General features: G+C 63.0%; 57 protein-coding genes and 2 tRNA genes (2 of these 59 cut by a window edge). 32 read left to right on the forward strand and 27 right to left on the reverse strand.

Annotated elements, in window-relative coordinates:
* From pdeM to GGQ67_RS17970, 3 genes are all read right to left on the reverse strand, one after another.
* Positions 1–616: the 5' portion of a ligase-associated DNA damage response endonuclease PdeM gene (pdeM, locus tag GGQ67_RS17960; protein ID WP_183901577.1), read on the reverse strand. Its footprint begins 110 nt before the window's first position; 616 of the gene's 726 nt are visible here — the first part of the coding sequence; the start codon lies at positions 614–616; its stop codon lies beyond the left edge, outside the window.
* A 179-nt stretch (positions 617–795) separates the two neighbouring features.
* On the reverse strand, positions 796–3,306 hold the full coding sequence (locus GGQ67_RS17965; RefSeq protein ID WP_183901578.1) for a ligase-associated DNA damage response DEXH box helicase: 2,511 nt from the start codon (positions 3,304–3,306) through the stop codon (positions 796–798).
* 103 nt (positions 3,307–3,409) lie between these two features.
* Positions 3,410–4,165 (reverse strand): ABC transporter substrate-binding protein, encoded by a 756-nt coding sequence (locus tag GGQ67_RS17970; protein ID WP_183901501.1) that lies wholly within the window; start codon positions 4,163–4,165, stop codon positions 3,410–3,412.
* 181 nt (positions 4,166–4,346) lie between these two features.
* Here GGQ67_RS17970 and GGQ67_RS17975 point away from each other — a divergent pair, with 181 nt between their 5' ends.
* Both GGQ67_RS17975 and GGQ67_RS17980 read left to right on the forward strand, forming a co-directional pair.
* Positions 4,347–4,847, forward strand: a complete 501-nt coding sequence (locus tag GGQ67_RS17975) for an RrF2 family transcriptional regulator (RefSeq protein ID WP_183901502.1) — start codon at positions 4,347–4,349, stop codon at positions 4,845–4,847.
* A 21-nt stretch (positions 4,848–4,868) separates the two neighbouring features.
* On the forward strand, positions 4,869–5,330 hold the full coding sequence (locus GGQ67_RS17980; protein WP_183901503.1) for a carboxymuconolactone decarboxylase family protein: 462 nt from the start codon (positions 4,869–4,871) through the stop codon (positions 5,328–5,330).
* A 56-nt stretch (positions 5,331–5,386) separates the two neighbouring features.
* Here GGQ67_RS17980 and GGQ67_RS17985 read toward each other — a convergent pair whose 3' ends face one another.
* The 3 genes from GGQ67_RS17985 to GGQ67_RS17995 form a co-directional block, all read right to left on the reverse strand.
* The gene (locus GGQ67_RS17985; RefSeq protein WP_183901504.1) at positions 5,387–5,971 is read right to left on the reverse strand and encodes a transglycosylase SLT domain-containing protein; all 585 of its coding nucleotides are present in this window, start codon (positions 5,969–5,971) and stop codon (positions 5,387–5,389) included.
* A gap of 148 nt (positions 5,972–6,119) precedes the next feature.
* Complete coding sequence (locus GGQ67_RS17990; RefSeq protein WP_183901505.1) at positions 6,120–6,923, reverse strand: TIGR02186 family protein; 804 nt, start codon at positions 6,921–6,923, stop codon at positions 6,120–6,122.
* Complete coding sequence (locus GGQ67_RS17995) at positions 6,923–7,843, reverse strand: TSUP family transporter (RefSeq protein ID WP_183901506.1); 921 nt, start codon at positions 7,841–7,843, stop codon at positions 6,923–6,925. Before GGQ67_RS17995 ends, GGQ67_RS17990 begins: the two co-directional genes overlap by 1 nt.
* Positions 7,844–8,189: 346 nt before the next feature.
* Between GGQ67_RS17995 and GGQ67_RS18000 the strand changes: the two genes are divergently transcribed.
* Entirely contained in the window at positions 8,190–8,744 is a 555-nt protein-coding gene (locus GGQ67_RS18000; protein ID WP_183901579.1) for a DUF922 domain-containing Zn-dependent protease, read from the forward strand.
* A gap of 16 nt (positions 8,745–8,760) precedes the next feature.
* Here the strand turns inward: GGQ67_RS18000 and GGQ67_RS18005 are convergent, their stop codons facing one another.
* Together GGQ67_RS18005 and GGQ67_RS18010 are read right to left on the reverse strand one after the other, a co-directional pair.
* The gene (locus GGQ67_RS18005) at positions 8,761–9,390 is read right to left on the reverse strand and encodes a TerC family protein (RefSeq protein WP_183901507.1); all 630 of its coding nucleotides are present in this window, start codon (positions 9,388–9,390) and stop codon (positions 8,761–8,763) included.
* A gap of 126 nt (positions 9,391–9,516) precedes the next feature.
* Positions 9,517–9,981: an RrF2 family transcriptional regulator gene (locus tag GGQ67_RS18010; RefSeq protein WP_183901508.1), complete on the reverse strand. Its 465-nt coding sequence runs from the start codon at positions 9,979–9,981 to the stop codon at positions 9,517–9,519.
* Positions 9,982–10,099: 118 nt separating this feature from the next.
* On the opposite strand from GGQ67_RS18010, the gene GGQ67_RS18015 reads away from it, so the two are divergent.
* Complete coding sequence (locus GGQ67_RS18015; protein ID WP_183901509.1) at positions 10,100–10,999, forward strand: NAD(P)/FAD-dependent oxidoreductase; 900 nt, start codon at positions 10,100–10,102, stop codon at positions 10,997–10,999.
* A 101-nt stretch (positions 11,000–11,100) separates the two neighbouring features.
* On the opposite strand, the gene GGQ67_RS18020 is transcribed toward GGQ67_RS18015, so the two are convergent.
* Positions 11,101–14,904: an SEL1-like repeat protein gene (locus tag GGQ67_RS18020; RefSeq protein WP_183901510.1), complete on the reverse strand. Its 3,804-nt coding sequence runs from the start codon at positions 14,902–14,904 to the stop codon at positions 11,101–11,103.
* Between the two features lie 372 nt (positions 14,905–15,276).
* Positions 15,277–15,711: an Lrp/AsnC family transcriptional regulator gene (locus GGQ67_RS18025; RefSeq protein ID WP_246400234.1), complete on the reverse strand. Its 435-nt coding sequence runs from the start codon at positions 15,709–15,711 to the stop codon at positions 15,277–15,279.
* A 147-nt stretch (positions 15,712–15,858) separates the two neighbouring features.
* On the opposite strand from GGQ67_RS18025, the gene GGQ67_RS18030 reads away from it, so the two are divergent.
* Entirely contained in the window at positions 15,859–17,142 is a 1,284-nt protein-coding gene (locus GGQ67_RS18030; RefSeq protein WP_183901512.1) for a cystathionine gamma-synthase family protein, read from the forward strand.
* Between the two features lie 27 nt (positions 17,143–17,169).
* Here the strand turns inward: GGQ67_RS18030 and GGQ67_RS18035 are convergent, their stop codons facing one another.
* The 4 genes from GGQ67_RS18035 to GGQ67_RS18050 form a co-directional block, all read right to left on the reverse strand.
* A complete protein-coding gene (locus tag GGQ67_RS18035) occupies positions 17,170–17,541 on the reverse strand; it encodes a hypothetical protein (protein WP_183901513.1) in 372 nt (123 codons plus the stop codon).
* Between the two features lie 130 nt (positions 17,542–17,671).
* The gene (locus GGQ67_RS18040) at positions 17,672–18,694 is read right to left on the reverse strand and encodes a histidine kinase dimerization/phosphoacceptor domain -containing protein (protein WP_183901514.1); all 1,023 of its coding nucleotides are present in this window, start codon (positions 18,692–18,694) and stop codon (positions 17,672–17,674) included.
* A 16-nt stretch (positions 18,695–18,710) separates the two neighbouring features.
* On the reverse strand, positions 18,711–19,148 hold the full coding sequence (locus tag GGQ67_RS18045; protein ID WP_183901515.1) for a response regulator: 438 nt from the start codon (positions 19,146–19,148) through the stop codon (positions 18,711–18,713).
* On the reverse strand, positions 19,145–20,638 hold the full coding sequence (locus GGQ67_RS18050) for a sensor histidine kinase (protein WP_183901516.1): 1,494 nt from the start codon (positions 20,636–20,638) through the stop codon (positions 19,145–19,147). Before GGQ67_RS18050 ends, GGQ67_RS18045 begins: the two co-directional genes overlap by 4 nt.
* Positions 20,639–20,906: 268 nt before the next feature.
* On the opposite strand from GGQ67_RS18050, the gene GGQ67_RS18055 reads away from it, so the two are divergent.
* The 4 genes from GGQ67_RS18055 to GGQ67_RS18070 all read left to right on the forward strand — a co-directional run bounded on the left by GGQ67_RS18055 (position 20,907) and on the right by GGQ67_RS18070 (position 26,978).
* On the forward strand, positions 20,907–22,703 hold the full coding sequence (locus GGQ67_RS18055) for an acyl-CoA dehydrogenase C-terminal domain-containing protein (RefSeq protein WP_183901517.1): 1,797 nt from the start codon (positions 20,907–20,909) through the stop codon (positions 22,701–22,703).
* 228 nt (positions 22,704–22,931) lie between these two features.
* Positions 22,932–24,140, forward strand: coding sequence for an acetyl-CoA C-acetyltransferase (locus tag GGQ67_RS18060; protein WP_183901518.1), 1,209 nt, complete (start codon positions 22,932–22,934; stop codon positions 24,138–24,140).
* 145 nt (positions 24,141–24,285) lie between these two features.
* Entirely contained in the window at positions 24,286–26,502 is a 2,217-nt protein-coding gene (locus GGQ67_RS18065) for an FAD-dependent oxidoreductase (protein WP_183901519.1), read from the forward strand.
* A gap of 266 nt (positions 26,503–26,768) precedes the next feature.
* Complete coding sequence (locus tag GGQ67_RS18070) at positions 26,769–26,978, forward strand: cold-shock protein (RefSeq protein ID WP_018898356.1); 210 nt, start codon at positions 26,769–26,771, stop codon at positions 26,976–26,978.
* Positions 26,979–27,062: 84 nt separating this feature from the next.
* Here the strand turns inward: GGQ67_RS18070 and GGQ67_RS18075 are convergent, their stop codons facing one another.
* Positions 27,063–28,262 carry an MFS transporter gene (locus tag GGQ67_RS18075; protein ID WP_183901520.1) on the reverse strand — a complete coding sequence of 400 codons (1,200 nt, stop codon included), beginning with the start codon at positions 28,260–28,262 and terminating at the stop codon, positions 27,063–27,065.
* A gap of 139 nt (positions 28,263–28,401) precedes the next feature.
* Between GGQ67_RS18075 and GGQ67_RS18080 the strand changes: the two genes are divergently transcribed.
* Positions 28,402–28,998 carry a TetR/AcrR family transcriptional regulator gene (locus GGQ67_RS18080; protein ID WP_183901521.1) on the forward strand — a complete coding sequence of 199 codons (597 nt, stop codon included), beginning with the start codon at positions 28,402–28,404 and terminating at the stop codon, positions 28,996–28,998.
* Here the strand turns inward: GGQ67_RS18080 and GGQ67_RS18085 are convergent.
* Positions 28,955–32,458 carry a PAS domain-containing hybrid sensor histidine kinase/response regulator gene (locus GGQ67_RS18085; protein ID WP_183901522.1) on the reverse strand — a complete coding sequence of 1,168 codons (3,504 nt, stop codon included), beginning with the start codon at positions 32,456–32,458 and terminating at the stop codon, positions 28,955–28,957. The two genes, GGQ67_RS18080 and GGQ67_RS18085, sit on opposite strands and share 44 nt — an antisense overlap.
* Positions 32,459–32,672: 214 nt before the next feature.
* Here GGQ67_RS18085 and mscL point away from each other — a divergent pair, with 214 nt between their 5' ends.
* The 5 genes from mscL to GGQ67_RS18110 all read left to right on the forward strand — a co-directional run bounded on the left by mscL (position 32,673) and on the right by GGQ67_RS18110 (position 37,565).
* The gene (gene mscL / locus GGQ67_RS18090) at positions 32,673–33,110 is read left to right on the forward strand and encodes a large conductance mechanosensitive channel protein MscL (protein WP_183901523.1); all 438 of its coding nucleotides are present in this window, start codon (positions 32,673–32,675) and stop codon (positions 33,108–33,110) included.
* Between the two features lie 123 nt (positions 33,111–33,233).
* Positions 33,234–34,400, forward strand: coding sequence for a pyridoxal phosphate-dependent aminotransferase (locus GGQ67_RS18095; protein WP_183901524.1), 1,167 nt, complete (start codon positions 33,234–33,236; stop codon positions 34,398–34,400).
* 15 nt (positions 34,401–34,415) lie between these two features.
* Positions 34,416–35,069: an HD domain-containing protein gene (locus tag GGQ67_RS18100; protein WP_183901525.1), complete on the forward strand. Its 654-nt coding sequence runs from the start codon at positions 34,416–34,418 to the stop codon at positions 35,067–35,069.
* Positions 35,070–35,243: 174 nt separating this feature from the next.
* Complete coding sequence (gene galE / locus GGQ67_RS18105; protein ID WP_183901526.1) at positions 35,244–36,275, forward strand: UDP-glucose 4-epimerase GalE; 1,032 nt, start codon at positions 35,244–35,246, stop codon at positions 36,273–36,275.
* A gap of 222 nt (positions 36,276–36,497) precedes the next feature.
* A complete protein-coding gene (locus GGQ67_RS18110) occupies positions 36,498–37,565 on the forward strand; it encodes an enoyl-CoA hydratase/isomerase family protein (protein ID WP_183901527.1) in 1,068 nt (355 codons plus the stop codon).
* Between the two features lie 13 nt (positions 37,566–37,578).
* On the opposite strand, the gene GGQ67_RS18115 is transcribed toward GGQ67_RS18110, so the two are convergent.
* Positions 37,579–37,845 carry a putative periplasmic lipoprotein gene (locus GGQ67_RS18115; protein WP_183901528.1) on the reverse strand — a complete coding sequence of 89 codons (267 nt, stop codon included), beginning with the start codon at positions 37,843–37,845 and terminating at the stop codon, positions 37,579–37,581.
* Positions 37,846–38,011: 166 nt separating this feature from the next.
* Here GGQ67_RS18115 and GGQ67_RS18120 point away from each other — a divergent pair, with 166 nt between their 5' ends.
* Both GGQ67_RS18120 and GGQ67_RS18125 read left to right on the forward strand, forming a co-directional pair.
* Positions 38,012–38,275, forward strand: a complete 264-nt coding sequence (locus GGQ67_RS18120) for a BON domain-containing protein (RefSeq protein ID WP_183901529.1) — start codon at positions 38,012–38,014, stop codon at positions 38,273–38,275.
* A gap of 152 nt (positions 38,276–38,427) precedes the next feature.
* A complete protein-coding gene (locus GGQ67_RS18125; RefSeq protein WP_183901530.1) occupies positions 38,428–38,688 on the forward strand; it encodes a hypothetical protein in 261 nt (86 codons plus the stop codon).
* A 362-nt stretch (positions 38,689–39,050) separates the two neighbouring features.
* On the opposite strand, the gene GGQ67_RS18130 is transcribed toward GGQ67_RS18125, so the two are convergent.
* The 4 genes from GGQ67_RS18130 to GGQ67_RS18145 form a co-directional block, all read right to left on the reverse strand.
* On the reverse strand, positions 39,051–39,293 hold the full coding sequence (locus GGQ67_RS18130; RefSeq protein ID WP_183901531.1) for a DUF982 domain-containing protein: 243 nt from the start codon (positions 39,291–39,293) through the stop codon (positions 39,051–39,053).
* A 210-nt stretch (positions 39,294–39,503) separates the two neighbouring features.
* Positions 39,504–39,749, reverse strand: a complete 246-nt coding sequence (locus GGQ67_RS18135) for a hypothetical protein (RefSeq protein ID WP_183901532.1) — start codon at positions 39,747–39,749, stop codon at positions 39,504–39,506.
* Positions 39,750–39,881: 132 nt separating this feature from the next.
* Positions 39,882–40,025, reverse strand: a complete 144-nt coding sequence (locus GGQ67_RS18140) for a hypothetical protein (protein WP_183901533.1) — start codon at positions 40,023–40,025, stop codon at positions 39,882–39,884.
* Positions 40,026–40,287: 262 nt separating this feature from the next.
* Positions 40,288–40,362, reverse strand: a tRNA-Thr gene (locus GGQ67_RS18145).
* Positions 40,363–40,515: 153 nt separating this feature from the next.
* Here GGQ67_RS18145 and GGQ67_RS18150 point away from each other — a divergent pair.
* The 10 genes from GGQ67_RS18150 (at position 40,516) to GGQ67_RS18195 (ending at position 46,528) form a co-directional block, all read left to right on the forward strand.
* Positions 40,516–40,710 (forward strand): hypothetical protein, encoded by a 195-nt coding sequence (locus GGQ67_RS18150; RefSeq protein WP_183901534.1) that lies wholly within the window; start codon positions 40,516–40,518, stop codon positions 40,708–40,710.
* Positions 40,711–40,814: 104 nt separating this feature from the next.
* On the forward strand, positions 40,815–42,107 hold the full coding sequence (gene murA, locus GGQ67_RS18155) for a UDP-N-acetylglucosamine 1-carboxyvinyltransferase (RefSeq protein ID WP_183901535.1): 1,293 nt from the start codon (positions 40,815–40,817) through the stop codon (positions 42,105–42,107).
* Positions 42,108–42,269: 162 nt separating this feature from the next.
* The gene (locus GGQ67_RS18160; RefSeq protein WP_183901536.1) at positions 42,270–42,707 is read left to right on the forward strand and encodes a DUF2948 family protein; all 438 of its coding nucleotides are present in this window, start codon (positions 42,270–42,272) and stop codon (positions 42,705–42,707) included.
* A gap of 38 nt (positions 42,708–42,745) precedes the next feature.
* A complete protein-coding gene (hisD, locus tag GGQ67_RS18165) occupies positions 42,746–44,044 on the forward strand; it encodes a histidinol dehydrogenase (protein ID WP_183901537.1) in 1,299 nt (432 codons plus the stop codon).
* A gap of 3 nt (positions 44,045–44,047) precedes the next feature.
* Positions 44,048–44,521: a UPF0262 family protein gene (locus GGQ67_RS18170; protein WP_183901538.1), complete on the forward strand. Its 474-nt coding sequence runs from the start codon at positions 44,048–44,050 to the stop codon at positions 44,519–44,521.
* Positions 44,522–44,526: 5 nt separating this feature from the next.
* The gene (locus tag GGQ67_RS18175) at positions 44,527–45,003 is read left to right on the forward strand and encodes an arsenate-mycothiol transferase ArsC (protein WP_183901539.1); all 477 of its coding nucleotides are present in this window, start codon (positions 44,527–44,529) and stop codon (positions 45,001–45,003) included.
* Positions 45,004–45,133: 130 nt separating this feature from the next.
* Positions 45,134–45,352 (forward strand): translation initiation factor IF-1, encoded by a 219-nt coding sequence (infA, locus tag GGQ67_RS18180; RefSeq protein WP_003545338.1) that lies wholly within the window; start codon positions 45,134–45,136, stop codon positions 45,350–45,352.
* Between the two features lie 56 nt (positions 45,353–45,408).
* Positions 45,409–46,029 carry a Maf-like protein gene (locus tag GGQ67_RS18185; RefSeq protein WP_018898379.1) on the forward strand — a complete coding sequence of 207 codons (621 nt, stop codon included), beginning with the start codon at positions 45,409–45,411 and terminating at the stop codon, positions 46,027–46,029.
* A 32-nt stretch (positions 46,030–46,061) separates the two neighbouring features.
* Complete coding sequence (gene yacG, locus GGQ67_RS18190; RefSeq protein WP_183901540.1) at positions 46,062–46,271, forward strand: DNA gyrase inhibitor YacG; 210 nt, start codon at positions 46,062–46,064, stop codon at positions 46,269–46,271.
* 181 nt (positions 46,272–46,452) lie between these two features.
* Positions 46,453–46,528: transfer RNA gene (locus tag GGQ67_RS18195), tRNA-Phe, on the forward strand.
* Between the two features lie 118 nt (positions 46,529–46,646).
* Here GGQ67_RS18195 and GGQ67_RS18200 read toward each other — a convergent pair.
* Positions 46,647–47,627: a flagellin N-terminal helical domain-containing protein gene (locus tag GGQ67_RS18200; protein ID WP_183901541.1), complete on the reverse strand. Its 981-nt coding sequence runs from the start codon at positions 47,625–47,627 to the stop codon at positions 46,647–46,649.
* A gap of 329 nt (positions 47,628–47,956) precedes the next feature.
* Between GGQ67_RS18200 and GGQ67_RS18205 the strand changes: the two genes are divergently transcribed.
* Complete coding sequence (locus GGQ67_RS18205; protein WP_047507331.1) at positions 47,957–48,226, forward strand: hypothetical protein; 270 nt, start codon at positions 47,957–47,959, stop codon at positions 48,224–48,226.
* 133 nt (positions 48,227–48,359) lie between these two features.
* Entirely contained in the window at positions 48,360–48,593 is a 234-nt protein-coding gene (locus GGQ67_RS18210; protein WP_183901542.1) for a hypothetical protein, read from the forward strand.
* 23 nt (positions 48,594–48,616) lie between these two features.
* On the opposite strand, the gene GGQ67_RS18215 is transcribed toward GGQ67_RS18210, so the two are convergent.
* Positions 48,617–48,865: a hypothetical protein gene (locus tag GGQ67_RS18215; protein WP_183901543.1), complete on the reverse strand. Its 249-nt coding sequence runs from the start codon at positions 48,863–48,865 to the stop codon at positions 48,617–48,619.
* Positions 48,866–49,094: 229 nt separating this feature from the next.
* Between GGQ67_RS18215 and GGQ67_RS18220 the strand changes: the two genes are divergently transcribed.
* Positions 49,095–49,499, forward strand: coding sequence for a hypothetical protein (locus GGQ67_RS18220; RefSeq protein ID WP_183901544.1), 405 nt, complete (start codon positions 49,095–49,097; stop codon positions 49,497–49,499).
* 58 nt (positions 49,500–49,557) lie between these two features.
* Here the strand turns inward: GGQ67_RS18220 and GGQ67_RS18225 are convergent, their stop codons facing one another.
* Entirely contained in the window at positions 49,558–49,764 is a 207-nt protein-coding gene (locus tag GGQ67_RS18225; protein WP_183901545.1) for a hypothetical protein, read from the reverse strand.
* A gap of 269 nt (positions 49,765–50,033) precedes the next feature.
* On the opposite strand from GGQ67_RS18225, the gene GGQ67_RS18230 reads away from it, so the two are divergent.
* Together GGQ67_RS18230 and GGQ67_RS18235 are read left to right on the forward strand one after the other, a co-directional pair.
* Positions 50,034–50,462 carry an OsmC family protein gene (locus GGQ67_RS18230; protein ID WP_018898387.1) on the forward strand — a complete coding sequence of 143 codons (429 nt, stop codon included), beginning with the start codon at positions 50,034–50,036 and terminating at the stop codon, positions 50,460–50,462.
* Positions 50,463–50,619: 157 nt separating this feature from the next.
* Positions 50,620–51,516 (forward strand): DMT family transporter, encoded by an 897-nt coding sequence (locus tag GGQ67_RS18235; RefSeq protein WP_183901546.1) that lies wholly within the window; start codon positions 50,620–50,622, stop codon positions 51,514–51,516.
* 7 nt (positions 51,517–51,523) lie between these two features.
* Here GGQ67_RS18235 and GGQ67_RS18240 read toward each other — a convergent pair whose 3' ends face one another.
* The 3 genes in view from GGQ67_RS18240 to GGQ67_RS18250 are tightly spaced (at most 55 nt apart) and all read right to left on the reverse strand, a layout consistent with a single transcriptional unit that may run on beyond the window.
* Positions 51,524–52,546 carry a polysaccharide pyruvyl transferase family protein gene (locus tag GGQ67_RS18240; RefSeq protein ID WP_183901547.1) on the reverse strand — a complete coding sequence of 341 codons (1,023 nt, stop codon included), beginning with the start codon at positions 52,544–52,546 and terminating at the stop codon, positions 51,524–51,526.
* Positions 52,547–52,594: 48 nt separating this feature from the next.
* The gene (locus GGQ67_RS18245) at positions 52,595–54,085 is read right to left on the reverse strand and encodes a lipopolysaccharide biosynthesis protein (protein WP_183901548.1); all 1,491 of its coding nucleotides are present in this window, start codon (positions 54,083–54,085) and stop codon (positions 52,595–52,597) included.
* Positions 54,086–54,140: 55 nt separating this feature from the next.
* Positions 54,141–54,817: the 3' portion of a glycosyltransferase family 2 protein gene (locus tag GGQ67_RS18250; RefSeq protein WP_183901549.1), read on the reverse strand. The gene runs 241 nt beyond the window's last position; the window shows 677 of its 918 coding nt (coding positions 242–918); its start codon lies off the right edge, out of view; its stop codon occupies positions 54,141–54,143.

A 54,817-nucleotide genomic window follows, 5' to 3' on the forward strand; every position in this document is an offset into this window, starting at 1 on the left:
CGAGCCCGCCGCTCATCACCCCGAAAGCCGGCATCAGCAGCCTTGCGCCATCGGTCGCGAAGCAGGGACGGCGGATCGATTTCTCGCGCCGCCGCACGGTGGCGGAAGGATGCAGGTGCCCGGCGATCTCGCCACTCTGCAACCCGTCCTTCGGCTCGTGTCGGAAGGTGAGCCCGCCATAATGCAGTTCGTCGGCGCAGGCACCGGGCAGATCGACAGTGCCATCGGGATCATGGTTGCCGTTGATCCAGATCCACTCGCGCCCGCGCGCCATGTCCGAAATCAGCGTGCGAAACGCATCCGGCATATGCGCCGAGCCGATGCGGTCGTGAAAATTGTCGCCGAGCGAGATCACCAGCTTCGGATCGTAGCGGGCGATGACGGCCGATAGCACCGTCAACGTCGCCAGCGTATCATAGGGCGGCAGCATCATGCCGCGCCGGGCAAAGGCGGCGCCTTTTTCGAGATGCAGGTCGGAAACGACGAGAACGCCGGTATCAGGCAGATACAGCCCGCCCAGCGGATCGCACACGGCAGCGATCCCATGCACGGACGTTTCCACGCCCGGCATCGCCGCAATCCCGTTCAATTCCCGCGCCAGCGCCAGCCGGTTCATCACGTTCGTTTCTTTCCAGTATCTAGGCGGGGAGGAAGGCCAAAGGCCCTCTCTGCCCTGCCGGGCATCTCCCCCACAAGGGGGGAGAAAACTTGTGGCCCCGCTCTGCCTCGATCATGACCTCGGCGGTGCGGCCGGTAAGTCCCTCCCCCTTGTGGGGAGGGGTTGGGGAGGGGACTTTACTCCAAAGCCTCGGCAATCAGGTCGTCCGCCGCTTCCGCCAGCAGATGGTCCTGCGCCTCGCCATGCACATGCTCCTTGCCAATCTCCAGCATCACGGGCACGGCGAGCGGCGAGATGTGCTCCAGCGGGCGGTGGGTGATGTGCCCCTTGATTCGCTTCAGCATATCGCCAAGACGGCCGATGTCCAAAAGCCCGGTCGCCGCGTCCTGCCGCGTCGCCTGAAGCAGGATGTGGTCGGGCTCGTGGGTCCTCAGCACATCGTAGATCAGATCGGCCGAAACCGTCACCTGCCGGCCGCTCTTTTCCTTGCCCGGGTGCCGGCGCTCGATCAAGCCTGCAATCACGGCGCAATTGCGGAACGTGCGCTTCAGAAGGAAGGATTCGTCGAGCCAGCTTTCGAGATCGTCGCCCAGCATGTCCTCGTCGAAGAGCTCGGAGAGGCTGAGCCGGCCGCTTGATATCATCCGCCCCATATCCTCCAGCCCCCAGATGCCGAGCGAGTAGTCGGTGGCGACGAAGCCCAGCGGCTTGGCGCCTGATCGTTCCAGCCGGCGGGTCAGAAGCATGCCGAGCGTCTGGTGCGCCAGCCGACCCTCGAACGGGTAGGCCACCATGTAGCAGCGGCTGCCGCGCGGGAAGGTCTCGATCAGCAGCTCGTCGCGCTTCGGCAGGATCGATTTCTCCTTCTGGATCGCCAGCCAGTCGCGCACCTGGTCCGGCAGCCGGTGCCAGCGGTCGGGATCGTCCAGCATCGAGCGCACCTGATCGGCGAGATAGGTCGAGAGCGGAAACTTGCCGCCGGCATAGGACGGTATCTTCGGATCGTTGGAATAGGCCTGGCTCGCCAGCGCCTCGTTCTCGCGTATCCCCTCGAACCGCAGCACCTTGCCGGAGAAGATGAAGGTGTCGCCGGGTGAAAGCTGCTCGAAGAAATACTCCTCCATCTTGCCGAGCGTCGCCCCGCCGCGCCCGATGCGGCCGCCTTCGCCGCGCTTCACCATCTTCAGGTTCAGCATCGGGCTCTCGACGATCGTGCCCGAATTGAGCCGGTATTGCTGCGCCACCTGCGGATTGGAGACGCGCCAGCGCCCCTCCCTGGTCTTGCGGATGCGGGCATAGCGCTCGTAGGTGCGCAGCGCATAGCCGCCGGTAGCGACGAAATCGACGACCCGCTCGAAGGTCTCCCAGGGAAGATCCGCATAGGGCGAGGCGCTGATGATCTCGTCGTAGAGTTCCAGCATGTCGAAGGGCTCGGCGCAGGCCATGCCGAGAACATGCTGGGCGAGCACATCAAGCGCGCCGCGCCCGATAGGCGGCGTGTCCTGCGCGCCGATATAGTTGGCGTCGAGTGCCGCCTGGCACTCCATCACCTCGAAACGGTTGGCGGGAACGAGGATCGCCTTGGAGGGCTCGTCCATCCGGTGGTTGGCGCGGCCGATGCGCTGCGCCAGCCGCGAGGCGCCCTTCGGCGCGCCGACATGGATAACGAGATCGACGTCGCCCCAGTCGATGCCGAGGTCGAGCGTCGAGGTGGCGACCACGGCGCGCAGCCGGTTCGCCGCCATCGCCGCCTCCACCTTGCGGCGCTGACCGACATCGAGCGAGCCGTGATGCAGCGCGATCGGCAGATTGTCGTCGTTGGCGGTCCAAAGCTCCTGAAACAGCATCTCGGCCTGGCTGCGGGTGTTGACGAAGAGCAGCGTCGTCTGGTGCTCGAGCAGCTGTTTGTAGACATCGGGGATCGCGTATTTCGCAGAGTGGCCTGACCAGGGAATGCGCTCTTCCGTGGAAAGGATCGAGATGTCGGGCTTGGCCCCGCCCTCGACGGTGACGATCCCCGCATGACGCTCCTCGCCGTCGGCCTGCGCCACCAGCCATTTCTGCAGCTCCAGCGGCTCGGCGACGGTTGCCGAGAGCCCGATCGTCTGCAGCTTCGGCGCAAGTCGCCTGAGCCGCGCCAGCCCCAGCGACAGCATGTGACCGCGCTTCGACGTGACCAGCGAATGCAGTTCGTCGAAGATGATGTATCTGAGATCCTTGAAGAAGCGCTCGGCCTCGCCATTGGCAATGAGCAGCGCCACCTGCTCCGGCGTCGTCAAAAGGATGTCGGGCGGGCTGAGCTTCTGACGCTGCCGCTTGGACACCGGCGTGTCGCCGGTGCGGTTCTCGACGGTGACGGGCAGCCCCATCTCCTGCACCGGCTTCATCAGATTGCGCTCGATATCGACCGCCAGCGCCTTCAGCGGCGAGACGTAGAGCGTGTGGATGCCGGTAAAGGCCGAGCCAGGCGGCATCTTGCCGCGGCGGGTGAGGTCGGTGAGCGACGGCAGAAAGCCGGCCAGTGTCTTGCCGGCGCCGGTGGGCGCGATCAACAATGTGCTCTCGCCGGCCTCGGCCCGCGCCAGAAGCTCCAGCTGATGCCTGCGCGGCTGCCAGCCCTTCTCCGCGAACCAGCGGGTAAAGGGGGCGGGCAGGGATATCAGGCGTTCACTATCGATCTGGTCCACCGCCTGAATGTAGTTCAAACCGCGCCGATGAGAAGGCGGTCCGTTCGCTATCGGCGAAAAGTGCGAAGCCTGAGGGGGCCTCGCACTTTGGCCACGCGATCGATCAGTAGATGTCGAAGGGGAAATACTGCTTGGTGATCTTCTGGTAGGTGCCGTTGGCAACCAGCGCGTCGATCGCCTTGTTGAAGCGCTCCTTCAACTCGGTCTCGCCCTTGCGGATGCCGATACCGGCCTGCGTCTCTGTTCCGGGCACGTCGCCGAGGAGCTTGCAGCAATCCTTGCCGGCCTTGTTCAGCCAGTCGACGACCACGAACTTGTCGGAGACCAGCGCATCGGTGCGGCCGTTCTGCAGGTCGGCCACTGCCTCGTCCTGCGTCGGGTAGAGCTTCGCCTCGGCGCCGCCCTTGGCGTAGACGTCGCTGGTATAATTGGCCTGCGTCGTCGATGCCTGCGCGCCGACCACCTTGCCCTTCATGTCCTCGACGGAGACACCCTTGATCGGGCTGTCCTTGGGCACGGCGACGGCAAGCGGCGTCGTGTAGTATTTGTTGGTGAAGTCGATCTGCTTCTTGCGTTCCTCGGTGATGCTCATCGAGGCGATGATCGCGTCGTATTTCTTGGCCAGCAGCCCGGGGATGATGCCGTCCCAATCCTGGGCGACGATCGTGCACTTGGCCTTCATCTCCTCGCACAGCGCCTTGGCCATGTCGACGTCGAGCCCCTTCAGGCTGCCGTCCGACTCCACGTAGTTGAAGGGTGGATAGGCGCCCTCGGTCGCGATCCGGATGGTGTCTTCGGCCGACGCCAGATGCGTCGTGGCGAGAAGCGCCGCGGCCGTGAGGAAGATCGTCTTTTTCATTGATGTTCCCTTTTGGAGTGTTTTGACACTGCAACCTTAGCTGATCCCAATCGCTTCACAAGCCTTCGCTGAATAAGCCGAAAGTCTACCGCATCGGGCGCAATCGCGACGCCTCGGAAAGACGATTGACGCGCAGGATATTCATGGATATATTTTATCCATGAATTGAGGAGGCGGTCGCATGAAACTCGGAGACGGTGTCGAACAGGCCATTCACAGCGTGGCGATGCTCTCGGGCCTTTCCGAGGGCGGGGTGCTTTCGGCGGCCGCGCTCGCGGAGTTTCACGGTGTCTCGACCAGCTATCTGTTGAAGCACCTTCAGGCGCTCTCCGGCGGCGGCATCCTCCATACCGTGCCCGGCCCGAAGGGCGGCTATCGCCTTGCGAGGCCGGCGGAGAAGATCACGCTGCTCGATATCGTGCTCGCCGTCGAAGGGCCTGCACCTGCCTTTCGCTGCAACGAAATTCGCCAGCGCGGACCGAACCCGGCGCCGGACCGCTTCTTTGCCAAGCCGTGCAACATCTCGGCGGCGATGCTGAAGGCCGAGCGCGTCTATCGCGCCGAGCTTGCCAAGACCACCATTGCCGATCTCGGCGCCGAACTGGCGGAGATCGACGACGGGACGATCGCAGCCAGAAGCTGCGCGTTCCTGGAACTGCATGAACGTCGAACGGCTCGCTGAGCCATCAAAGGAGAAAGTGCCATGCAACCGCGTTTCAATTTCGCCAAGGCCGCACCCGAAGCCTACAAGGCCGTGCTCGCGCTTGAGGATTACGTCCAGAAGTCCGGCCTCGAGCGCCGCTTCATCCACCTGATCAAGCTGCGGGCCTCGCAGATCAACGGCTGTGCCTATTGCGTCGACATGCACGTCAAGGAAGCCCGCCACGACGGCCTGAGCGAACAGTGGATCAACCTCATGTGCGTCTGGCATGAATCGCCGGTCTACGACGAACGCGAACGCGCGCTGCTCGGCTGGGTCGATGCTGTCACCAAGGTCGCCCAGACGGGTGCGCCCGATGCCGATTATGAGGCGCTGAAGGCGCATTTCAGCGAAGCCGAGATGATGAACATCACGGTTGCCATCGGCGCCATCAATGTCTGGAACCGCCTGGCCGTCGGCTTCCGCGCCCAGCACCCGATCGACAAGACGGCCAGGGCCGCCTGATATCGATGTGAATGTGGACAGGGCCGGCGGCGATCGCCGGCCCTTTGTCATTCAAGTCAGCTGCAGCCGCCCTGCAACTGCTGCTGATAGGTCGCCGCCATGTTGGAGAAGCGCTGCGCCGTCTTCTGCAGCTTCGGGTTCGAGCGCCAGTCGCCGCGCATATATCCCTTCGGACCGGAATAGTAGGCGAGGTAGAGGCTGTAGGCGTCGTTGAGCTGGATGCCCGTCGTCTGGCTGTTCTGCGAGTGATACCAGCCGATGAAATCGATCGCGTCGGCGAAGTTGGTGCGCCGCGCGCTCCAGTTTCCGGTTGCCGACTGGTAGTGATCCCAGGTGCCGTTGAGCGCCTGCGAATAGCCGTAGGCGGTCGATTGCCGTTTCCACGGGATGAAGCCGAACAGCTTCGTGCGCGGCGGCCGCGCGTTCGGCTGGAAGCCCGATTCCGTGTACATCGTCGCCATCAGGATCGGCACCGGCACGCCGTATTTCTTCTCGGCCTTCTCGGCGGAGCGCTGCCAGCTGGTGAACACCCCGTCGCGCTGGTCGAACACCGCGCAGATGTTCCGGGTCTGTTTGGGCGCGGTCGCGCAGCCGGCAAGCACAGCCAGCATGGCGACGGCAAGGAGAGTACGGATACGCATGACTGAAACCTCTCGACGTCGGATAGATTACTAACCGGTAAATCTTAATGGTCGGTTTTTAGACAATGACGAAGCCGTGATCATCTTGTGGCGAGAGCGGGGCGGGGCTCGCCGTCGCCGGAAAAGACCGATCGCGATCTGTGATCGATTACTCCTTGCGGAACATCACGCTGGCGCCCCAGCCGGTAACGACCGCCAGAAACACGGCGAACAGGCCGTAGAGTATGGGCTGCTCGTGCGCGGCATCGGTGATCGTCTGCTCGATGCCGGTCTTGATCACGCGCAACGGCGCCGATTTCTCGGTGACGAACTTGCCGCTCTTGAACAGATAGGCGCGAACCGTATGCACGCCGTTTGGAATGTTGGCGGGCAGTCGCAGGCTGGCCTTGAACAGGTTGGAGCTGACGAAGCGCACGCCGCTCGGATCGCGGACGTAAAGGCCGCTGCGTTCCTGCAGCCGACGATAGGCATCGCGGAATTCGCCGACATTGCTGGCATTGCCGAGAAAGCCCATGGGCGTCAGCGGAATGTGGTCGATGCCGATACCGCGATCGGTCAGATCGAGCGGCGTCGTTACATCGTTGAGCATGCGCGAGCTCGACATCGAATAGGAATTTGGCACCGTCTCGAATGTCATCGAACGCGTGTTGACCCAGATTCCGAACACCCGTTCCTTCTTGCGCACGGTGGCATTGTCGCGCGGGCCTTCCAGCACCACGACCACGTCATATTGGCCAATCGCCAGCAGCAGGCTGTCGGTATTGGTCAAGGCTCCGAAGATCGTCAGATCCGCCCCGTGAAAATCGGAGGTGATGGCGATCTCGCTGGTCGAGGTGCCGATTTCCAGCCCTTCGGCAATCGGCTGCGTTGCCTGTCCCGGCAGCAGCATCTGCGCGCCGGCGGCCGTTGGCAGCATCAGGGAGAAGAGCAGGGCGCGCAGCAGACGACGCATCAGTTGCCACCTATCGCGACCGAATAGATGTCGCTCGGTGTGACGACCAGCGCGACGGCCAGGCGAAGGCCGACGGCCAGAACCAAAAGGCCGAGCAGCGCGCGCAGCTGTTCACCGCGCAGCTTCTGGCCGACTCGGACGCCGTATTGCGCGCCGATCACGCCGGCGATCATCAGGATGAAGGCAAGCACGATATCGACCGAGAAGTTGGTCGCTGCCTGCACCACCGTTGTATAGGCGGTGACGAAGATGATCTGGAACAGCGAGGTCCCGACGACGACGTTGGTCGGAATGCGCAGCAGATAGATCATCGCCGGCACCATGATGAACCCGCCGCCCACGCCCATGACCGACGTCAAGATGCCGATGCCAAAGCCGAGCGCTATGATCGGGATGACACTGAGAAAGATCTTCGATTTCTTGAACCGCATTTTCAGCGGCAGGCGATGAACCCAGTGGTGGTGCCCCGGCCGGCGCGGCGCCGGCGGAATGTTCTTCGACGCCCGCCGCATGGCGTTGATGCTTTCAAACAGCATCAGCCCGCCGACCGTACCGAGGAACAGCACGTACATCAGCGAGATGATCAGATCGAGCTGGCCGATCCGGCGCAGCAGCGAAAACACCCATATGCCGACTGTCGCGCCCGCCAGGCCGCCCACCAGAAGCACCGAGCCGAGCTTCACATCCAGCGTTCCGCGCCTGAAATGGGTGAGTGCGCCCGAAATCGACGAGGCCACCACCTGGTTGGCGCCGGTGGCGACGGCGACGACGGGGGGGATGTTATAGAAGATCAGAAGCGGTGTGATGAGAAAGCCGCCGCCGACGCCGAACATGCCGGACAGGAAGCCGACGGCCGCACCCATGCCGAGGATGATGAAAATGTTCACCGACAATTCTGCGATGGGCAGATAGATTGTCACAGCCGACCCCGATTTGCGCACGACCCCACGGGCCGTTCCCTTCCCCACATCTTGTGCGAATGAGACACCGTAGCCCGAAATCGTTGCGATAGGCTTTCGATCAGCGACACCGTGTCTCCTCAATACGCGAAGAATTCTGATTAATCAGGCTTTTTTCAGGTTTTGTGACAATCGCGGCACACTGTCCGCCGCAAGTGCCAAGGAGGGCGGTGAAGATCGGCTGAACGTCCGCTGGCGCGATTGAACGGCGGACGGCGGCTCTCTAGATTGGCCGCGCCAACGAGATACGGGGGACCATGTGAGATCAGCGATTCGAAAGTTGACGCTCGGCGCGCTGATCGCGTCGATGCCGGCCGTGGCATCGGCGCAGTGGAAGCCGGTCGAAGACGTGCGCAACTACGCCATAACCGGCACGACCGGCGCCGAGCTCTACCGCTCGATCGGCGAGCGCGGTCCCGAGGTCGGCGGTCAGGCGCGGGTCATCGCCCACACTACCTTCAAGCTGACATGGACGCGCAAATACGAGCGGCAGCCGGATAACGCCTGCAAGCTGACGGTGGCCAGGCCGAAGCTGACGATCATCTACACATTGCCCAAGCCGTCCGCCCGGCTCTCGCCATCGGTTCAGGCCGGCTGGAACAGCTTCATCGAGGCCATCCGCACGCATGAGCGCGTGCACGGGGACACCATCGTCGACATGGTGAAGGAGATCGAGACGCTGAGCCTCGGCTTTTCCGCGCCCGACGATCCCGACTGCGGCAAGATACGCGCCAACCTCACTGAGCGCCTCGGCGAGATATCCGCGAGGCAGCGCCAGCGCGGCCGCGATTTCGATAGAGTGGAGATGAGCGACGGCGGCAATGTGCAGGCGCTCATCCTGAAACTCGTGAACGGCCCCTGAAAAGGGGCCGCGGGCGTCAGCCGCCGGTTGCCGCTGCCATGTACGGCCAGACTTCCAGCGTGCCGCGATAGATCATGTTCAAGGCGACATAGAGGATGATCGCCAGGCCGACATAGGCGATCCAGTGATAGCGGTTGAGGAGGCGCGCGATGAAGTTCGCGGCAATACCCATCATCGCGATCGACAGGATCAGGCCGATGACCAGCACGGTCGGATGTTCGCGGGCCGCGCCGGCGACCGCGAGCACGTTGTCGAGCGACATCGACACGTCGGCGATGACGATCTGCGTCGCGGCCTGGAAGAAGGTCTTGCGTGGCGCCTGTGTGCCCTCGCCATTCTGCCCTTCGGCGTCCTGGGCGCTGTTGGCGCGGATTTCCCGCCACATCTTCCAGCAGACCCACAGAAGCAGGATACCGCCCGCGAGCAGCAGGCCGATGATTTCAAGCAACTGCACGGTGACGCTGGCAAGCGCGATACGCAGCACGGTGGCGGCAATGATACCGACCAGAATGGCCTTCTTGCGCTGATCGGGGGCAAGGCCCGCGGCCGCGAGCCCGATAACGACGGCATTGTCGCCGGCCAGGACCAGGTCGATGACGATGACCTGCAGAAGCGCCAGCAAGCCGGCGGATGTGAATATTTCCATGATGCGATAAATCCCTGCGCTGCCCGAAGCCTCTCCCCGGCGTCGCCAAGGCTTAAATGATCGGTCGGCAATGGATCAAGTGCTGTCGGCCAGCTTCCGCAAAAGATCCGCGCCTTTCGCGTAGATTCAGGCGGATGCCGATTGTTCCGTGTGAATATTGCATCGCCCCTCCGGCATGCGCCGGTCGAAGTCGGCCGCGATGTCGGCGATGGTGATGGTGCGAAGACGCTCGAGCAGCAAGGCCTCGGCCTCCTTCAGCGCATCGCCGAGTTTCGCATCGACGGCCTGTTCCACCAGGCATTCCGGTTGATCGACCGATGGTCCGATCGCAAACAGCGGCGGCTTGCCGATCGCTTCGTAGATGTCGAACAGCGTGATCTGGTCGAGGCCGCGGGCGAGCTCCCAGCCGCCGCCATGGCCCTGCTCGGATCGGACATAGCCGCTGTCGCGCAGGCCCGCCATGGTCCGCCGGACGACGACCGCGTTGGTGCCGAGCATTTTCGAAATGGTTTCCGATGTCGCGCGCTTGTAGTGCCGGTCCATGTGGATCAGCACGTGCAGCATGCGCGAAAGGCGGCTGTCGCGTCTCATTCGCTTACTCCTGTTGCGAGCAGTGTAACGCCGGCGATCATTTGTAACAAGATAGGTTACGTGTCTTGACGACAGGCTTTTATGTAACATATGAAGATGCGAAAGATAGGAGCACGTCATGATTTACGATGTCATCATTGTCGGCGGCAGTTTCGCCGGCCAGTCCGCCGCCATGCAACTCGCCCGCGCCCGCCGCAACGTGCTGGTCGTCGACGGCCGCAAGCCGCGCAATCGCTTCGCCGCCGCATCCCACGGCTTTCTCGGCCAGGATGGAAAGGCGCCCGAGGCAATCATCGCCGAGGCGTCACGCCAGCTCGCCCTCTACAGGACGGTGACGCAGCTGGAGGGTGAAGCGACCGACATCGGCAGGCAAGGGGATGTGTTCTCGCTGACGCTTGCCGATGGCGAAACGCTGCGCGCCGCCCGCGTCGTTCTCGCCACCGGTGTTCGCGACGAGCTTCCCGATATCGATGGATTGCAACAGCGCTGGGGCAAGACCGTGATGCATTGCCCCTATTGCCATGGCTACGAAGTCGCCGACCAGCCGCTCGGCGTGCTTGCCGGCGGCCCGATGTCGGTCCATCAGGCGCAGATGATCCCGGATTGGGGGCCGACCACCTATTTCACGCAAGGAGAATGGGAGCCGGATCCCGAGCAGGCGGCGTTGCTCGATGCGCGCGGCGTCGTCGTCGTCCGCAGCCCGGTCGTCGAGTTGCTGGGAGAACAGACGAAGCTGGAAGCCGTCCGGCTCAAGGACGGCCGCGTCGTGCCGCTCGGCGGCCTGTTCGTCGCGCCGAAGACGCATCTCGTGAGCCCCCTTGCCGAGCAGCTCGGCTGCGCGCTGGAAGCCGGTCCCACCGGCCCCTTCATCCGCGTCGACAATTTTCAGCAGACCACGGTCAAGGGCGTCTATGCCGCCGGCGATGCGGCGGTCGCGATGGCCAATGCGACCATGGCCTCGGCCGCGGGCGTGATGGCCGGCGTTGCCGCCCACCGCTCGCTGATCATGCCGGACTAAACCCGCGCCGGCGAAAGGCATTTGGCCAGGCGATCTTCAATCAAACGAAAATCCCCCGCGAACGACGGTTCGCGGGGGATATGTAGCGAGCCCTTGCTCGATCAGGCCTTGGTCGATGGCGCCTTGTTGCGTTCCAGCAGCGCCTTGACGGTCGCGTCGTTGATCTTGCCGCTCGGCTCCTGGCCGATCGACTTCTGGAAGCTCTTGATCGCGGCAACCGTCTTGGTTCCCATTTCACCGTCCGGCTGGCCGGCGTCGAAACCGTTATTGTTCAGGATCGCCTGGATGTTGCGGATCGCCCGCTTCATGTCGACGCTGGATGTCTTGATGCCGGCGCCGGTGCCGGCCCATTCGTCTGGAACCTGGATGCCGTTGGCCTTGTTGTCGAGCGGCTCGGCCTTCCAGAGATCCGCCTTGGCGCGAGCCTTTTCCAGCTGATCCGGCTTCATGGCATTGGCCACTTCGTCGCGCTTCTGCGAAGCGTCCTTGTCGCCGCCCTTGGCCGCGATCGCGAACCACTTGTAGGATTCCGTCAGGTCCTGCGGCACGCCGTTGCCGCGAGCGCACAGGATCGCCAGGTTGAACTGGCTGTCGGTGATGCCGAGGTTGGCGGCCTTTGTGAACCAGTTGGCCGCTGCCGAATAATCCTGCTGCCCAAGCGCGCCGGAGGCGTAGAGCACGGCGAGATTGTGCATCGCGTTCGCGTTGCCCTGGCTCGCGGCTTGTTCGTAGAACTGCTTGGCCTTGTCGGCGTCGCGGGCAACGCCGTTGCCCTTCTCGTACATGCTGCCCAGGCGGTATTGCGCCGGTGCGAAGCCTCTGTCGGCCGCCAGCTGATACCAGTTCAGCGCCTGGTTCGCATCGGCGGTCACGCCCGCGCGGCCTTCGCTGTAGCGTGCGCCGATTTCAAACAGCGCCAGCGGATCGCCGGACTTTGCCGCATCCGAGAGCGACTTTGGCTGGATCGTGTCGGGGACGGCGATCTCGGCGGTCGGCGCCGTCGCGGCTGCCGATGGTGCCGGGTCGTTGGCGGTGAATGCCGATGTGTCCTGCGGAGCGCCGGAAGGCGAGAGCGTGCCGCTGCCGCCGAGCGGTGCGGCTTCGGTCAGGCGCTCGGGCGTGCCGGGCTCGGTCGGCGCCGGTGCGGTGTCCGCCGTCACCGGCGGGGTCTGCGTCGACACGGCAGGTGCCTCCGGCGCTGCGGCGACGGGCGCGGAAGGCTCAGGCGCGGTTTCGCTGTCGGCCGGTAGAGTTCCGTTCTGTCCGTCGGTGATCGCCGCCACTTCCGCGGTCGGCGCGGGTGCGCCCGACGTCAGCGTGCGGGCCAGCGGAAACGCCATGATCGCCAGAAGCACGGCGCCGACGGCAAGCAGGATCGGACGCCGGAAGCGCGAAAACGCGCTGCCCTTGCCTGATTCCTTGGCCGGGTCCTTGATCTTCGCCTTCTTCTCGCCCTTCACCGACGCGGTCTTGCCGCTGGGGTCGACTTCGAGGGCGGCAGCCTGCGCGGCACGGCGGGCGGCCGCGATATAGTCGGCGCGATCCGTATCGCTTTCCGGTTTCGGATTGGTGCGGGCCGCGTTCTGGCTGGCGCGGACGCGTTCCAGGATCTTCTTGACGTCGGGTGCGCCGGAACCCGGCTCCAGCGGCTCGTTGGCCGCTTCCGCCGGCATCACGTCAACAGGATCGATCGACGGAGCCGGGTCGATGACGGCGCGTTCGCCGGTCTTGGCCTTCTTCGACGGCAGCAGGCGCTTGCCGAGGCTGACGAGCAGGCTTCCCTTGGCGGCTGCGGCGGGCTTGCTGGCGGCCTCGATGGCAATGGCGCTGGTGTCGGATGGAGCGATCGCGGGCGCGGCCGGCTCTGGCGCGGTTTCTGTCTTGCGCACCGCTTCCGGCACGCGCGTGCCGAACACGGCGGGCTTCTCGATCTCTTCGGCGCCGGCCTGCGTCATCGCGTAGGGATCGACGTTGAAATCGACGTCGGCGGTCGGCATCCGCGCCGGCGGACGGGCCGTGCGGCTTTCCATGTCGTCCAGCCGGTCGGCGATGTGCACCAGCGTTTCGTGCAGCGCCTGGAACGTCTTGTGCGTGCGTTCCTCGCCGCTGCGGCTCAGATCCTCGAGATGACGCAGATCGGCCGCCAGCGCGTTGAGCGCCGACATGTCGACGCCGGCAGCGCCGCCCGTCAGGGCGCCATTGCGCGAATAGGCCTCGACAACCGCCTCGGCGGCCTGACGGGCCGCTTCGACGATATATTCGTCGCTGGTCGCCATATAGTCTTCGATCGCGCCCATGCGGCGGTCGAAATCGATGGCGATCTCGGTGCTCGGGCGCGGCTCGCTCATCAGCGCGGAAAGATTGGCGATCTGGTCTTCCAGATTGCGCAGCGCATTCGCGTCGGTCGCGGGCGCTGCCGAGCTTTCGTCGAGACGCGCGGCGATATCGCTCAGCCGGTCCTCGATGCGCAGGAATGCGGCGTCGTCGACAGGGGTCTGGATCGCCTGCTGCGGCTGGAATTCCATCTCGTCGATGCGGCGGGCGAGATAGTCGAGGCGCTGCGCCAGCGCGTCGTTGACGGCGCCGTTCTCCAGCGCGTCGATCTTGCGCGAGATATCGGCGAGCGCGCCGGTCAGTTCCGGCTGCGGAGCGGCCCGCTGGCTCTTCTCTAGCAGGAAGGCCAGATGTTCGAGCCGTTCGTCGAGCCGCGACGTGGCCTCGGCATTGGCGACTTCCTCGACACGCGCGGTCAGGGCTTCCAGCCGTTCGGCGAGACCGTCGGCCGGGCTCGCGCGGCTTGCCACGCTCTGGCCCATCATCTCGATCTGTTCGGCAAGGCCGCTCAACCGTCCCTCGAGGCGGTGCATGGCGGCCGGGTCGCCCGACGTCGCGGCACGGCCGGTCGCGGCGATCGCGCGGCTGATTTCGTCGAGGCGGCTGTCCATCGACGCGAACTGCTCGGACATCGCCCGGTCATGCGGCTGGATCATGCTGCCGAACTGCTCCATCGCCGTGGCGATGGAGATGAGCTTGTCTTCGAGTGCCTTGACGGCCGGGCTCTCGCCCATGCCGCCGATATGGCGCTTGATATCGTCGAGGCGGTAGGCAAGCGCCACCAGCTCTTCCTGCAGGCCTGACGTGTCGATCGCGTGCAGCTGGTTTTCGAAGCCGTCCCAGCGCTGGTCCATGTGGCGCAGCGAATCCTCGCGCGCCAGCCCGTCCATCAGCGAGCGCAGGTCTTCGAATTCGCCGCGCAGGCCATGGGCCTCCGAGGTCTCCGAGCGCGCGGCCAGATGGTTGATGCTGTCGGCAAGCCGGCTCATGTCGGCATGAATGTCTTCGGCGAAAGGACGGTCGGCGGCCGTCGCCTTGATCTCGCGCAGCTCGCCGCGCAGTGCGTCCATTTCGCGGGCGACGCCCTCGGAGATATCGCGCTTCAAATCCTGGCGCAGGCTGACGAGCGCCTGGGCGATTTCCGTCATCGTGTCTTCGCCACCACGCGGATGGGCGACGGGTGCCTGCGGCGGCTGGACGGCCGCGCGCGGCTGCGGCGCTGGCGTCTGTGCGGGAGCCGGCTGGGCCGCATAGGCCGTCGCCTGCTCGCGGGGTGCGTAAGAAGTGGTCTCGCGGGCGGCACGCTCGCGGCTCGCATCGAGCATGCGCTGGCGCTGGCGGATCTCGGCGAGCGGATCGGGACGCGGCTCGGCGGCGGCGTATGGCGCGCGCGGGGCGTAGCTGGCGGGGGCGGTTTCGCGTTCGGGCGCCGGCGGGCGATTGCGCTGCTCGCGCACCCCGCTGCCGATCAAGCCTTCGATCCGTGCTTCCAATCCCTCGATCGTGCGGTTCAGCGCGTCAAGCGACGCCCTGTCGGAAGGCCGGGGAGAATGTGATCGCGATCCGTTCATCTTCTTGCTCGCTTATCTGTTCGCACCCTCGTCAGGGCCGATCATTGGCTTTTCCGTCAGAGCCGCAACGAATGCGGATCAGAGAGCATCGTCCATAAGAGGATATTCAATTAGGCTTTCCTCAAGCTGTACGTGTGGCGCGCATTCCATAAAACGCGAGACTTGAAAGAAGGAATGCAGGACACCAATGCTCAACCGTCACCTTTCACGGAACGTGGTAAATAACCCGTTAACCGGTGTGGAGATTTTTTAACTTTTGCGGGTGCCACGGCCGATTTCGTGCCGAAACCGGTCTTCTAATGTACAAGCAGGCTCAGGCGGATACCGCCGCTGCCGCCGCGTGTCGGCCGACAAGGAGGGAGAGGCGAAGCGCTAGATCCGGCGCGCCTTGATCGTGTTCATCACGAAGCTCGTCTCGATCGTGTCGACGCATTTCAGCCGCGCGATCTTCTCCTTGACGAAGCGCTCGTAGTCGTCGAGCCCCGAGCTCATCACCTTGAGCACGTAATCCCGCGATCCGGTGACGAGATGGCATTCCAGCACCTCGTCCCATTCGCGCACGGCATTCTCGAACATCCGGATTTCGTCCTCGTGCTGGCGGCTGAGGCGGATCGAGGCGAGCGCCGTCATCGTCCAGCCGTTGACGGCGGGATCGATCAGCGCGGTATATCCCTGGATGATCTCGGCCTCCTCGAGCCGCCGCAAGCGGCGCAGGCAGGCGGAGGCGGAAAGGCCGACACGCTCGGCGAGTTCGTTGTTGGCAATCCGCGCGTCGCCGGCGAGCTCCTTCAGAATCCGCCGGTCCATCTCATCCGCAACTTTCTGCACGCAATCTTCTCCGCTCTCGCACGATGTTGCTTCCAACATCGCAGCCGCGCTCCAAATAGCAATAACACCGCATGCTTTTCGATATATTTTGCCGTTATCAATTCATCTTTGAAGCAGGAGACGACCATGACCGCGCCGCATCCCTCCAAGACCCATATCGGCAATCACGCCCTGCATCCCGAAACCCAGATGCTGAACTATGGCTACGATCCCGAACTGTCAGAGGGCGCGGTCAAGCCGCCGGTGTTCCTGACCTCGACATTCGTGTTCAAGTCCGCCGAGGATGGCCGCGATTTCTTCGATTATGTCTCCGGCCGCCGCGAGCCGCCGGCGGGGCAGGGGGCCGGCCTCGTCTATTCGCGTTTCAATCATCCGAACAGCGAGATCGTCGAGGATCGCCTCGCCGTCTACGAGCGCACGGAGAGCTGCGCGCTGTTCTCGTCCGGCATGTCGGCCATCGCCACTACGCTGCTGGCCTTCGTGCGCCCGGGTGATGCGGTGCTGCACTCGCAACCGCTCTATGGCGGCACGGAAACCTTGCTCGCCAAGACCTTCCTCAATCTCGGTGTCGCGGCCGTCGGTTTCGCCGATGGTGTCGACGAGACATCGGTGCGGGCCGCCGCCGAACAGGCGATGGCCAAGGGCCGGGTGTCGATGATCCTCGTGGAGACCCCTGCGAACCCGACCAACAGCCTTGTCGATGTCGCGATGATGCACCGCATAGCCGACATGATCGGCGCCAAGCAGGGCCACACGCCGATCGTCGCCTGCGACAACACGCTGCTCGGTCCCGTCTTCCAGCGCCCGATCGAGCACGGCGCCGACATCTCGCTCTATTCGCTGACCAAATATGTGGGCGGCCACTCCGACCTGATCGCCGGCGCCGCACTCGGCAGCAAGGCTGTCATGAAGCAGGTCAAGGCGCTGAGAGGCGCGATCGGCACGCAGCTCGATCCGCACTCCTGCTGGATGCTCGGCCGCTCGCTGGAAACGTTGCAGATCCGCATGGAGCGCGCCAACAACAACGCGCTCGCGGTGGCGGACTTCCTGCGCGCGCATCCGAAGGTCAGGAAAATCCATTATCTTCCATATCACGAGCCGTCATCGCCGCTCGGCCGCACCTTCGCCGCGCAATGCACCGGCGCCGGATCGACTTTTTCCTTCGATATCGAAGGCGGTCAGCCGGCCTCGTTCAAATTCCTCAACGCGCTGCAGATCTTCAAGCTCGCCGTCAGCCTGGGCGGCACGGAATCGCTCGCCAGCCATCCGGCGACGATGACGCACTCCGGCGTTCCGGCCGATGTGCGTCAAAGGATCGGCGTTCTGGATTCCACCATCCGCCTGTCGATCGGCATCGAGCATCCAGACGATCTCATTGCCGATCTGACCCAGGCGCTGGACGCGGCCTGATCGCCGCGAATGGGAAAAGGTGGCGGCTCAGGCCGCCGCCGTCTCCCTCACATCGTCGAGCAGGAAGTGCACGACCACATATTTGGTGGTGAAGTGGCGTCCGCCCTCGGTGACGTTGTCGACCGTACCGCCATCGGCGGGATGCCAGGCGTGGTAGTGCGGATTGGTGGTGATCAGCGTCACCGCCTTGCCGAGGTTTCTGCCGTCGAGCCGGTAGCGCGCTTCCGCCAGCGGCCAGATGCGCTCGTAATCCTCCATCGGAATGCGGACTTTTAACGCTTGCCGGCTGATTGCCTCGCTGCGCGAGCCGTCCTCATGTTCTATCGCGGGAAGATCGAGTGCCACTTCTTCTGCGTTGTCCAGAACGAAGTTGAACTCTTCGGGCCACATCCGTCTCATGAAATCGCTCCTCCTAAGCTTTTTCGTCGGTTAGCCAACGAAGTTTAGCGCGTCTTCGGCAGGAAGCAAACGATACCTGCGGCGCGCCCGCCAGACGACCGGCCGCAAGCTATGTCAAGAGTGGGATGTGTTACTGCTGCCAGCGAACGGCGACATAGGTGCCATCAGCCTTGCCGTCGTGCCCGTAGCTGATCTCGGCGCCGAGCGTCGTGCCCATGGCGTTGATCAGCCGCGTCCCGAGGCCTGTTCCCTTCGGGCCGACGCTGCGGTCATAGCCGATCCCGTCGTCTTCGACCGAAAGCACCGCGAAACCATCGTCGGTGGCATCAAGCACGACGCGCACCTCGCCGGCGCCAGCCGTGTAGGCGTATTTCGTCGCGTTGGTCACCAGTTCGATCAGGATGACACCCAGCGCCACCGCCTTGTCGGCCGTTGTCGAGATCCTACAAAGCTGCGATTTCAGCGTGATGCCGCGGGCGATCGTGCTGCTGCCATGCAGTTCGGCGAGCAGGGGGCCGAGATAGACGTCGAGCTCGACCTCGCCGATGATCTCCGAGGTGTAGAGGCTGCGATGCACGCCGGCGATCGCCGTGATGCGGTTCTGCGTCTCGTTGAGCGCCGTCTTCGTCTCCTCGCTGCCGGCGATCTGCATCTGCATGCGGATCATCGCCGAAACCAGCGACAGGCTGTTGGCGATACGGTGGTTCATCTCCGCGAGCAGCAGTTCCGCCCGCTCCTTGGCGACGACAAGCTGCCGGTCGGCCTCTTGCTTCTCGCTGCGCAGCCGGGAATTCTCCATCGCCTGGTTGAGCGCGCTGATCAGAAGCGGAAAGAAATCGTCCGTCGCCGTCTTCACGACGTAATCCGCCGCTCCGCCCTTCAGCGCCCGGATGGCGACGTCGGCGTCGCTCGATCCGGTGACGTAGAGAACCGGCGTCGGCTTGCCGATCTCGGCGATCGCCTCGAGAAAGTTCAAGCCCGTCTGGTTCTCGAAATAATGGTCGAGAACGACGGCCTCGAAGGTCTCGGCCGCGAACAGCTCGAGCCCGATCTCGATGGACGGGGCATGGACGACTGTAAAATCGCTGCGCGCAAGCACCCGCGTTGCAAGGCGGGCTAGGGCCGGATCATCATCGACATAAAGGATGCGCACAGATTTTGGCTACTCGTTAGGGAACTTGGATGACGGAGAAGAACAGGCCGAGATTGCGGATCGCGGTGGAGAAGCCGTCATAATCCACCGGCTTGGTGATGTAGACGTTGGCGCCGAGATCGTAGCACTTCTGGATTTCGCGCTCGTCGTCGGTCGTGGTCAGAACCACGACAGGCAGGCGGCGCGTGTGCTCGTTGGTCTTGATCTTCTCGAGAATGTCGAGACCGGACATATCAGGCAGGTTGAGATCGAGCAGGATCAGCAGATAGCGATCCTTGCTGACCAGCCCGTCGCGATCCGGTCCGAGGATATAGTCGAGCGCGCCCTTGCCGAGCGTGAACGGCACGATCTCGTTGTTGACGCCGGCGCGGCGCACGTTCTTTTCGATGAGACGGGCATGGCCCTCGTCATCCTCGATCATCACGATCGTGACTTCCTGACCGGTCGCTTTCATAGTTCCATACTCCGTACGATTTTTGTGAGGTCCGCTGGCAACGTCAGAATGAACGTGCTGCCCTTTCCGAGTTCGGATTGGACCGTAATGTCTCCGCCCAAATTTCGGATTAACGAACGCACATGCGCAAGGCCGATACCTTCGCCGCGCTGATCCTGCTCGCCGGCCCGGCGAAACAGTTCGAAAACCCGTTCGAGATCATTGGTGGCGATGCCGCGGCCATTGTCCTTGACGTCGATCCTGACACGCCCGGGCCCATCGGGATAGGCATCGACGTCGATTTTCAGCGGCCGTCCCGGCATTTGATACTTGACCGCGTTGTCGAACAGGTTGCCGAAGATCTGGTCCAGCGAGAAGCGGTCGTTGACGATGTTGCCGATGCGGACGCGGGTTTCCGTCGTCCCGCCCGTCTCCACCAGCTGGTGGTGGACATTGGCGGCGACCGTGTCGATCATCGCCTTGAGGTCGATTCTTTCAGGCTGCAGCTTGCGGCGCCCGTCGCGGGAGATCTTCAGGATCGCGTTGATCAGCGCATCCATCTTGCGCGTGGATGAGCGGATGAAGCCGAGCGCTTCCGGAAGGTCTTCCTCCACCGCCATCCGCGCATCCTGGATATCCTGCTCGCCCAGCGTCTTGTTGTCCGCGAGCACATAGGTCGAGACCGCCTTCATGGCCGTGTCGAGCTCGCTCAGGAAGCCCATGATGTTGACCAGCGGCGCCCTGAGATCGTGGGTGACGATATAGGCGAAACGCTGGATTTCCTGGTTGGCGCGCATCAGGTCCTCGGTGCGCTCGTTTACGCGCGCCTCGAGCCCGACGTTGAGCAGCTCGACCTCCTTGGTCGCGAGCGAGAGATCGCGCACGTGCTGGACGATGATCAGGATCGCCCCGCCCAGGACGACGAGGATCGCCAGCGCGCCGCCGATCGTCACCATCTGCAGCGTGCTGGCCGCCGAAAGCTGCTTTTCCACCAGAACCCGCAGGCGGCCGTCGGTCTGGTCGAGGAAATCGCCGAGAATGGCACGAACCTTGTTCATGTAGACAAGTCCGGCATCGTCACGCACGACCGCCACCGCCTCCGCGGTCTTGCCTTCCCGCGTCAGCGCGACCGTCTTGGCAAGTTCGTTCATCTTGCCGTCGATCGCTTCGTTCAGCGCGTCGAGCTGCATCGCGTAGCTCGGCTGCGACTTGACGTTGTCGATCAGGTTCTGGCGGCGTTTGGGCAGGCTTTCCAACGCCGTCGTGTAGGGCGCGAGGTAAACGATGTCGTTCGCCAGCAGATAACCGCGCTGGCCGGTTTCCGCGTCCTGCACGGTGGTCAAAACGCCGACGATGGCGCTGCGCACCCGGCGCAGCGATGCCGTCTCGTCGGAATATTCGCGGTTCGCCTGGACAAGCCAGAGCGAGGAGCCGACGATGCCGAGCAGGATCAGGACGCCTACGGCAAGCATGATCAGGCTGGAGCGGAGGAAAGCGGCAGTGGAGGTCATGCGGCATCCGGTCATTGAAGTCGCGATGAGTTCTATAGAGAAGCTCGGCGGAAAGATAGCACCCTCACAGTGTGTCGCGGGCCACCCGCTGACGGGATGATTGCGCGGCAATGCTGTCGTCTGACGTCGCTTGCGCGCCGCGCCGCCCGGCGTCGATCTCACAAATTCGCGATGCAGCAAAATTTGACGTTTACGCAAACGTCAATATTTTGTAAGACACATACACAGGCCGGCATCGCCCGGCTGACGAATTGGAGGAATTCGAACGATGCCAGTCTACAAGGCCCCGGTAAACGACACGCTTTTCGTGCTGAACGATGTGCTGGGTCTGGAGCGCTACAACAATCTGCCGGGCTTCGCCGACGCCACGCCCGACATGATCGAGGCAATCCTCGGTGAATCCGCCAAGATCGCCGAAGAGGTGCTTTTCCCGCTGAACTATTCCGGCGATCAGGAAGGCTGCACGCGCAAGGAAGACGGCTCGGTTTCGACGCCGAAGGGTTTCAAGCAGGCCTATGACGCCTATTGCGAGGGCGGCTGGACGGGGCTTGCCGTGCCGGAGGAGTTCGGTGGCCAGGGGCTGCCCTACACGCTGCACGCCGCCGTCGGCGAATACACCTCGGCCGCCAACATGTCGCTGATGATGTATCCGGGCCTGACCCAGGGCGCCATCGCCGCCATCATCGTCCACGGCTCCGACGAGCAGAAGAAGACCTATCTGCCGAAGATGGTCTCCGGCGAATGGTCCGGCACCATGAACCTGACCGAGCCGCATTGCGGCACCGATCTCGGCTTGCTGCGCACCAAGGCTGTCCCGCAGGCCGACGGCAGCTACAAGATTTCCGGCCAGAAGATCTTCATCTCCGCCGGCGAACACGACATGTCCGGCAACATCGTCCACCTCGTTCTCGCCCGCATCGAGGACGCACCCGAGGGCACCAAGGGTATCTCGCTCTTCATCGTGCCGAAGTTCATGGTCGGTGCCGATGGCGCGGCCGGAGAGCGCAATGGCGTCTCCTGCGGCGCGCTCGAGCACAAGATGGGCATCCACGGCAACGCCACCTGCGTGATGAACTACGACGAGGCGACGGGCTTCCTGATCGGCGCGGAGAACAAGGGCTTGGCTGCCATGTTCGTGATGATGAACGAGGCTCGCCTCAGCGTCGGCCTGCAGGGGCTGGCGATCGCCGAGATCGCCTACCAGAACGCCGCCGAATATGCCCGCGAGCGCATCCAGGGCCGGGCATTGTCGGGCGCCAAGGCACCGGAAAAGAAGGCCGATCCGATCATCGTCCATCCCGATGTCCGCCGCGCGCTGATGACCATCCGCTCGTTCAACGAAGCCGGCCGCGCCTTCCTGCTCTGGACCGCGCTGAAATCCGACATCGCCCACCGCGCGACCGACGAGAAGGAGCGACAGACGGCCGACGATATTCTCGGCCTCGTCACCCCGATCCTGAAGGGCGTGATGACCGACAAGGGCTTCGACCATGCCGTCATGGCCCAGCAGGTCTTCGGCGGCCACGGCTATATCGAAGAGCAGGGCATGAGCCAGTATGTCCGCGATGCCCGTATCGCCATGATCTACGAGGGCGCCAACGGCATCCAGGCGCTCGATCTCGTCGGCCGCAAGCTCGGCCAGAATGGCGGCCGCGCGGTCATGGCGCTGTTCAAGGAGATCGGCGATTTCTGCGAGGAGAACCGCAACGACGAGCAGATGACCTTCTTCACCAAGAACCTGAAGAAGGGCTTGAACGACGCGCAGGCGTCGACCATGTGGTTCATGCAACATGCGATGGCAAAGCCCGACAATGCCGGCGCCGGCTCGACCGACTACATGCATCTCTTCGGCCTCGTCATTCTCGGCTATATGTGGGCAAAGATGGCCAAGGCCGCCAATGACGGACTGGCCGCCGGAGAGACCGATCGAGAGGCTTTCCTGCGCAACAAGCTGATCACCGCCCGCTTCTTCATGGAGCGGATCATGCCGGAAACGACGCTGCGCAAGGCGCGCATCGAGACCGGCGCGGAAACGATGATGGCATTGAGCGCCGAGGCGTTTTGACCACTGGTTTTCTCTTCTCCCCAGCGGGGAGAAGATGTCCAAAAGGATCAGGCGCAACTCGTTGCGCCGGAGATGAGGGGGTGAGCGACGAAGGAGCGATCGGCCGTCAGGCCGAGCCAGCCGACCCCTCATCCGACCCCTTCGGGGCCACCTTCTCCCCGTGGGGGAGAAGGGAAGCCCGAGGCAGACAAATTCACGGCCTGAACGCCGCTAGGGAGACGAGACAGGATGACCGAAGTTTTCATTTACGATCACGTCCGCACGCCGCGCGGCCGCGGCAAGAAGGATGGCTCGCTGCATGAGGTGCCGTCGGTGCGCCTTGCGGCGAAAACGCTGGAAGCGCTGCGCGACCGCAATGGTCTGAATACCGAAACGGTCGACGACATCATCATGGGCTGCGTCGATCCCGTCATGGAAGCCGGCGCGGTCATCCCGCGCGGTGCGGCCTTCGAGGCGGGCTACTCCATCAAGGCGCCGGGCATGCAGATATCCCGCTTCTGCGCCTCCGGCCTCGACGCCGTCAATTTCGGCGCCGCCAAGATCGCCCAAGGCGCCGATGACATCGTGATCGCCGGTGGCGTCGAGAGCATGTCGCGCGTCGGTCTCGGCATGTCCGGCGGCGCTTGGTTCATGGACCCGTCGGTCAACTTCCCTGCTTATTTTATGCCGCAGGGCGTCTCGGCCGATCTCATCGCCACCAAATACGGCTTCAGCCGCGACGACGTCGACGCCTATGCCGTCGAGAGCCAGAAGCGCGCCGCCAATTCCTGGGAGAAGGGCTTCTTCAAGAACTCGGTCATCCCGGTGAAGGACCAGAACGGCCTCGTGATCCTCGACCGTGACGAGCACATGCGCCCCGGCACCGACATGCAGGCGCTGGCATCGCTGAACCCGTCCTTCCAGATGCCCGGCGAAATGGGCGGCTTCGAGGCCGTCGGCATCCAGGCGCATCCGGAGATCGAGCGGATCAACTACGTGCATCACGCCGGCAATTCGTCGGGCATCGTCGACGGCGCCGCCGCCGTGCTGCTCGGCTCCAAGGCGGGCGGCGAGAGCATGGGGCTGAAGCCGCGCGGCCGCATCAAGGCCTTCGCCAATATCGGCTCCGACCCGGCGCTGATGCTGACCGGCCCGGTCGACGTCACCGAGAAACTGCTGAAGCGCACCGGCATGACGCTCGCCGATATCGACCTCTTCGAGCTCAACGAAGCCTTCGCCGCCGTCGTGCTGCGCTACATGCAGGCCTTCGACATCGGCCACGACAAGATCAACGTCAACGGCGGCGCCATCGCCATGGGCCACCCGCTCGGCGCCACCGGCGCGATGATCCTCGGCACGGTGCTGGACGAGCTGGAACGCCGCGATCTTAACACCGCGCTGGTCACGCTCTGCATCGGCGCCGGCATGGGCACGGCAACTGTGATCGAGAGGGTGTGATCGGGTTCAACCCTCCCCCTTGTGGGGAGGGTGGCCGGCAGGCGGGAGGGGTCTTTGCGGCAAATTCCCCTCCCCAACCCCTCCCCACAAGGGGGAGGGGCTACCCGCGCACAACAGAGAATTCCACGGGAAGAGGAATCCCATCATGACCACCTACACCAACTTCACCGTCGAGACCGACGCCGATGGCATTGCCCTTGTCACCTGGGACATGCCCGGCAAGTCGATGAACGTCTTCACCTCGGAGGTGATGGACGAACTGAATGCGATCATCGACCAGACGGTGGCCGATAGCGCCGTCAAGGGCGTGGTCATCACCTCCGGCAAGTCGAGCTTCTCCGGCGGCGCCGATCTCTCGATGATCAAGGCGATGTTCACCTTCTACAACGAGGAGAAGGTCAAGGACCCGTCGACCGCCGCGCAAAAACTCTTCGATCTCGTCGGCCGCATGACCGGGCTGTTCCGCAAGCTGGAAACATCCGGCAAGCCCTGGGTCTCGGCCATCAACGGAACCTGCATGGGCGGCGCGCTGGAGATGTCGCTTGCCTGCCACGGCCGCGTCGCCTCCAATGCCAAGTCGGTCAAGATAGCGCTTCCCGAAGTCAAGGTCGGCATCTTCCCGGGCGCCGGCGGCACGCAGCGTGTCGCGCGCCTGGCGGATGCGCAGTCCGCCCTGCAAATGATGACGACGGGCCAGTCGCTGACGGCTTCGCGCGCCAAGGCGATGAACCTGATCCACCAGGTAGTCGAGCCGGATCAGCTGATCCCCGCAGCCAAGCAGATGATCAAGGACGGCCTGAAGCCGATCGCCCCCTGGGACGAAAAGGGCTTCAAGGCCCCCGGTGGCGGCATCTGGACACCGGCGGCAGCCCAGCTCTGGCCGGCCGCGCCCGCAATCCTGCGCCGCGAAACCGCGGGCAACTATCCCGGCGCGCTCGCCATCCTGAAATCCGTCTACGAGGGCCTGCAGGTTCCCTTCGATACGGCGCTCAAGATCGAGCAGCGATACTTCACGCAGGTGCTGCAGACCACCGAAGCATTCTCGATGATCCGTTCCCTTTTCATCTCCATGCAGGAGCTTGGCAAAGGGGCCCGCCGCCCCGCCGGCATCGCAAAAACGGAGCTGAAGAAGGTGGGTGTCGTCGGCGCCGGTTTCATGGGGGCGTCGATCGCCTACGTGACCGCCGCCGCCGGCATTCCCGTCACCCTCATCGACCGCGACATGGAAGCCGCGACTAAGGGCAAGTCGGTCTCCGAGGGACTGGTGAAGGACTCGGTCGGTAAGGGCCGCCTGACGCAGGATGAGGGCGCGGCCCTTCTGGCGCGCATCACGCCGTCGGCCGATTATGCCGATCTCGCGGACGTAAACCTCGTCATCGAGGCCGTGTTCGAGGATCGCGACGTCAAGAAGGCCGTGATCGAGGCTGTCGAGGCCGTGCTGCCCGAAGGCGCGATCTTCGCATCCAACACCTCGACCCTGCCGATCTCGGGCCTCGCGAAAAATTCGAAGCGGCCGGTCGATTTCATCGGCGTGCACTTCTTCTCGCCGGTCGAAAAGATGATGCTGACCGAAGTTATCCTCGGCAAGGAAACCGGCGACAAGGCGCTGGCAGTCGCACTCGATTACGTCGCCGCCATCAAGAAGACGCCTGTTGTCGTCAACGATACGCGCGGCTTCTTCGTCAACCGCTGCGTCTTCCGCTACATCCACGAAGCCTACGACATGCTGATCGAAGGCGTGCCGCCCGCGATGATCGAAAACGCCGCCAAGATGGCCGGGATGCCGGTGGGTCCCCTGTCGCTCAACGACGAGGTGGCGATCGATCTCAGCCAGAAGATCCTGAAGGCGACCGTTGCCGATCTCGGCGAAGCCGCCGTCGATCCGAGGCATTTGGCGCTGATCAACAGGATGGTCGACGAACTCGATCGTCGCGGCCGCAAGAACGGCAAGGGCTTCTACGACTATCCGGCCAAGCCCGCCAGAAAGTCGCTCTGGCCGGAGCTGAAGACCTTCTATCCGCAGAAGAAGGCAGACGAGATCGATATCGAGGTGCTGAAACAGCGCTTCCTCGTCACCATCGCGCTCGAGGCGGCGCGCACCATGGAAGAAGGCATCGTCACCGATCCGCGCGAGGCCGATGTCGGCTCCATTCTCGGTTTCGGTTTCGCGCCCTATACCGGCGGCGTGCTCTCCTACATCGACGGCATGGGTGCCAGGAATTTCGTGACGCTCTGCGAGAAGTTAGCCGCCTCTTACGGACCGCACTTCGCGCCGACCGCGCTGCTCAGGGATATGGCGGCGAAGGGCGAGACCTTCTACGGCCGCTTCGACCCTTATGCCGGCGCGAAGGCTGCTGCCTGACCGAGCTTTCCATACGCATGATCGGGCGGGCTTTTCAGTCTGCCCGGTCACCCCAAAAATTGATCGATCCGGGCATCTCTGGTCGCTAAAGTTGCCTTGCCAGAGACACAATTACCACGTAAAAGCCTCGCATCGATCTTGCTAGATGAACTTTGTTACGGCCGCTCGTGCTGTTGCTCGCGAACTTCCTCCAAAATCGGTTTCCATCGCATGCTGGCTTTGTTCGGTGTGCACCATCTATGTACGATTTATAAAAGGATATCGTCATGAGCACAGGTACTGTTAAGTGGTTCAACGCAACCAAGGGCTACGGCTTCATTCAGCCGGACGACGGTTCTGCCGACGTTTTCGTTCACATCTCTGCTGTTGAGCGCGCCGGCATGCGCGAACTCAAGGACGGCCAGAAGCTGTCTTACGAGCTCGTTGCCGACAAGCGTTCGGGCAAGATGTCCGCAGACCGTCTGCAGGCTGCTTAAGTTTTCGAATATATCGTCTCCGGTTCGCCGGGGCGAACGAAAGGTCGGGTTCGCCCGGCCTTTTTTGTTGCCCGATTTTCGGGTTCAGGCGGCGATCCGCTGCGCTCTCGCGCGCTCCGCCCGCAAGCCGAGAAAGCCGATCCCGGTGACGACAACGATCGCCGTCGCGTAGATATCCGTGGTCAGCTGATACCCGAGCGACTTCGCCAGGAAGCCGGCGAGAATGGCCGGCAGGCTGAAGGCGAGATAGCTCTGGATATAGAAGGCCGACAGCAGTTCGGCGCGTTCGTCGGGCGCAGCCAGCGGCATGATCGTGCCCATCGCGCCCAGGAAGTTGGTGCCGAAGCCGACGCCGGTCAGCAGTGTGCCCAGAAGCAGCAGCGGCACGCTGGCAAGGTGCACGCCCGCAACAACCGTGAGCACGCCAAGCGTGGTCGCCAGCGTCCCGAAGGCGAGGTTGCCGTTGGCCGATTTGGCGCGCCTCAGATAGACGGCCACCGCCCCCGAGACCATAAGCGCCGTCACCACCGATCCGCCCGTCAGCGGCGCATGGCTGCCTGTGGTGCTCACCACCAGCGACGGCACGAGCGAGAGATAGAAGCCGCCGAGCGTCCAGTTGGCGATGTTGATCGGCGTGACAAGCGCCAGCGGCCGCCGCACTTGCGGCGGGATGGCAACGCGGGGCTTCAGCGACGCCCAGACACCAGGCCGCGTGGATGCGGTCTCGGCGGTTGCCCAGATCGCGCCCGCCTGGATGACGAAGGCGACGAGCAGGATCGCGTAGACCAGATGCAGCGGAAATGGCCCATACTGGATCAGCGCGCTGGTTCCAAAAGCGCCGATCGCCATGCCGGATAGCGGCGCGATCGAATTCACCAGCTGCCCCTTGGCCCGGTCGACATCGACGAGGGCCGCGCCGATCGAAGCGCCGGCGATGCCTGTCGCCAGCCCCTGCATGATCCGCGCCGCGATCAGCCACGCTGGCCCGCTGGCAACGGCAAACAGCGCCATGGCGATGATCTCAAGCACGAGCGCCGAAAAGATCACCGGCTTGCGGCCGAGATGGTCGGAGATCGAGCCGGCGATCAATAGCGCAAGCAGAAGCGCGAGGGCATAGACCGCGAAGATGACGGTGATCAGCACGGGAGAGACCGCGAAGTTCTCCTGGTAGATCCGATAAAGCGGCGTCGGCGCCGCCGAGGCCCCGAAGAAGGTGGCGAGCGTCACCGCGTGAAAACGGATGGGGTTTGACTTCGTCTCTATGGATTTGCCGGGTGCGGGCATATATAAGCTCCTTAAAGCTAAGTCGTTGCGTTAGTCCGATGTAGGGCAGACGTGCGCTAAAAGCAAATAATTTGCGTTAATGGATCGCTCAAAGTTTTTGAACCATGGCGCGCTCGGGAGGCCGAAGGTCGGATAGCCAATGCCAGCAAAAGAAAATCTCCGCCCCGGCGGGCGCAGCGCCCGCGTTCAGGCCTCCGTCCACAATGCCGTCCGATCGCTTCTGAAGACGATGGACCGCGCCGACGTCACCATCCCGCTGATCGCGGCTGAAGCCGGCGTCACGCCATCGACGATCTACCGCCGCTGGGGCGAGCTGCAGGAGCTTCTGGCAGATGTCGCCGTCGAGCGTCTTCGCCCGGACATGCTGCCGATCGACACCGGCAGCGCCCGAGGCGATCTGGAGGTGTGGACGGAGCAATATTGCGAGGAGATGTCGTCGGGCATCGGCCGCGACATGATGCGCGACGTGCTGGCCGCCCAGGACAACGCCAACGCCTGCAAGTGCGATGCCTTTACCCGCGAACAGATCGCGTTGATCGCGGAGCGCGCGCATGCCCGTGGCGAGGCGTTTCCCGACATCGATGCGGTCATGGATGGCGTCGTTGCCCCCATCATCTACCGCATCCTCTTTGGCGACCAACCCTCGATCGAGCGCGTTCGCGACCTCGTGACGGATGTGTTGGCGCGCGAGCCTATTCGGCAGCCGCAGCCCGCTTCTGCGCCGATATCTGGGTGATGTAGGCGCGCAGCGCGGCGGGGCGCACCGGCTTGTGCTGGATGCCGATCCCGTGCCGCTCGGCGTCCGCGCGCACCTCCAGCGTCCGGTCGGCGGTGATGACGAGGCCGGGAACATAGGTGGCGAAGCGCTCGCGGATGGAGAGGATCGCGGACACGCCGGTTCCGTCTCCAAGATGGTAGTCGGCGATGACGAGATCGGGCGCACCCTCCCGCGTATCGAGCGCGGCGACACCGACAAGCGAATCCGCCGATTGCACCGCGCAACCCCAGCCGCTGAGCAGCAGCTGCATCCCCTCGAGGATATGCGGCTCGTTGTCGATGCAGAGCACCTTCAGCCCTTCCAGATTCCGCGCCGAGCGCTCGGCCGGCGCAGTCGCGATCGGCGCTTCGGCGACCGGCGAGATATCGCGTGGCATGACGATGCGGAAGTCGGTGCCCTTGCCATGCGTCGAATGCAGCTCCACCGGGTGGCTCAGCACGCGCGCGATGCGATCGACAATCGACAGCCCAAGCCCGAGGCCCGATGCCGTCCTGGCGCCTTCGTCCAGCCGCGCGAATTCCTTGAACACGGTGCGGAACTTCGATGGTGGAATGCCGATGCCTGAGTCCATCACCTGGATCACCACCTGGTTGCCACGCCGGCGCGCGCCCACCAGCACCTTGCCCGTCAGCGTATACTTGATCGCATTCGACACCAGGTTCTGCACCAGCCGGCGCAGCAGGTTGGGGTCGGAACGCACGCGCAGAGACGTCGGCATGACGACCAGTTTCAGCTGCTTCTCGCGCGCGATCGGCGCGAAGTCGGTCTGTATGCGCTCCAGCAGATCGGCAAGCGGAACCGAGGCGAGGCGGGGGCGCATCGCCCCGGTGTCGAGCCTGGAAATGTCGAGCACGGCGCCCAGAATGCTTTCCACCGATTCCAGCGCGGAATCGATGTTGCGCACGATGGCGCTGCTCTCCGATTGCCCCATCCGCTCGACCAGCGCCGAGGAATAGAGCCTGGCGGCGTTGAGCGGCTGCAGGATGTCGTGTCCGGCGGCGGCAAAGAAGCGCGTCTTGCCAAGGTTCGCCTCGTCTGCCGAGGCGCGCGCTTCGCCGAGCTCGTGGTTGACGCGGGTAAGCTCCGCCGTACGCTCCGCCACGCGCTGTTCCAGCGTCTCGTTGGCCTGCTTCAGCGCCTGGTCGGCGGCCACGCGCTGGGTGATGTCGGTGAAGGTCGCGACGATCCCCTTGTCGGGCATGGCGTTGGAGCGCACCTCGATGATGCGTTCCCCGCGGCCGAGCACCAGCGCGAAGGGCTTGTCCAGCGTCAGGAAATGCCGCACCGTCTGGCTGACCTCGGAGACCGGGATATCGCCGCGCTGGCTGAGGATGGCGACGATATCGGCAAGCGGAAACCCGACCTGTCCGGATGTTTCGGGCAGATCCAGCAGCTGCCGGAAGCGCCGGTTCCAGATCGTCAGGTGGTTGGAGCTGTCGAACACCGCGATGCCCTGGTCCATCTGCGACAGCGCGGTCTGCAGCATGTCTTGATTATACTGCAGCGCCTCGCTCGCCTGGTCGAGCAGCCACGCGGTGTCTGCCGAGGCGTCCTCCACCTTCTGCAGGATGAGCGACAGCACCAGCCGCGCCGAAGACGAGCCGATGGCGCTGCCCAATAGCTGCTCGGTGAAATGGATGAGCGCCATGTCGGCCGGCTGGTCGTCCTCCAGCTTGCGGCCGGAGTTCTGCTGGTAGGTCTGGAACGACCGCTCCATGCGCTCTTCGCCGAGATAGCGCGAGATCGTTGCCTTCAGGTCGCCGACGCTGATCCGCGTTTTCCAGCCGCGCGTGGCGAATTGCGAGCGCGATTGCCGCTTGACGAAGATGCCCGCCTGGATGCGCTCGAGTGGCCGCGCATTGCGCGTCATCGAACCGACAATGAAGAACCCTGTGTTGACGATCAGGCTCATGACCGTGGCGTTGACCAGCGGATCGGCATTGTCGGTGAACACGCTGGTGCCGGGAAAGACGAAGCCCAGCACGGCGCTCGCCACCGCCGAATAATCCGGTCCGCCAAGCGAGGGTAAAAAGAGCAGGTAGATCCAGATCACGAAGCCGGAGGAGAGGCCGAGGATCGCGCCGCGCGCATTCGCCCGCCGCCAGATCAGCCCTCCCAAGAGTGACGGCGCCATCTGCGCGATGGCGGCAAACGACAGGAGGCCGATCGAGGCCAGTCCCGTCGTACTATCAGTCGAGCGGTAATAGGCGTAGCCGAGCAGCAGCACGGCGAAGATGGCGCTGCGGCGGATATTGAGCAGCGTCTTGGCGAAATCGTCGCGCTGGCCGCCGCGCCCGGCAAGCCGTCGGCGCAGGAAGATCGGCATGACGATATCGTTGGAGACCATGATCGACAGCGCCACCGAGGCGACGATCACCATCGCCGTCGCCGCCGAGAACCCGCCGATGAAGGTGATCAGCGACATCACGGGCATCTGCCCGACGATCGGCAGCGACAGCATGTAGAGATCGGCATCGCCGTTGCCGCCGAAGGTCAGCAGGCCCGCGATCGCCATCGGCAATACGAAGAGATTGATGGCGATGAGGTAGAGCGGGAACAGGAAACCCGCCAGCCGCAGCTCCTTCGCCGTCCGGTTCTCGACCACGGTCACATGAAACTGTCGCGGCAGCATGATGATCGCGAAGGCCGAGAGTACGGTTAGCGTCAGCCAGCGACTGATCGGCGTCTGGTACTGCAGCGCCGAGAGCACCAGCTCGTTCTCCGAAGCCTTTTGCCAGAGGTCGGCCGGTCCGTCGAACAGGAACCACACGACGCAGACCCCTGCCGTCAGAAACGCGAACAGCTTCACCACCGATTCCATCGCGACCGCGAGGATCAACCCGTCCTGATGCTCGGTCGCATCGGTATGGCGGGTGCCGAACATGATGGCGAAGCAGGCGAGCACCAGCGTCACCAGAAGCGGCAGGTCGAGGAAGTAGAGATTGCCGCTCCCGATACCGTAATCCGACGGGTTGAGCATCGCCGTCACGGTGCTCGACACCGCTTTCAGCTGCAGCGCGATGTAGGGAATGGCGCCGACCAGCGAGATCAGCGCCACGATCGTCCCCACCGCCGAGTTCTTGCCGTAGCGCGCCGAGATGAAGTCGGCGACGGAGGTCAGCTTCTCCGTCTTGGCGAGGTCGATGATCCGCCGCAGCACCGGCATCCCGAGCGTGAACACCAGGATCGGGCCGATATAGATGCCGGTGAATTCCAGGCCGCGCTGCGAGGCAAGGCCGACACCGCCGAAATAGGTCCACGAGGTGCAGTAGATCGCGAGGCTGAGCGCATAGACGACGGGCCGCCCGCTGTCCGGCGCGCCGAAGCGCCTGCGCTGCCGGTCGCCATGGCTTGCCACGGCAAACAGCAAGAACAGGTAGCCGAACGCCGATGCGAGTATGACCCAGCCTGGCAGCATTTCTCCTCCGCCGGCGTCCCATGCGCCGGTCCTCCCGGATCTCGAAGCCTACGGCAAATCGGCGCCTTTGAGAATTGCCGGCGTCTAGGTCTTAGGTCAAAGACGCGGGCAGCAAATGAATAATTCGTAATTTGTAATTGAATAATCTCGACGAAGATGTAGCTAATAAAAACAACAGCCTGCAATCAAACTGCATCAGAGGGAGACAGATCGCATGCTCAACGAGTTCAAAGCGTTTATTGCTCGCGGCAACGTCATGGACCTTGCCGTCGGTGTCATCATCGGTGGCGCGTTCGGCGGCATCGTCAAGTCCTTGGTCGACGACGTCATCATGCCGATCGTCGGCGCTCTCTTCGGTGGCTTCGATTTCTCGAACTACTTCATCGGCCTCTCGTCCAACGTCAATGCGCCGACGCTAGCCGCTGCCCGCGCGCAGGGCGCCGTGCTCGCCTACGGCAGCTTCATCACCGTCCTCATCAATTTCCTGATCCTCGCCTGGATCATCTTCCTGATGGTGAAGGGCGTGAACACGCTGCAGAAGCAGGTCGAACGCCAGAAGAAGGTTGCGCCGGAAGAAGCACCGCCGCCGCCGGCCGACGTCGCGCTTCTCACCGAAATCCGCGACCTCCTGGCCAAGCGTCCGACGGTCTGATGGGCATGCGAGCCCTGCCGGATGAGGCGGGGCTCACCCATCACGGAAATCGATCGGCCATCACGTATTGTCATGGGATTCGCCCGCACATTTGTTTTATGTAGGCGAAAATCGGAGTGATGCATGTCGATCGTCAATAGCCTCAGCCCGCGCGCCATCCAGGCACCTGAAAGCGGGATCGTCGAAGTCGTCAACTATGCCCGTGGCCGCGATGGCCTCTTGCCGCTCTGGGTCGGCGAAGGCGATCTGCCCACGCCCGATTTCGTCAATCAGGCGGCCATGACGGCGCTGTCCGCCGGCGAGACCTTCTACACCTACCAGCGCGGCATTCCCGAGTTGCGCCAGGCACTCTCCGATTACTACGCCCGCCACTTCGGCATTCAGCTGCCGGTCGAGCATTTCTTCGTCACCGGCTCCGGCATGCAGGCGATCCAGATCGCCGTGCAGGCGATGACCTCGCCGGGCGACGAACTGGTCTATCTGACGCCCGCCTGGCCGAATATCGCAGCCGCGCTCGAAATCGCCGGCGCCCGCTCCGTTAGCGTGCAGCTCGAATTCGAAGGCGGCAAATGGGCGGTCGACCTCGACCGCATCGCCGCCGCGATCACGGACAAGACCAAGGCGCTCTTCATCAATACGCCCTCCAACCCGACCGGCTGGACCGCGACGCGTGAGGATCTGGCCGCCATCCTCGGCCTTGCCCGCAAGCATGGTCTGTGGATCATGGCGGACGAGATCTACGCCCGCTACTATTTCCCCGGCGACCGCGCCGCGTCCTTCCTCGATGTGATGGAAGCGGGCGACAAGGTCATGTTCGTGAATTCCTTCTCGAAGAACTGGTCGATGACCGGCTGGCGGGTCGGCTGGATCGTGGCGCCATCGGAGACGGGACAGGTGCTTGAGAACCTGATCCAGTATTCGACCTCGGGCGTTGCCCAGTTCATGCAGCGGGGTGCCGTCGCCGCCCTGAACGAGGGCGATGCCTTCGTGCAGGCCAACATCGACAAGGCACGGCGCTCGCGCGACATCCTCTGCGACACGTTGATCGCGACCAACCGGGTCGAGACGCTGAAGCCCGATGGCGCGCTCTATGCCTTCCTGAAGATCGACGGCGTTACCGACAGCCGCAAGGCGGCGATCGATATCGTCGACAAGACCGGCGTCGGCCTGGCGCCCGGAACCGCCTTCGGCCCCGGCGGCGAGCTGTTTCTCCGCGCCTGCTTCCTGCGCGATCCCGCCCAGATCCAAACGGCCGCCGACAGGCTCTGCGACTATATCCTGAAGCTCTGAACAGGGAGCATCCATATGTCCGAAAAGATCACCGCCGACCATCTGGAGGGCTTTCTCGGCAATCGCCGCCTGATGGAGCAGCTGGCTTTCATTCTCGAGGTCGAGAAGCTGAAGACCATCCTGCGCCGCACGCTGCTGCTCGATCGCTCGCGTGTCGAAACCGACGCCGAGCACACCTGGCAGCTGGCGCTGATGGCGGCGGTGCTTGCCGAGCATTCGAGCGAGCCGATCGATCTGCTGCGCGTCCTGAAGATGCTGCTGATCCACGACGTCGTCGAAATCGATGCCGGCGACACCTTCGCCTATGACGCGGTCGCCCGCGCCAGCCAGGCCGAGCGCGAGCTTTTGGCCGCCGACCGCATCTTCGCCCTGCTTCCCGCCGATCAGGCCGCCGAGTTCCGCGCTCTCTGGGATGAGTTCGAGGAGAAGCGCACCAGCGATGCGCGCTTCGCCAATGCCATGGACCGCTTCCAGCCGCTGCTCCACAATTTCTTCACCGAAGGCGGCACCTGGCACACGGCCGGCGTAACCGAGCCCGATGTCGTCAGGCGCATGGAGCCGATCGCCATCGCCTCCGGCACGCTCGGAGACCTCACCGAACGGCTGATCGCGCTCGCCGTCGAGCAGGGTTTCCTGGCTCCCCGGGCCGAGGCCGAACCGCGTGCCTGAACTCTCGATGGGGCCGAAACGGCCACATCGATAAAATTCTAGCGAACCCGCAAATCAGCCCCTAACCACACCGGCAAACTTCGCCCCTGCGGATACACCGCTCGGGCCGTTTATTCGAATTTCGGAAAGGAAAGCCGCGTCAGATGCCCGTGTGATAAAACGGGAGTGTGGGACATGGCAATTCTGGTGACGGGTGGTGCCGGTTATATCGGCAGCCATATGGTCTGGACATTGCTGGATGCCGGTGAGCAGGTCGTTGTCCTCGATCGCCTCTCCACGGGCTTTCGCTGGGCGGTGGCGCCGGAAGCGCGCTTCTATCTCGGCGATGTCGCCGACACCGAATTGCTCAAGACCATCTTCATCGAAAACGACATCGAGGCGATCATCCATTTCGCCGGTTCCGCCGTCGTCCCGGCCTCCGTCGCCGATCCGCTGTCCTACTACGACAACAACTCCGGCAAGACACGGGCGCTGATGAGCGCGGCGGTCAGCGCCGGCATCCGCCACTTCGTCTTCTCTTCCACCGCCGCTGTCTACGGGCCGCAGCCGAGCTCGGCCCCGGTCAAGGAAAGCGCATCGCTCAACCCGGAAAATCCCTACGGCCAATCGAAGCTGATGACCGAGTTCATGCTCCGCGATGCCGCCGCCGCCTATGATTTCAACTATGTGGCCCTGCGTTACTTCAACGTCGCCGGCGCCGACCCGCTCGGCCGCGCCGGGCAGTCGACCTCGGGCGCGACGCATCTGATCAAGGTCGCCTGCGAAGCGGCCCTCGGGCGCCGCGACAGCGTCAGCGTCTATGGGCTTGACTACCCGACGCACGACGGCACCGGCGTGCGCGACTATATCCACGTCAGCGATCTGGCCGAGGCGCATCTGAGAGCCCTGCAGCACCTGCGCCGCGAGCGCGGCTCGCTGGTCGCCAATTGCGGTTATGGCGCCGGCTATTCGGTGCTCGACGTGCTGAACATGGTCACGCGCCTGCACGGCCAGGCCTTCAAGATCCACATGGCGCCGCGTCGTCCCGGCGATTCCGCGAGCGTCGTGGCCGATGCCACTCTGGCGAACCGCGTGCTCGGCTGGACACCCCGATACGATTCGCTCGAGACCATCGTGCGCAGCGCGCTCGATTGGGAGCTGTCGTTGATGAGCCGTGATGGCGAGGATCTGCAGGGGCTGCATCGCGTACTTGCCGCCTCCTTCTGAGCCGTCGTCAGGCCTGTTCACCACCGAACTCGGCGCCGCCAAGACTGTCGCAGTCTTGCGACCGAACGCGGGCACGAATGCCTTCCTCACAGGACAGCCATCGACTATCCGGCCGAGCGCGATAAGTTTGTGTACAAGCAGCGCCTTGCGCTGACGGCATGAGCACGGAGTAGCAATTTGGCGCGGCCGCATGATCGCGGTCAAGCCGCAAGGAGGCCCGGGATGCACGACAAGGTCGATCAGCGCGAGGTTATCGTCGAGCGACAGGGTTCCGCTGGCATCATCCGCCTCAACCGGCCGAGGGCGTTGAACAGCCTGACGCTCGATATGGTCCGTTCGATCGATGCGGCGCTCAGTGAATTCGCAGCCGATGCCGATGTGGCGACCGTGGTCGTCATGGGCGAGGGAGAGCGCGGCTTCTGCGCCGGTGGCGATATCCGCGCGCTGCACGAGAGCGGGCGTGCCGGCACGTCGCTGGCGGAAGACTTCTGGCGCCACGAGTTTCATCTCAATCACCGCATTGCCTTCTATCCCAAACCCTATGTCGCGCTGATGGACGGCATCACCATGGGCGGCGGCGTCGGTCTTTCCGCGCATGGTCGCCACCGCGTGGTCACCGAGCGCACCCGCTTCGCCATGCCCGAGACAGGCATCGGCTATTTCCCCGATGTCGGCGCCACCTGGCTGTTGCCGCACGCCTTGGGCGAAGTTGGCATCTGGATCGGCCTGACGGGCCTGGAGGTGGGCGCGGCCGACGTGATTCATGCCGGCCTCGCCGATGTGCAAGTTGCCTCGTTCCAGCTGCCGGAGCTTGTCGACACGCTGGCCGGGCTATCGCGTGGCGCCAGCTCGCGCGATGTAGATGTCGTCCTGAAGAACCTGTCGACCGATCCGGGCAAGGGACCGCTCAGGCTGAACAGCAGCCTGATCGAGCGCACCTTTCGCTTCGGCACGGTCGGCGAAATCATCGCCGCCTTGAAAGCAGAGGTTTCGGACTTCGCGAGTGAAACGCTGCGCGCCATCGAGCTGCGCTCGCCGACCAGCCTGGCGCTGACCCTGCGCCTGTTGCACGAGGGCAAGCAGAGCCGCAGCCTGGGCCAGTGCCTGCGGCGCGAGTTCAGCGCCTGCCTGGGCATCCTTGACAGTCCCGATTTCTACGAGGGCATCCGCGCCGCCGTCATCGACAAGGACCGCAAGCCGAAATGGATGCCCGCCACGATCGAGGCGGTCGAACCCGCCGAGATCGAGCGCTTCCTGCGCCCGGCGGAACCGCCGCTGGCGCTCGTCTAGGCAGGCGCGGCGCTTACATCGGGAAATCCGGAATAGTCTCGCGCCGGGTCAGCTTCAGCGTCCGGTCGGGCTGCAGGATGTAGGTTTCCAGCACCTTCGTTCCGGTCGAATCATAGAAGGAATTATGGACGACGCTGCCCGGCGGCGATTTCGTCAGCTTGGTGCGCGGCTGCCCGCCATAGGTGATGCTTCCGGGGATGGGCTGCACCTCCGCCGTCTCGCTGGTCGTGCAGCCGGCCAGAAGAAATGTCGCCGCAAAGGCCGATATCAGGATTTTCATGGCGATCACCCAAAATGTCTATGCTGTTGATATGGCTCGCTTCGCTTCACGCGCCAAGAGGTGTTCAAATTTTCTTCTCGAAAATACTCGAACTATAGCGCGCGCACTGCAACGAAATGCCGCGTTGCAGCGTTAGAGAGCATTACAAATCGCTTTGGAGGCGAAGATGGTACAGCTGTTCCAGACCTTTGCCGGTCATGAGGATCACTGCGAACGGGGGCACAGCCAGTCGTCGATGCGGGCTGCCGTCGAAAGCGCGCTGAGCGCGGATGCCGAGCTCGACTGCACCGAGATCACGGTCACGATGCTCGGGCCTTACGCCGTGCTCGAGGGGTTCGCGCACAGTGCCAGCGACATCGTTCGCGCCACGATGATCGCCGAAGATGTCGTGGGAAAAGGCAACGTGCAGAGCCGGATGCTCCGGCGCTGATGATTGGCGTGTCCGGTCTGTCGTGCACTGGTGGGGCAATACTGTGAGCGAAAAGTATAAAAACGTTAACGCAGTTGAAAGTGGCCACGTTCTTGCGGAACTAAACTCGTGGCTGGTCCGTTACTTGCGTAAATCAAACATGGGAGAATGGCATGAAGCGCTTTCTTCGAGTTGGGATGCCTTCTTTAGCGCTGATGGTTGGCGCATTTGCATTGCCGGCCTTGGCTTCACTGGAGATCGACAGCGACTATTCCGCGCTTCAGCGTGATGATGTCGTGGTGGCGCAATATGGTGATCCGATCGCCTGCGTACCCTCCGCCGCACGTTACGTTCCGTCGTTCATTCGCGCCGGTGACGGCACGATCATCGGCGTGGGTTATGTGGAAGTGGCAAGCGCCGATACGGGATGCTGATATCAGGTAACGCTCAATTAACCAGCCGGCCGTGGCGCATCGGCAGACGATGCGCGGACATGAGGCGCGTCTTGCCGCCCGTTCAAACATCATTGTCTAAGCTGTTGTTTTGAAGGAGATCGTACGAGGCCCGCCTGCGCTTTTGGCACAGAGGGTGACGAGCCTCTGACCATCATCATGATGGCTGAGAATGTTCTAGTGATCGTTGTGTCACCGTGACAACCGGCTTCGCGCCGCTGCCCCCGACAAGCTCCCGCGAGGGTTAAGCAAAAATCAACTCTGTTTTATTTCGAGCCAATTGTGGATCGTTCCGATCCCGATCAGGCCTCCAACCTATCCCGATTTGATCGGCTGCGCTCGGTTCAGTGGACGTGAAGCCTTGCTTCCTCGGCCGCCGCGACGAATTCCGCACGTGCTTCTTCCACGCTTTTGCGGCCGTCCAGCGCCGCCCGGCATGTGCTGCGGGCCTTCAGGTAGCGCAGGCCGCGAACATTGGGCCAGAGCTCCGTAAGGCATGTCAGTGCGTCGAATGGGCCGGATATCGTCCGCGCGCCCGTCGTTTCGAAGCCGACATGGATAGGGTCATTCCACTTTTCGCTTGCCATTTGCGCACTCCTCCATTGCTCACGCCATAACTCTGCAGCGCTCTGCCTGCTCCTCCCGCAAAGCAGTGTGCGAGAGCATTTTAGCGATAATTCACAAACCCGCAAATGGGAAAAGACGCACGCATTCGGCGGACCGAACCAAAGGCGTATCCGGCACAAGCACCCGGCCCGTTCGACCGAGTGCTTGCAACGACCGTAAGACTTGCGCGCTTAGCGGCAGACGCGTGTGGTCTTGGTTACCAGCTTGCCGTGGTTGCGGTATTTGACGGTCTTCACGCGGCAATTGGAGCGCGCCGAATGTTGGCGATAGGAGCGGTTGTAATAGGGGCGGGGCTTGTAGCGCTCGTGATAACCGGGCTGACCGATTCTCACCGTCACGCTATCGGCAAGCGATGGCATTGCCGTTGCGCCGAACGATGTGATGGCCACGACGGCGGCGATAATAAGCTTCTTCATGCTGGTCTCCATTCATTACAGCGTTGACGAAACGTTCGTATCGAGAATTTGTTCGATACGAATAATAAGCGCAGCATGAATGTGAGCTGAGAGGCATGTTCATGTCCGGGTCATCCCGGCGGGGAGCAGCTTTTATTGCGCGATGGTATAGACGAACATGGCCCTGTAGACGGCGATCGTTCCGATGACGGCGGTGAAAACAGCCAGGACCATCGCAATGAGGATAACGGCCTTCGTCACCTTGCTGTTCTGCTGGTCGTTGTCGTCAGTGCTCATCGTCGTCTCCTGCTGGGTCGCCATGCCCTATCGGTTGCGTGGCCGGCGAAGCGTTTGAATGTCGGCACCTCTTAGCCAGTCGGCCGCTCTTTCGCAAACCGGGATATCTCTTTCAGCCGGAGGTCCGTTGCACGTCGCAATTGCCGCAAATCTCGCAACAATGCCGTAGCAAAAGGGCTTTCCCCAGAATTTCCGGCCGAACAGGCGCGGACCTGCGTCGATCGGACGCAATATGTAATCTGGTTTTTACCGGGGAGAAAACTGGTGCTGCCGAGTGGGATTGAACCACCGACCTCACCCTTACCAAGGGTGTGCTCTACCACTGAGCTACGGCAGCGAGACCAGACGCTGGACAACCGAACCGGCTGCGTTGCGTGAACGGGGCGGCTATTGCCACAGCTTCGGGACAAGCGCAAGCCGCAATTTCAAACTTCTGTCAGTTTCACGTCGCCGCTTTTGGATTGCCGCGAATTCGGGTAAGCCATGAAACATGACCGAAGACACTGAAAATTCCCGCAAGGGCCGCAAGGACGCGATCGAGCAGCAGGCGAAATTGCGCCGCGATCGGGCCGCCGAAAAATTGCGGGAAAATCTTTCGAGGCGCAAACAACAGACGCGCGCGCGCCGTTCCGGGCAGGCCGACGAGACAAATGGGCTGCCTGCCGCAAAAATGGACGAATCGTAATGTTCCGTCCGCTTCGAATTGAAGCCTTCGCGGATTTCGTCTAAAGACCTGCATCCTTTTAAAAGACAGAGTTTCAGAAAGGCGGGCATCGCCCGTAATCGCCTATGGATCGTATCAGAATTGTCGGCGGTAATGAGCTTAGCGGCATCATTCCCATTTCCGGCGCCAAGAATGCCGCCTTGCCGCTGATGATCGCCTCGCTGCTGACCAGCGATACGCTGACGCTCGAAAACGTGCCGCACCTGGCCGATGTCGAGCAGTTGCTGCGCATCCTCGGCAACCACGGCGTCGACGTTTCGGTCAATGGCCGCCGCGAACGCCAGGAAGACAGCTACTCGCGCACGATCCACTTCACCTGCCGCACCATCGTCGACACGACCGCTCCCTACGAGCTGGTCTCGAAGATGCGCGCCTCCTTCTGGGTCATCGGCCCGCTTCTGGCGCGTGAAGGCCAGTGCCGCGTCTCGCTGCCCGGCGGCTGCGCCATCGGCACGCGCCCGGTCGACCTGTTCCTCGATGGCCTGACGGCGCTTGGCGCGACACTCGATATCGACAGCGGCTATGTCAACGCCACCGCCCCCAAGGGCGGCCTGATCGGCGCAAAGTACACCTTCCCGAAGGTCTCCGTCGGCGCGACCCATGTCATGATGATGGCCGCCACGCTTGCCTGCGGCACCACCGTCATCGGCAACGCCGCCCGCGAGCCTGAGGTCGTCGACCTCGCCAACTGCCTGATCGCCATGGGCGCCAGGATCTCCGGCGCCGGCACCTCGACGATTACCATCGAAGGCGTCACCTCGCTGTCGGGCGCACGCCACCGCGTTCTGCCGGATCGCATCGAGACCGGCACCTACGCCATGGCCGTTGCCATGGCCGGCGGCGATGTCGTGCTTGAAAACACCGATGTGGCGCTGCTCGACACCGCGCTTGAGACGCTTCGCCGCGCCGGTGCTGAAATCTCCGCGACCAACAACGGCATGCGCGTCCGCCGCAATGGCGCCGGCATCCGCCCGGTCGATATCGTCACCGATCCCTTCCCGGGCTTCCCGACCGACCTGCAGGCGCAGTTCATGGCGCTGATGACCCGCTCGACCGGCGTGTCGCATGTCACCGAAACCATCTTCGAAAACCGCTTCATGCACGTGCAGGAACTTGCCCGCCTCGGCGCCAAGATCTCGCTGTCGGGCCAGACGGCGAAGATCGAGGGCGTGCCGCGCCTGAAGGGCGCACCGGTCATGGCGACCGACCTGCGCGCTTCCGTGTCGCTCGTCATCGCCGGTCTTGCCGCCGAAGGCGAGACCATGGTGTCGCGTGTCTACCACCTCGATCGCGGCTTCGAGCGGCTGGAAGAAAAGCTCACGCGCTGCGGCGCGATCGTCGAACGCGTCAGCGAATAAGCGCAACTGTAGACGTAACGAGACAAAGGGCGGTCATTCGCCCTTTGTCCCCGTTGCGCAACGGGCGTTAGCGCCTTATGTCCCTTGTGCTACGGCACCGCCATTCCGCGGCGCCGGGTATCGCCATCCCGGCGATATCGGAGACAACGGGGTGCTGCCTGAATGACCGACCTGAAGCTTGTTGCGCTGGATAGCGAAGACCTTGCCATCGTCTCCGCGCATACGCAGGATAGCGTCTTCAAGGTCGCGGATATTTCCTGGTCGCCGCGCGACCACCAGTTCTCCATCGTCGCCAATCGTTTCGTCTGGGAAGAAGCGGCCGCCAAGCGCAAGGGCTTCGAGCGCCGCCGCGCCGCCATCGTCTTCAAGCGCGTGCTGGCCGTGCGCTCCGTCGGCATCGACCGGAAGAACCGTGAGGAGGTCCTGTCGCTGCTCGCCATCCGTTTCGAGCAGAAAGGCGAGGGGCCCGAGGGCACGGTCCAGATCGATCTGGCCGCCGGCGCCACCATCGCGCTCGATGTCGAATGCATCGAGGTTCAGCTTGCGGATATCGGCGGCGCATGGGAAACCGCATCCAAGCCGCGCCATCCCGGCGCCTGAATACGCATTTATCGAAGCATACCGAGAGGAATTGACGCGTGGCAATCTGGTTGGATCAGGCATCGGACGATTTCGGGCAGCGCTTCGCGGCGTTTCTGACGACCAAGCGCGAAATGTCCGAGGACGTAAACACCACCGTTCGCGCCATCATCGATGATGTGCGCGCCCGCGGCGATGCGGCGCTCGCCGAATACTCGCGCAAGTTCGAGGGTATCGATTTCGCCGAGACGCCGATGCGCGTCACCGAAGCGGAAATCGACGCGGCCGTCGAGGCCGTGCCCGCCGAGGTGCTGGGCGCGCTCAAGGTCGCCGCCGTCCGCATCGAATCCCACCACGCCCGCCAGCTGCCGAAGGACGATATCTACGAAGACGCCATGGGCGTGACGCTCGGCTCGCGCTGGACGGCGATCGAGGCGGTCGGCCTGTATGTTCCCGGCGGCACGGCGAGCTATCCGAGCTCTGTGCTGATGAACGCCATTCCGGCCAAGGTCGCTGGCGTCGATCGTGTTGTCATCGTCGTTCCGGCAACGGGCGGCCAAGTCAACCCCGCCGTGCTCGCCGCCGCCAAGCTTGCCGGCGTCACCGAGATCTACCGCATCGGCGGTGCCCAGGCGGTCGCGGCGCTCGCCTACGGCACCGAGAGCATCGCGCCGGTCGACAAGATCACCGGCCCGGGTAACGCCTATGTCGCCGCCGCCAAGCGCCACGTCTTCGGCACGGTCGGCATCGACATGATCGCCGGTCCGTCGGAAGTCCTCGTCATCGCCGACAAGGACAACAATCCGGATTGGATCGCAGCCGACATGCTCGCCCAGGCGGAGCATGATGTCAGCGCCCAGTCGATCCTGATTACCGACGACGCGGCCTTCGGCAAGGCGGTCGAAGCCGCGGTAGAGCGCCAGCTGAAGACGCTGAACCGGGCCGATACGGCCGCCGCCAGCTGGCGTGATTTCGGCGCCGTCATCCTGGTCAAGCAGATCAGCGACGCCATCCCGCTCGCAAACCGCATCGCCGCCGAGCATCTGGAACTCGCCGTCGCCGATCCCGATGCGCTGGTCGACAAGGTCCGCAATGCCGGCGCCATCTTCATCGGCGCGCATACGCCCGAAGTGATCGGTGATTATGTCGGCGGCTCCAACCATGTGCTGCCGACGGCGCGCTCCGCGCGGTTTTCGTCCGGCCTCTCGGTGCTTGATTTCGTCAAGCGCACCTCGATCCTGCGTCTCGGCCCCGAACAGTTGCGCACCCTCGGCCCGGCCGCTATCGCGCTCGCGGTATCCGAAGGTCTCGACGCCCACGCGCGGTCGGTCGCGATCCGCCTCAACCTGGAACGGTAAGCGATGGCTGCGGGCGACTTCCGGCTTTGCGACGTCGTCCTGGACGACACCATCGGCCGATCGACGCCCGATGTCGAGCACGAGCGCGCCGTCGCCATCTTCGATCTCATCGAGGAGAACAGTTTTGCGCCCGTCGGCCATGCCGGTGGCCCGTACCGGCTGAACATTTCGCTCGTCGATGCCAAGCTGGTCTTTGCCATCACGACGGAAGGCGGCGAGGCGGTCGCCACCCATATCCTGTCGCTCACCCCGTTCCGCCGCATCGTGAAGGATTACTTCATGATCTGCGAGAGCTATTACGAGGCGATCCGTTCCGCCTCGCCAAGCCGCATCGAGGCGATCGACATGGGTCGGCGCGGCATCCATAACGAAGGTTCACAAACCCTGCGGAACCGATTGGACGGCAAGATCGAGGTGGATTTCGATACCGCGCGCCGCCTGTTCACGCTGGTCTGCGTTCTCTACTGGCGCGGATGACCGGGATGGACGAGCTCGAACCAGCAGGCGCGAGGGTCAAGCCGGGCGCGATTTTGTTCATGTGCGGCCTGAATGCCATCAGATCGCCCATGGCGGAGGCGATCGCTCGTAGCATGCTGCCCGCCAATACCTATATATGCTCCGCGGGCGTCCGTGCGGGCGAGCGCGATCCCTTTGTCGATGTGGTGCTCGATGAAATCGGACTTTCGCTCGGGCGCCATCTGCCGCACACGCTCGACGATCTCGAAGATGATTATTTCGATGTGATCATCACGCTTTCGCCGCCAGCCCACCACGCAGCGCTGGAACTGACGCGGGCGAGCGCCGTCGAGGTGGTCTACTGGCCGACCATGGACCCGACCGTCGTGCAGGGCACGCGGGAGCAGATTCTGGAGAGCTATCGCGAGGTGCGAAATCATCTCGCCGAGCTTATCGAGAAGCGTCTATTAGACCGAAGTGGTATCGCCGCGCAGTCCGCATGAAACAAATAAAGGAAACGCGATCAATTTGGTTCACAAACCCCTGTTGATTGTGTAGTTTCCGCCCAAATTTTGAGGCGGCCCCAATCTTGGCCAATGCCGCCATCTCAACCGACAGGAAGAAAACACCTATATGCCTAAAGAAGAAGTCCTCGAGTTCCCGGGTATCGTCACCGAACTTTTGCCGAATGCGACGTTCCGCGTGAAGCTCGAAAACGAGCACGAGATCATCGCCCACACGGCTGGCCGCATGCGCAAGAACCGTATCCGCGTTCTCGCCGGCGACAAGGTTCTTGTGGAAATGACGCCATACGACCTCACCAAGGGCCGTATCACCTACCGCTTCAAGTAAGCTTGATCCGAAAGCCCTAAGGCTTTCGCTTCCGTCTGCCCGGTAGTCGAGGTTCCATGGCGCTCAAATACAAGCTTATTCTGGCTTCGGGTTCGCCCCGCCGCGTTGACCTGCTCAACCAGGCAGGCATCGAGCCGTCGCGCCTGATGCCGATGGATATCGACGAGACGCCGAAGAAGTCGGAGCACCCGCGCTCGCTGGCCCGCCGCCTGTCCACGGAAAAGGCCGAGGCAGCGCTGGCCGCCATCAAGGGCGACATGACCTGGAAGGGCAGCTACATCCTTGCCGCCGATACCGTCGTGGCCGTTGGTCGTCGTATCCTCGGCAAGGCCGAGTTCGCCGACGAGGCCTCGGCCTCGCTCTACCTGCTCTCCGGCCGCAGCCACTGGGTCTATACCGGCGTCTGCCTGGTGACCCCTGATCGCAAGATCCGCCAGAAGATCGTGGAAACCAAGGTGCGCTTCAAGCGTTTGTCGGGTTTCGAGGTCGAGAACTATCTGGCCTCCGGCCAGTGGCGCGGCAAGGCGGGCGCCTACGGCATCCAGGGGCTGGCCGGCACCTTCGTGCAGAAGATGGTCGGCTCCTACACCAACGTCGTCGGCCTGCCGCTGTACGAGACCATTTTGCTTCTGACCGGCGAGGGCTTCGACGTCCACAGCCGGTGGCCCGAGGCTTGAAGCCGGCGGGCCGAAAACCCGAAGGAATTACCATGGCCGACGAAACCAGACAGAGCGCCAAGATCGAACCGCTGCGCAAGGCGCACCCATGTCCCGAGTGCAACACGCCGTCGCAGCGCGAGCATTATCCGTTCTGCTCGAACCGCTGCCGCGAAGTCGATCTCTCCCGCTGGCTGAACGGCTCCTACGCCATTCCCGTTGCCGAGGACGAAACGAAGGCCGAGTATCCCGACGAGAACTGATCGCGTTTTCCGCTCGGGAAGCCGTTCATTTTGTTCGATAATTCGGAAAATTCACAGGCCTGTCAAAAAACTCTCATTTGGCGCTTGCCATGGCCGAACAAGATGTTATAACCCCGCTCGCTTCCGGGGAAAACCAAGCCCCTTCCGCTCTTGCAAGTGAGAGTGTGGCCGAAGCAGGAATGCCCAGATAGCTCAGTTGGTAGAGCAGCGGATTGAAAATCCGCGTGTCCGTGGTTCAAATCCGCGTCTGGGCACCACTCTTTTCCTCAGATTGAACCGTTGATCGACACGATGAAAACCCCGCGCATGTCGCGTCGCGCGGCACTCGTGTTCGGCCGGGTGCCGTTGCATTGCAGTTGAGCTACGAGATCGTTTTTAGCCCTGGAACAGGCTGAGAATGTTGCGCGGCGCGGAGTTCGCGATCGAAAGCGATTGAACGGCCAGCTGCTGCTGTGTCTGTAGCGCCGAGAGCCTGGAGGATTGCTCCTCCATGTCGGCGTCCACGAGGCGGCCGATGCCGCTGTCGATCGAATCGCTGAGCTTCGAGGCGAAGTCGTTCTGCCGGTCAACGGTGCGGCTCAAGGAGCCGATGTCGGACGCCACCTTCGTCATCTGCTTTGTCATGCCTTCGAGCGTCGATAGCATGTCGTCGAGTTCCGCCGATGTCGTCGAATTGTTGATCGCCAGGTCGGTCGCCGTCGCGGGCGCCGTGGCGCCCTTGAGGACCACGTAGTTCTTGGCCGAGCCTGCCTGCACGGCGAAGGCCTCGCTCGACAGGATGCCGTATTCGCCGGAGCCGCCGTTGTCGACGAAATACTGCACGTCGGTGTCGGTGCGGGGCGGCGGCGTGTTGATCGCGTAGCTCACCGTGCCGAGCTCGACCGTGCCGTCATTGTTTCGGATGAAGGAGGTGACGATCTGTTTGTCGGCGGAATCGACGCTGCTGTTCCAGGAAAGCCAGTTCTGGCCGTTGAACGACGCCGCCGCCAGCGTCGCCGTCAGCTGACCCTTCAACTGCGTCAGTTCCTCGTTGACTTTCGTCTTGTCGACGCCGTCTTCATAAGCCGTGACCAGCTTCGCCTTCATCTCCGACATGACGTCGATCGAGGAGGCAATCGCCTCGTAGGTCGTGTCGAGAATGGCGCCGCTCAGTCCCAGCGCGTCCTGCACCGCCGAAACCGCCTTGTTATCCGAGCGCATTGTCGTGGCGACCGACCAATAAGCGGCATTGTCGGCGGCCTTGCCGACGCGCAGTCCGCTCGACACCTGCCTCTGGGTCTCGCTCAGGCTTGAGTTGACCGAACGAAGCGTCTGCAGCGCGATACTGGCGGATGTATTGGTGACGATCGAAGTCATGAGTAACTCGAAAATTGAAACTTCAGATTTATATTGAAGGATTTCTTGCGATCTGCGCACGTTATGGATGTTGAAGTATAGCTATGCTGGTTAATAAACTGCCCATCGAGACAGATGGATTTTAGCCAATTCCTGCCGAATATGGTGATCGCAACTACGTTGACCGCATGTAAAACCACCAAAAAACACCACGTATGAATTTGAGAACGTGGCACTGGTCTGTCAGCATCGCCGGTAGTCCGCCTCTCACGTGCGATCCATCTTTTGATTTGGCGGCAAAGGATCGGGCTGATACAGCGGTCTTATCCCGCAGGACAGCAGAGAGTCGCATGGCCAAGACGAAAGAACCGAAGCTCGAACATTCCGAACTCGCCGGCGAGTTCACCGACGATGGCGTGACCGTTCTGGTCGATATCTTCCGCCCGGCGGGGACCAATGGCGACTGGAAAATGGAAGTCGTCACACAGGACGACGACCTGATCGAATGGGAAGAGGGATTCGAGACCGACCGCGACGCATTCGATGAATTTCTGGCCACCGTCGAGCGCGACGGCATCCGTACATTCCTTGACGATGCGGACGAGCCTTCGGTTCATTGATGCCGTGACACTGTCGTGACCGTCGCATTCAGGCTGGCAAATGTCGCTTGTGGAGGCCCTTTAAAACAAACCGAAACTAAAGTGGGCCACTCCGAAAGATAAGTGCGCGCAAAGCGCGCCGGGAACAGCAAACATGAAAGCGTTGGAATACAGAGCCGCTCTGGCGGTCCTGGGATTGACCACTGCTGGAGTGGAAAATCTCTTTGGTGTCGATCAGATCACCAGCCGCCACTGGGCGACGGGAGAGCAGGATGTGCCGCGTGCCGTGTCGCTCTGCCTGCTCTTGATGGCGTCGCATAACCTGTCGGTCGTTCAGGCTCAGATCCTGGCCGACAGCGTCGACGTGCCGCTGGCGAAATCCGCCTGAACGCAGGCGTTCGGCGAAAGCGCTCAGGCCGCCGGCGCCTGGATCATCTTTTTCAGAACATCGAGAAGCTGCTTGGCGTCGTCGTTGGCGCCGATCACCCGCAGGCGCTCTTCCGCGAGGCTGATGATCGCTTCCATGCTTTCGCGTTCGCTCCATCCGGACGCGACACAGGCCTGGGCCAGGTCCTCGAACGCGAACTGCATCGCGTCCTGGCAGCGCACCTCCCGATCGGGATCGTCACTGGTGACAAATGGCCTGTAGATCTCCCGCATCACAGCTCTCCGCAAATCATTCGCACGAGCCATGCTAGACCACAGGCTTTAACGAAGTATTCATAACGATAGCGGGCAATCTGGGCGGAAATTCGCGTCGCGTCCGTTTTCCCATGGAGATGGTTGAAGTTGTCTCGTCGCGCACACTGTAACCTAATGATAAGGGCGTCGTTCTCAACGCCTCCATCAGGTGGTAATACTGCTCTCGCCAAAAAGAGGGGAGATCAACATGCCACGCATCTCGCATCTATATTTCAAGACGGCCATTCTGTTCCTGATCGTCGGTATTGGAATGGGGCTGAAAATGGCGATCTCGCAGGACTACAGCGTGATCGGCGCTCATGCGCACTGCAATCTTCTGGGATGGGTCACGATGGCGCTCTTCGGCGTGTATTACGCGCTCAACCCGCGCAAGGCCGAACGCCGCATCGCGACGATCCAGTACGGCATCTATACAGCAGGCGTAACGTTGATGGTTCCGAGCCTCTACCTGATGTTGCTCGGCAACACCGCTATGGAGCCCGTCGTCGCGGTTGCCTCGATCGTTACGTTCGTCGGCGTCCTGCTGTTCGCCTTCGTGATTTTCTCCAGCGAACAGGTGGCCATGACACCATCGACGCCGTCCTATCGCTGAAGTCTTCCGTTTAACCTTTTCGGCGCGCGTTCTTGGGGGCGGGCGCCGTGGAGGTCGCTCAATGGACGACCTGAACGCGAATATGCTCCTTGGCGGCGTAGGAATGGCAGTCGATCGGCGCATCGCCGACGAAGATCACATCGCCGTCCTGATCGAACAGGCCCCAGCAGGCCTCGTCATCGACATAGACCTTGCGGACGTAACCGAACGGCGCGGTTTCGAAGACGACGTTTGGTGCAACAGCAACTGTCTCAAGTTCTCGCATGGATCACTCCGATAGTCATTTCTGTTTTAGTGCGACATCATATTGCATTGCGAGGCTGATGCGGGGCTATCCCTAGAAATGGGGATGGCAAACTCAGCTTGACGATCATCGTCGCAGGGTGTCCCGAATCGGTCATGCATGCTGATTTCCTTCCTTGGTTGCAGCGTGCCGCCCCTTGCGGATTGCGATTGCAGCGGCGACAAGAGCGCATTGCACCAGCCAATCGAAGCTCCTATCTACTGATAGGAATCATCTCAGAGGAATAACTCATGGCCGACCTAAAGGTTCGCACTCGTCCCGTTGGCGCCAGCGCCGTTCTCGGCCGCACCGGCTTCCCGCATGTCACCTCCGCCACGGGCGGCGAGATCGATATCGTCACCAGCCCATCGCAGCCGGGCTTCAACCCGCTGGATCTCCTTTATTCGTCGCTGTCGGCGTGCCTGGTCTTGAGTGCCCGCATGGCGGCGAGCCAGCTCGGCGTTCTCGATCGCATCACCGAGCTCAAGGCCGACGTAACCGGCGAGAAGGCGACCGAGGGTCTGTCGCGGGTGAAGACCTTCAACATCGTCTTCTCCATCAAGGGCGACATCGACGAGGAGACCCGCCAGAAGATCGCCCACGCCGCCGAGGACGAGATCTGCACGGTGAGCAACACGATCCGCGGCAATCCGGAATTCTCGACCGTTATTTCCGGCTGATCCGACACCGAAACCGGCATTTGCGCGGTCTGGGCACGCCAATGCCGATATCGACCGCGCCTGTCGTTCCCGGGCTATTCTCGGCTCGACGCTTCTGCTACTTGCGATACATGATGGCGCCGCTCGATCGCACACGACGCCGTAAACACGGTACGCCATGTCGCAAGTCTCCTCCGCTCTCCCTCGGTCCGCTCCCTCGAGCCGGTTCGCGCTCGCTGCTCTGATCCTCGGCGGTGCCGCGATCGGCGGCTCGCCGATCTTCGTTCGGCTGTCCGAAGTGGGGCCCATGGCCACCGGCTTCTGGCGCGTGGCGCTGGCGTTCTTCCCGATCTACATCTTCTCGCTGATCAAGGGTGGGCCTACGGGTCCAAAGCCCGAGACATGGTCGGATCGCGGCCTGCTCGTCCTGCCCGGCGTCATTCTGGCCGCCGACCTGATCACCTGGCATCTGTCGATAACGATCACATCCGTTGCCAACGCGACGCTGCTTGCCAACCTCGCGCCTGTTTTCGTCACCATTATCGGCGTGCTGTTCATGGGCGTGGCCGTCACGCGCGTTTTCGTGGTGGGGCTGCTGCTGGCGATCGCCGGCGTCGTTATTCTCAAGGGTGGTCCGGCGGCGCTGGGCGAGGGCGATCCGCTGGGCGACGGCGGTGCCATTATCGCCGCGATCTGCTACGCGCTCTACATCCTCGCCATCGGCAAGCTGCGCGCGCGCTTCGATACGGTGCGTATCATGCTGTGGAGCACGGCGTCCGCGGCTGTCTGCCTGCTTCCGTTCGGCTTCTTTCTGGAAGGCCAGCTCTTCCCCACGACCATTTATGGCTGGGCAATGGTCTTCGGCCTCGCCTTCATCAGCCACGCCACCGGCCAGGTGGCGATCACCTATGCGCTGGCCTACCTGCCTGCGGCCTTCTCCTCGCTGACCCTGCTCCTGCAGCCGGTCGTGGCCGCGATCCTCGCATGGATACTGCTCAGCGAGCCGATCGGCTCGATGCAGGCCGTCGGTGGCCTCGTGGTCCTCGCCGGGATCATGATCGCCCGGCGAGGTTGATTGAGGGTCAGGCGACGGCTGCCTGCTTCTGCATGCGGCGTGCGTCGAGAATGGCCAGCGCCTCGTCGACGGTGGCCGCCAGCTCCGCCTTTTCCGTATTGCAGGTGTTCCAGGCCTCGATGAAGCTGCTGGTCTTTCCGTAGCTGTTGTCGAGCACGCAATGGTCGGCGCCGATCAGCACGCACATGATATGGCCGTGCATGCGGTCGGTGATGACCTGTCGCGCCGAACCCAGAAGCGCCACGCCGCGGTCGAAGCGCTGCTGCGCGCGCTCGCGGTAGGCAAGTTCCGTCATGCGGGCGCGTCCACCGATCTTGCCTGACAGCAGCCCCTTCAGGATGGCTGCGTGCTTGGTCTGCTTCTGGAAATCGGCGGGCTCGTCCGGCCAATCCGATTTCACCGTCCCCGGACGCTGCGTCGCCGCCGTCAGGTCCTGCGGCGTGCCGACCTCCTGGTCTTCGCGCAGGTTCAAGAGCAGCTCGTGCTGCGGCACCGGCTTTGCGACCGGCCCGATGCAGAAGGCCATGTCGGGGCAAAGCCGCGTCTCGCACTGGAACCAGCGTTGCGCGAAGGCAAGGCTCTTCTTGTCGCGCACCAGGAGCGTGAACTGGCCGTGCTTTTCGATCGCCCGCGCGGTGCTGTCGACGTTGGCCTGATCCTTGAAGTGGATGGTCTGCGGCAGCTGCACGATCGGCCGTCCGTTGTGCCGCTCCAGCATGTTTTCGCGAAACTGCCGGTAGCCCGCCCAGATGTCGCCGAAATTGCCGCCGCCATGCAGGAAGATCCGGCCGTCGCCGATGGCGCCAAGCATGCGGTCCTCGTCGAAGGTCGGGATTTCGGTCACATATGACGGGCGCGAGCGCTTCTTGTCGAAATAGGCAAGCTCGCCGAGCCAGATGGCGCTGTCGCCGATATTATAGTGGTTCGGGAAGTCCAGCAGTGCGTAGCGCTCCGAGGGATCGAAGACATCAGACAGGTTCTTCTCGATCACGCCCTGCAGGCGGTTGATGATCGTCAGGTTGGATTCCATTGAAGGCTCCTTGTTTTAGGGACAAGAGGTCCGAAGTAAGCGCGGGCCTCAGGCCCGCGCGTGTTTGCGAAACGGATTGAGTGACATTGCAAGCGCGATGTACGGGCGGATGACGGAACGGCCGAAGATCGGCAGGAAGGCGAGGTAGATCACCGCGCCAAGCCCGATGCTGAGGCCGAGCGACAGCCAGCGATTCTCGACATGCGCGACGATGACGGGGTGGGCGAACCAGACGCAGACGGCCATCAGCAGCGAGCCGCACAGCGGCAGCGCCACGGCCTTCAGCGTGCTCATTGCATCGATATTGGCGAAGCGCGCCAGCACGTACTGCTGATAGGGTAGCGTCAGCCAGGCGCGCAGCGTATAGCCCGCCGCAACCGCAACCACGCCGTAGGGCACCAGCAGCCAGGTCAGCACCAGCGTCGCGGCAAGCTGAAGGGCCGCCACCGAGAGGATCGATTCCGCCCGGTTGACCGCCGACAGCGCCGACGAGGCGAAGAAGTTCATCACGAAGGGCACTGCCATCAGCACGAGAACCGTGGCGATGTCGCCGGCATTGCCCCACTTGTCGCCGAACAGCATGGCGATCATGTCGTTGGACAGCGCGCCGAAGCCGAGCAGCAGCGGGATGGTGCCGAGTGCGGCGGCGCCGACGATCTTGTTATAGGCGTTGCGGAAGGCGATGTGGTCGTTCTGCAGCCGCGACAGCGTCACCAGCGCGACACTGCCGATCGGCGCCAGCACGGCCTGTCCGATCAGCTCGATCAGGCGCCAGGCAATACGATAGCGGCCGACCTCGACCGGGCCGTACCAGCGCGAGATGAAGATATCCTGCACGCGGGCAAGCAGCATCCACATCAGCTGCGTCACGACAAGGCTGATGCTGAACAGGAAGACCGAGCGGAACAAAGGCACGTTGAAACGGAACTTCGGCATCCAGGGATAGGCGACCCAGCCGAGCAGCACGGTGACGACGGCGTTGACGGCGGTCTGGGCGACCAGCGCCCACACGCCCCAGCCCATGAAGGCGCAGGCGACGGCGGTGATGCCGGAAAGCATGCTGGCGGCGATCGCCTGCGCCGCGAGGTTCTTGTGGCCGAATTCGCGGGCCAGCCGCGCATTGTGGATCACCGCAAGCGACGAGACCGGCAGCAGCGGCGCCAGCCAGCGGAGGATTTCGGAGACTTTCGGGTCGCGGACCAGATCGCCATAGTACGGCGCGAAGACGAAGACGACGGCCGCGACGATGGCGCTGAAGGCAATGGTTGCCCAGAAGGCGGTATCCGCCAGCTCCTCGTCGAGGTCGAGCTGGCGCGTTACCGCGTCGCCGAGCCCGGCATAGGCAAGCACCCTGCCGATCTCGACGAACAGGCTCGCGAGTGCGAAGGTGCCGAAATCGCCGGGGCCGAGAATACGGGCCAGAATGACGAAGATCACGAATGTCGCAACCGTGCTCCACGCGACGCGAATGACCGACCAGAGGACGGAAAGCGCGGTCTTTTTCTTCAGCTCGGCGTGGCCAATTGCCGTATCTGTCATTCAGTGTCCAATCGATTAGATGCGCAGGCGCAATGCTTCCGGGGTCTGGGGCGGCTCAAGCGGCCCGGCCCGTCTTCTGGCCGCGCCAGTAGGCGACCATCCCGGTGAAATTGTCTCTGAGCTGGCTGCGATAGGTCAGCCCCAGTTCGTCGCTGAGCTTGCGGCGGCCGATCGCCTCCAGCACCGCCTGGCGGATGTCCCAGCGCAGCATGCCGCGCATGTTCGAGCGGCGGTCGAACAGATATTTGGCGTAAAGCGCCCCGTTGCCGAAGGCATAGCCGCTCTGCAGCTTCTTCACGTCGCCGAGCTCGCGGCGCCCATGGAAATGCTTCACCGCGAAATCCGGAAGATATTCGACGCGGATGCCGGCATTGAAGGCGCGGTGCACGTAATCGGTATCCTCGCCCGAGCGAAAGGGAGAGCCGGCGCCAAAGCGGGTGTCGAACAGGCCGACCTTGTCGGTCAGGGCGCGGGGAAACGCCATGTTGGCGCCATGGATGAATCCGCCGGCATGCAGCTCGCTTGTCAGAACGGCGGGCTCCAGCTCGGGCTTGATCGTGACGGGCAGATCGCGTGCGTCGCCAAGCTCGATGCGGCCGCCGCGCATGACGATGTCGGTGTCGGCGGCAAACAGCGCGGCAATCACGGTGAAATAATCGGGAAACACTTCGCAGTCATCATCCGTGAAGGCGATGATCCTGCCCTTGGCCGCAGCCAGCCCGCTATTGCGCG

This window comes from Rhizobium metallidurans, from assembly GCF_014196505.1.
Classification (GTDB): Bacteria; Pseudomonadota; Alphaproteobacteria; order Rhizobiales; family Rhizobiaceae; genus Rhizobium; species Rhizobium metallidurans.

Bases quoted from the DNA above. Each gene is read 5' to 3' on its own strand.
- GGQ67_RS18050 (WP_183901516.1), bottom strand. From the start codon at position 20,638: ATGACCTCCACTGCCGCTTTCCTCCGCTCCAGCCTGATCATGCTTGCC.
- GGQ67_RS18240 (WP_183901547.1), bottom strand. From the start codon at position 52,546: ATGGAATCCAACCTGACGATCATCAACCGCCTGCAGGGCGTGATCGAG.
- murA (WP_183901535.1), top strand. From the start codon at position 40,815: ATGGATCGTATCAGAATTGTCGGCGGTAATGAGCTTAGCGGCATCATT.
- infA (WP_003545338.1), top strand. From the start codon at position 45,134: ATGCCTAAAGAAGAAGTCCTCGAGTTCCCGGGTATCGTCACCGAACTT.
- GGQ67_RS18030 (WP_183901512.1), top strand. From the start codon at position 15,859: ATGACCGCGCCGCATCCCTCCAAGACCCATATCGGCAATCACGCCCTG.
- GGQ67_RS18175 (WP_183901539.1), top strand. From the start codon at position 44,527: ATGGACGAGCTCGAACCAGCAGGCGCGAGGGTCAAGCCGGGCGCGATT.
- GGQ67_RS18085 (WP_183901522.1), bottom strand. From the start codon at position 32,458: ATGCTGCCAGGCTGGGTCATACTCGCATCGGCGTTCGGCTACCTGTTC.
- galE (WP_183901526.1), top strand. From the start codon at position 35,244: ATGGCAATTCTGGTGACGGGTGGTGCCGGTTATATCGGCAGCCATATG.
- GGQ67_RS18095 (WP_183901524.1), top strand. From the start codon at position 33,234: ATGTCGATCGTCAATAGCCTCAGCCCGCGCGCCATCCAGGCACCTGAA.
- GGQ67_RS18200 (WP_183901541.1), bottom strand. From the start codon at position 47,627: ATGACTTCGATCGTCACCAATACATCCGCCAGTATCGCGCTGCAGACG.
- GGQ67_RS18070 (WP_018898356.1), top strand. From the start codon at position 26,769: ATGAGCACAGGTACTGTTAAGTGGTTCAACGCAACCAAGGGCTACGGC.
- GGQ67_RS18185 (WP_018898379.1), top strand. From the start codon at position 45,409: ATGGCGCTCAAATACAAGCTTATTCTGGCTTCGGGTTCGCCCCGCCGC.
- GGQ67_RS18120 (WP_183901529.1), top strand. From the start codon at position 38,012: ATGGTACAGCTGTTCCAGACCTTTGCCGGTCATGAGGATCACTGCGAA.
- GGQ67_RS18110 (WP_183901527.1), top strand. From the start codon at position 36,498: ATGCACGACAAGGTCGATCAGCGCGAGGTTATCGTCGAGCGACAGGGT.
- GGQ67_RS18230 (WP_018898387.1), top strand. From the start codon at position 50,034: ATGGCCGACCTAAAGGTTCGCACTCGTCCCGTTGGCGCCAGCGCCGTT.
- GGQ67_RS18125 (WP_183901530.1), top strand. From the start codon at position 38,428: ATGAAGCGCTTTCTTCGAGTTGGGATGCCTTCTTTAGCGCTGATGGTT.
- GGQ67_RS17980 (WP_183901503.1), top strand. From the start codon at position 4,869: ATGCAACCGCGTTTCAATTTCGCCAAGGCCGCACCCGAAGCCTACAAG.
- GGQ67_RS18235 (WP_183901546.1), top strand. From the start codon at position 50,620: ATGTCGCAAGTCTCCTCCGCTCTCCCTCGGTCCGCTCCCTCGAGCCGG.
- GGQ67_RS18025 (WP_246400234.1), bottom strand. From the start codon at position 15,711: ATGGACCGGCGGATTCTGAAGGAGCTCGCCGGCGACGCGCGGATTGCC.
- GGQ67_RS18010 (WP_183901508.1), bottom strand. From the start codon at position 9,981: ATGAGACGCGACAGCCGCCTTTCGCGCATGCTGCACGTGCTGATCCAC.
- GGQ67_RS18045 (WP_183901515.1), bottom strand. From the start codon at position 19,148: ATGAAAGCGACCGGTCAGGAAGTCACGATCGTGATGATCGAGGATGAC.
- GGQ67_RS17990 (WP_183901505.1), bottom strand. From the start codon at position 6,923: ATGCGTCGTCTGCTGCGCGCCCTGCTCTTCTCCCTGATGCTGCCAACG.
- GGQ67_RS18020 (WP_183901510.1), bottom strand. From the start codon at position 14,904: ATGAACGGATCGCGATCACATTCTCCCCGGCCTTCCGACAGGGCGTCG.
- GGQ67_RS17975 (WP_183901502.1), top strand. From the start codon at position 4,347: ATGAAACTCGGAGACGGTGTCGAACAGGCCATTCACAGCGTGGCGATG.
- GGQ67_RS18210 (WP_183901542.1), top strand. From the start codon at position 48,360: ATGAAAGCGTTGGAATACAGAGCCGCTCTGGCGGTCCTGGGATTGACC.
- GGQ67_RS18065 (WP_183901519.1), top strand. From the start codon at position 24,286: ATGACCACCTACACCAACTTCACCGTCGAGACCGACGCCGATGGCATT.
- mscL (WP_183901523.1), top strand. From the start codon at position 32,673: ATGCTCAACGAGTTCAAAGCGTTTATTGCTCGCGGCAACGTCATGGAC.
- GGQ67_RS18170 (WP_183901538.1), top strand. From the start codon at position 44,048: ATGGCTGCGGGCGACTTCCGGCTTTGCGACGTCGTCCTGGACGACACC.
- GGQ67_RS18150 (WP_183901534.1), top strand. From the start codon at position 40,516: ATGACCGAAGACACTGAAAATTCCCGCAAGGGCCGCAAGGACGCGATC.
- GGQ67_RS18055 (WP_183901517.1), top strand. From the start codon at position 20,907: ATGCCAGTCTACAAGGCCCCGGTAAACGACACGCTTTTCGTGCTGAAC.
- GGQ67_RS18225 (WP_183901545.1), bottom strand. From the start codon at position 49,764: ATGCGAGAACTTGAGACAGTTGCTGTTGCACCAAACGTCGTCTTCGAA.
- GGQ67_RS18215 (WP_183901543.1), bottom strand. From the start codon at position 48,865: ATGCGGGAGATCTACAGGCCATTTGTCACCAGTGACGATCCCGATCGG.
- GGQ67_RS17970 (WP_183901501.1), bottom strand. From the start codon at position 4,165: ATGAAAAAGACGATCTTCCTCACGGCCGCGGCGCTTCTCGCCACGACG.
- GGQ67_RS18135 (WP_183901532.1), bottom strand. From the start codon at position 39,749: ATGAAGAAGCTTATTATCGCCGCCGTCGTGGCCATCACATCGTTCGGC.
- GGQ67_RS18075 (WP_183901520.1), bottom strand. From the start codon at position 28,262: ATGCCCGCACCCGGCAAATCCATAGAGACGAAGTCAAACCCCATCCGT.
- GGQ67_RS18245 (WP_183901548.1), bottom strand. From the start codon at position 54,085: ATGACAGATACGGCAATTGGCCACGCCGAGCTGAAGAAAAAGACCGCG.
- GGQ67_RS18100 (WP_183901525.1), top strand. From the start codon at position 34,416: ATGTCCGAAAAGATCACCGCCGACCATCTGGAGGGCTTTCTCGGCAAT.
- GGQ67_RS18080 (WP_183901521.1), top strand. From the start codon at position 28,402: ATGCCAGCAAAAGAAAATCTCCGCCCCGGCGGGCGCAGCGCCCGCGTT.
- GGQ67_RS18160 (WP_183901536.1), top strand. From the start codon at position 42,270: ATGACCGACCTGAAGCTTGTTGCGCTGGATAGCGAAGACCTTGCCATC.
- GGQ67_RS18005 (WP_183901507.1), bottom strand. From the start codon at position 9,390: ATGGAAATATTCACATCCGCCGGCTTGCTGGCGCTTCTGCAGGTCATC.
- GGQ67_RS18140 (WP_183901533.1), bottom strand. From the start codon at position 40,025: ATGAGCACTGACGACAACGACCAGCAGAACAGCAAGGTGACGAAGGCC.
- GGQ67_RS18000 (WP_183901579.1), top strand. From the start codon at position 8,190: ATGCCGGCCGTGGCATCGGCGCAGTGGAAGCCGGTCGAAGACGTGCGC.
- yacG (WP_183901540.1), top strand. From the start codon at position 46,062: ATGGCCGACGAAACCAGACAGAGCGCCAAGATCGAACCGCTGCGCAAG.
- GGQ67_RS18220 (WP_183901544.1), top strand. From the start codon at position 49,095: ATGCCACGCATCTCGCATCTATATTTCAAGACGGCCATTCTGTTCCTG.
- GGQ67_RS17985 (WP_183901504.1), bottom strand. From the start codon at position 5,971: ATGCGTATCCGTACTCTCCTTGCCGTCGCCATGCTGGCTGTGCTTGCC.
- GGQ67_RS18130 (WP_183901531.1), bottom strand. From the start codon at position 39,293: ATGGCAAGCGAAAAGTGGAATGACCCTATCCATGTCGGCTTCGAAACG.
- GGQ67_RS18035 (WP_183901513.1), bottom strand. From the start codon at position 17,541: ATGAGACGGATGTGGCCCGAAGAGTTCAACTTCGTTCTGGACAACGCA.
- GGQ67_RS18015 (WP_183901509.1), top strand. From the start codon at position 10,100: ATGATTTACGATGTCATCATTGTCGGCGGCAGTTTCGCCGGCCAGTCC.
- GGQ67_RS18115 (WP_183901528.1), bottom strand. From the start codon at position 37,845: ATGAAAATCCTGATATCGGCCTTTGCGGCGACATTTCTTCTGGCCGGC.
- GGQ67_RS18060 (WP_183901518.1), top strand. From the start codon at position 22,932: ATGACCGAAGTTTTCATTTACGATCACGTCCGCACGCCGCGCGGCCGC.
- GGQ67_RS18205 (WP_047507331.1), top strand. From the start codon at position 47,957: ATGGCCAAGACGAAAGAACCGAAGCTCGAACATTCCGAACTCGCCGGC.